Genomic DNA, 55,684 nt, shown 5'->3' with positions numbered 1-55,684 from the left:
CATCGGCAAGGGCCGGAACAAGGACACCTCCGTGGAGTATTTCCAGGGCAAGACCGTGGAAATCACCCTGGAGCACAACGACGACTACCAGCTGGACGGGGACCATGAGGGCCAGGGCAGGCACGTCCTGATGACCATGGACCCGTCCGCCCTCACCCTGCGGATGTAGCACCCAACTGAGTAGCGCGAACTGACGTTCTGGAGGCTCAAAACGGCCGTTGGCGCTACCTAGTTGGGGCGGGAGGCGGCGGGGCGGTGCGCCAGGATCTCGGCGAGCTCTGCGAGCCGGTGGGCGCGGGCGGACTCCGCGGGAGTGAACGGTTCGCCGGGCCGGACGAAGGTGATGGGCCCGTGCCAGGCGGTGGGAATCTTCAGGCGGGTGCCGGCGTCGTGCTTCTCCAGAGCGGCCTCTGCCGGACTGAGGATCCGGGCCCGCAGCAGTTCCGCCACGGCCAGGGGAAGCTCCTCCGGGGCGTCGGCGATCCGGGCGGCCAGGCTCAGCGCCCTGGTCTGGCCGTCGGCCATGGCCAGGGCCGTGGTGGGCCAGACGTGCGCCCGGGTGCCGCCGGATTCGTGCAGGGCCTCCAGCAACTCGCGCTCGCTGACGGAGCCGGGAGCAGAAAGGACAAACTCGTCCAGCACCCCGCCCGGTACCGGATGGACGTGGATGCTCAGGATGTTGGTGTCCAGGCGGGCCAGTGCCTTGGTGACTTTCTGCAGCGACCCCGGCTCGTCGCACAGGACCGTCCGTGCCCGCCACAGAGCCGGTGCCGTACCAAGCTTCCGGCGGTGGCGGAGTGCGGGGGCGTGCAGCCAGCCGCGCAGGATCCGGGCAGCGGACGGCTCCGCCACCCAGATCACCAGGACCGTGGCAGTGACAGCCAGTACGAGGACTTTGGCCACGTAGGGGAGCTGGGTGTCCACCACCATGGCGTGGACCAGGAGTTCGATGGGCAGCATTACGGCCACGTTGGCCAGTGTCAGGCGGGTTTTGGGAGGCTCGGGCATCAGGCCGCAGACTTCACAGCTCAGTTCGGCGGCTGGGGAATGCTGTGCGCGTGGCGTCATGGCATAAGCATCGCCGGGTGCTGTTTCGGCAGCATTGCCTCCTGATTCCATTCAAGGGAACGTGGCGGGCAGTTTCCGGAGCCACCGCCGTAAGATCGTGAAGGAACGTCAGCGCGGCCGCCCATCCAACCAGGTACCGCAGGAAAGGCGCTATTGCCACGTGAAGATGCTCGCTGAGATGTTCAGCATTGCTCCCGCCAACAAGGACCACCACCCTGCCCTGAGATGCGCCGTGGGAGTTTTCGTTCCGCTCTTCATCCTGGTCCTCCTGGGGAGGCTGGACCTGGCCATCTTCGCGTCCTTCGGCGCCTTCACCGGAATCTACGGCCGCGGCGAACCTCACGGCATCCGCTTCGCGCTGCAGCTGCGCGCCGGACTGCTGATGCTGCTGGTGATCCTCCTGGCGGCCCTCGCTGCGAGGATGGAGGCGGCCTGGGGCCTGGACGTCCCCACCACTACCTGGCTCCTGGTCCTCGCCATCACCGTGGTTGCCGGCGCCTGCTCGGTGGCCATCTCGTGGCTGCGGTTGCGCCCGGCCGGTTCGCTGTTCCACATCTTCGCCTTCGCCGCCATTGCCTCCATCCCCAACCAGCCCCCGCTGTGGCAGGGCATGCTGGTTTCCGTCCTCACTACCGGCTTCTGCCTGCTGATCGGCTTCTCCTCCCGCGTGCTGCCCAGCCACCGCACGCCGTGGGCCAGGCCCCGGCCCATCCGCCGCACCCCTGACGAGAAGCGGGCGGCATGGCTGGAAGGCTTCGGCTACCTGGTGGCCGCCGGGCTCGCGGGGGCACTGGCCACCTGGGCAGGGGAACGGCTTGGATTCGGCCACAACTACTGGGCCATGGTGGCAGCCGTGGTTCCGCTCGTGGGGCACACCACCCGCCACCGGGTGCGCCGCGGAGTCCAAAGGATCATCGGCACGGTGCTGGGGCTGGTGATCCTTGCCGGCATTGTGCTGCTGGGGCTGCAACCCTGGCAGACGGTGCTCGTGATGGCACTGTGCCAGTTCGGCGCCGAGATGTTCATCATCCGGCAGTACCTGCTGGCCCAGGTGTTCGTCACCCCGCTGGCACTGATCTCCACGCTGCTGGTGGTGCCTTCGGCGCCCGGCATCCTGCTCCGGGACCGCATCATCGAAACGGTGATCGGGGCCGCCGTCGGGATTGCCGTGGTGCTGGCCCCGGGAGCGTGGCGCCGGGTGCGTCAACGCACGACGACGGCCTAGCCGCCTGCAGCGGCGGGCGGTACCCTGAGGCTTCAACCATTCATCGGAAGCTGGTGCTGCGTGGCGAATTCGAGGTCAGGCGATTCGGTGGTGGACCGGATCGTCCGGCTCATCTCCGCCTTTCCGCCGGAGGTCAGCACGCTCCAGCTGTCCGACCTTGCGGTCCGCGCGGGACTGCCACTCACCACCACGCACCGGCTGGTCCGGCAGCTCGCGGGGCATGGACTCCTGGAGACTGGGCCTGAGGGCATGGTGCGGCCGGGGCTGCGGCTGTGGGAGCTGGTGAACCGCACGTCGCCAACTTTCGCCCTGCGCCAGGCGGCCATGCCGTTCATGGAGGACATCCAGCAGGTGCTCAACCAGAACGTGAACCTCGCCGTGCTGGACGGCTGGGAAGCGCTCTTCGTGGAGCGGCTGTCCCGGCCGGGCTCCGTGGCCAACCGTGCCCAGGTGGCCGGACGGATGCCCGTCCACATCTCCTCTGCGGGGCTGGCGCTCATGGCCCACCAGGACAAGGCCCTCCAAGCGCAATACCTGGAGCAGTTCGTCGATCCCGACGGAAAGGTCACCAGGGCCGCCATCCGCTCGCTGCTCAGCGAAACGACCCATCAGGGCTTCGCCCAGCTGGCCGGCGTCGTGGACCCGGACACGTGGGGCATCGCCGTCCCCGTGCTCAACCGCAAGCAACGCGCCGTGGCGTCCCTCGGCGTCGTGGTTCCGCTGCGCGAGATGCGCCTGCAGGCGCTGGTGCCCGCCCTGCAGACAGCCGCCCGCGGCATTGCCCGGAACCTTGCCGATTCCTGACGCTGAACCATTCAACGGAATTGCTGTAACGGCCGTCACCCCTGGCGGCGCACACTGTTAGCCAGACGCACCGAACCGGCCCAGCGGCCCCGCAACGAAGCGAGAGAATCATGGCAGCACGCAAAATCATCACCACCCAGGTAGCCATCATGGGTGCCGGCCCCGCCGGCCTGATGCTGTCCCACCTGCTGGCCAAGGCCGGCATCGAGTCCACCGTCATTGAAGTCCGCAGCCACAAGGAGATCTCCGAGACGGTCCGGGCCGGAATCCTGGAGCACGGGACGGTCAACCTGCTGGTGGACAGCGGCGTCTCGGACCGGGTGCTGCGGGACGGGGACCGGCACGACGGCATTGAGCTGCGCTTCAACGGTGAAAGCCACCGCGTCGACTTCAAGGACCTGGTGGGGGAGTCCGTCTGGCTGTACCCGCAGACGGACGTTTTCCTGGACCTCGCCGCGCGCAGGACGGCCGACGGCGGCGACGTCCGGTACAGCGTCACGGACACCACCGTCCACGACCTCGAAGGCAAGCCGAAGGTCTGGTTCACCGACTCCGACGGCGTGGAATACGAGATCCGGGCAGACTTCCTGGTGGGCGCCGACGGCTCCCGCAGCCACTGCCGGTTCCAGATCCCCGAGGCGCACCGCAAGTGGTACTTCCACGAATACCCCTTCGCCTGGTTCGGCATCCTGGCCGAGGCTCCGCGCAGCTCCGACGAACTGATCTACGCCAATTCCGCCAACGGCTTCGCACTAATCAGCCAGCGCACCGAAACCGTCCAGCGGATGTACTTCCAGTGCGACCCCAAGGAAAACGTCGCCAACTGGGACGACGACCGCATCTGGGCCGAGTTCCGCAGCCGCGTGAACGGCAACGGCTTCGAACTGAAAGAGGGGCCGGTCATCGAGAAAATGGTCCTGCCGTTCCGCAGCTTCGTCCACACCCCGATGCGCCACGGCAACCTTTTCCTGGTGGGCGACGCCGCCCACACAGTTCCACCCACCGGCGCGAAGGGCCTGAACCTTGCCATCCATGACGTCAAGGTCCTCTTCGAAGGGCTCGACAGCCATTACAACTCCGGCTCGGACCGGCCGCTCGAGGCGTACAGCGACCGCGCCCTGGAGCGGGTTTGGAAGGCGCAGCAGTTCTCCTACTGGATGACCACCATGCTGCACACCCCCGCCGACGCCGACGATTTCTCCCGCGCGCGCCAGCTGGGCGAACTGAACTCCGTGGTGTCCTCCCGGCACGGCATGGCCTACCTCGCCGAGGCCTACACCGGCTGGCCCGGCGCCCGCTAAGCCAGCAGCCGCCGGACTGCTGTGGCGATGGCTGCAGCGTCCGGTTGCTCATCGCGCCTGACCGTGAGCAGGTGCAGCAGCACGCCGTCGCCGTAGTCCGCCAGGTCCCGTGCCCGGGCTGGCGCATCCGCCACGCCCAGCGCGGCGAGGGCCTGCTCCAGGCCGCCCACCAGCCGGAAGTGTCCGGCTGTCACTGACTCGGGCCTGTCGAGGGAGATGGCCAGGCGGGCGCGGCTGAGCCCAGCGTGCCGCCCGGCCAGCGCCAGCAGCAGGGTGGCCAGCTGGTCTGCCAGTTCCTCAATGTCCTGCGGCGGACCGGCGGGGCCCTGCTCCTGCAGGAGTGCGGCGTCCAGCTCCAGCATGCGGTCAAGCACCGCTTCCACGAGGGCCGCGCGGTTCCGGTAGTAGTTAGAGGTGGTGCCCTCGGGCAGGTGTGCGGCGGCATCCACTGCCCGGTGGGTGAGGCCCTTCATGCCCTTCTCTGCCACCACGGCGAGGGCGGCGTCCATCAATTCGGTGCGTCTGTCGGGCATGGCCACAGTCTAATTGCCCCCTAGCCATCCACTACAAAAGTAGTAGAATCACAAGCATGGAAACCATCTCGATCGTTGGCGGCGGAATTGCGGGACTGGCACTGGCCGCCTGCCTGGACCCGGCCCGGTTCCAGGTGACGGTGTATGAGAAGCGGCCCGAACTGCCGGGTGTCGGAAACGCGCTCGGCATGTGGCCGAACGCCCAGCGTGCGCTGGAGCGGCTGGGAATCCTTGAAGAGGCGCGGGCGGTCAGCCCGGTGATCGGCAGCGGATCCGTCCGTGACGCCCAGGGTGAGCCGTGGGTCACCGTCAGCGTGGGGGAGATGTTCGGCATATCCAGGGTTGACCTTCTCCGGTTGCTGGACGGCGCCGTCCCGGGAACCGTCCGCCGGATCACCAGCAACGTCCGGTCACTTCCCGCCGACGGCAGCCTGCTGGTCGGTGCCGACGGCGTGCACAGCGCAGTCCGCCGGGAGGCCTGGGGCGCCGCAACGGATGCGCGCCTCACCCCGTACCTCGCCCTCCGCGGGACTCTCCCAGCTCCGGTCAGTCCCGGCGAGGTGGGAGAGTACTGGGGCCGCGGCGACCTGTTCGGCATGGCCGCCGCCCGGGGAGGGTCCTTCTGGTACGCCAGCTACCGCTCCGGGGTGGGCCCGTACGGGATTGACTCAGCATCAGCCTTGGAACACGCCCGGGAACGCTATGCCACCCACGCCCCCGCCATACGCCGCACGCTGGCCGCAGCCACTCCCGAAGCATGCCTGGTCCAGCGGATCTGGACAGTTCCGCGCCTGGGCTCCTATGTCCGCGGGCGGACCGTGCTCGTCGGCGATGCCGCGCACGCCATGCTCCCCACCCTGGGTCGCGGCGCGTGCGAGTCGCTTGTGGATGCGGTGACGCTGGCTGACCTTCTCAACACGCTGCCCGAAGACCAGGCACTGCGTGCCTACGACCGGCAGCGGCGGCTGCGGACCCGCGTCCTGAGCCTGGCATCCTCGGCGCTGGGGCGCGTCGCCCTCGCCGACGGTGGGCAGCCCCTGCGTGACCGCCTCCTCAGCCTCGCCCGACGACGGAACGGACGTTCCGCCGTCGTCAGCGGTTCCGCGGACTGATCACCGGACGGGAGCTGCCGGCTGTGCGGCATCCTCTGTGGATACCGGCGTTCCGGGAAGACCCGGACCGGGAACCGGGGAAGCGGGCGGAACGGCCGGCAGCCGCTTCTTCCGTGACTTGCCCCTGCTCGAGCGGCCGTAGACGAGATACATGGTGACGCCGGTGATCACCATCAGAAGCACCGTGTAGACGAAGGTGTTGGCAACGCCCGCCACGCCTTCGGCGCCGTCGGTGTTGGCTTTGATGACCAGGCCCAGCGGCTGGACCAGGGGGTGGGCCAGGAAGATGGCGGTGTCGTAGTCGTCCAGCAGGCTGTTGAAGTTCAGGGCGGTGATGGCGGCGGCCGCCGGCAGCACCAGCGGCAGCAGGATCCGCCGGAACACGTACAGCGTCCTGGCACCCATGATGGCCGCCGCTTCCTCCAGCGAGGAGTTCACAGAGGCGAAAGAAGCCTTGAGCATGCGGAGCGTGAACGGGATCTTGACGGTGACAAAGGCGATCAGCAGGATCACCGTGGTACCGGTGAGCACTGCACCGCCCACCAGCGGATTGGGGTGGTCGTAGCTGATGATCAGGCCAAGGGCCAGCAGGGCCGAAGGCAGGATCCAGGGAATGTGCAGCAGGTATTCGAAGGCTGTTGCCACCCAGTTTTTGTATTTCTGCAGCAGCCGGGCCACGAACAGCAGCCCGCCCACGGCGATGAGCGCGGCCAGTGCGCTGTAGACCACGCTGACGATGAACGGCCGCAGCCCGGACTGCTGGGTCAGGACCCGCACGTAGTTGTCCAGGGTCAGGTTGCCCAGGGCGAGCTGGCCGGTCTGGATCGCGGCGCCGTCGGCGAACGAATACAGCACGATCAGCACCACGGGCAGCGTGTACACGGCGAACAGCAGGTATGCCAGCACATGGACGGCAATGTTGGCTGCGGGGTTGGTGATCTCCTGCTTCTGCAGCTCGGAGGACACCTTGGACACCGAGAAGTACGTACCGCCCTTCTCCAGCCGGGACATCACCGCGAGCATCAGGATGGTGGCCAGGCCAAGGATCACGGCCAGCAGGGCAGCGAGGTCCCGTGAGGTGGGGCTGTTGGTGAACGTCAGGATCATCGGGGTGATGGTCTGGAAATCGCGCCCGCCCAGCACCTGAGGGGCGCTCAGTGCCCCCAGCCCGGTAAGGAAGGACAGGATGGTCACGGCGAACAGCGTGGGCTTGAGCATGGGAAGCACAATCCGGCGGAGGATGGTCCAGGTGGAGGCGCCCAGGTTCCGGGCCGCTTCGATGGTCTGGTAATCAATGCCCTTGAGCGCGTTCGCCACGAAGAGCATGTGGTTGGTGGTGGTGGCAAAGGTCATCACTACCAGGACCGCGAAAAATCCGGAGAACCAGCCCGGATCCATGCCGGGAAACACCTTCACCAACAGCGAGGTAACAATTCCCTTGTCCCCATAGATGAACTTGTATCCCGCGGCCAGCACGATGCCGCCATAGATAAACGTGGAGGCGTAGCCCAGGAACAGGATCCGCGAGCCCCGGATCCGGAAGTAATGCGTCACCAGGACAATGAAGATGCCCACCAGGTTGACCGTGACAGACAGCGCCACCGCCAGCAGGAAGCTGTTGCCCAGTGCCTTCATGGCCCGCTGGGACGAGAGGAGCTTTTCGGCCGCCCGCCCCGAAAAGCTGCCGTCCGGAAAGAAGGTGGCCATCAGGACGTTGACATTGGGCCATACCAGGAACGCGGCGATGAACCAGGTGAGCACTACACCCACCACCAGCACGAACGGGGAGCGGACCATCCCGCGGACGGACGCGCTGCTCATGGCAGGACGACCGCCTGTTCCTGCTGCCTCAGGGCGACGCCCGTTTCCCGGTGGTACTGCAGGATATGGGCAGGCTGGAGGTAGACAGTGGTTTCCGTTCCAGGTTCCGGATGGGCTCCGCCATCCTCCTTGACCAGCAGCCGGATCTCCGCGCCGTGGCTGCGCACCACGTACCGGCTATGCAGGCCATGGTAGGTGCGGGATACCACGGTACCGGGAAGTCCGACGACGGGGCTGCCGCCCGCAGGTGCGGCCAGTGACGCCTTCTCCACCCGCAGGTACGAGGTGGCTTCCGTGCTGAGCTGCGCGCCGGAAAGACGGTTCACTTCGGCCACGAACTCCGGTGTCAGGGTGGAGCTGTCACCGATGAAGTTGCAGACGAACTCGGTGCCGGCATGGTCGTAGATTTCCTGCGGGGTGCCCACCTGCTCCACCACGCCATTGTTGAACACGGCGACCCGGTCGCTCATGGCCAGGGCTTCGTCCTGGTCATGGGTGACGTACACCGTGGTAATGCCGAACTCGCTCTGCAGGTCCTTGAGCTGCTGCCGGAGCTGGTGGCGGAGCTTGGCGTCCAGGTTGGACAGCGGCTCGTCCAGCAGCAGGATCTTGGGCCGCAGCACCAGTGCCCGCGCCACGGCCACCCGCTGCTGCTGCCCGCCGGACAGCTCGGCCACGTTCTTGGCCAGCTGCTCATCACTGAGTTCCACCCGGCGGGCAATGTCCCGGACAAGCCGGTCACTGTCGGCCTGCTTCTCCTTCCGGACCCGCAGACCGAAGGCGATGTTCTCCCACACGCTCATGCTCGGAAACAGGGCATAGTTCTGGAACACCATGCCCACCTGCCGCTTATCGCTCGGAAGCCGGGTGACGTCCTTGCCGTCCACGTGGACAGTGCCCGCGGACGGCTGGATGAAACCGGCCAGGGTGCGCAGCGCCGTCGTCTTTCCGCAGCCTGACGGGCCCAGCAGGGTGAAGAATTCACCCGGCCGGACGTGCAGGTCCAGGTGCGGTATGGCGGTGAAGTCGCCAAAGGAAACTTCAATGTTGTCCAAGCGGATCATGGCAAAACCTGTCTGGTGGAGCGGGAAAGCTGGCGGCGGGAGACCGGACTACGTCATGTACTCGAGCTCGATCTTCTCCACCCAGGCGCCCATGTTCTCCTGCACGAACTCCCAGTCGATGTCCTGCTGCTTGAGGTCCGCGAAGAAGTCCACCACCTCGGGGTTGGCCTTCGCTTCGGCGGCCTTGTTCACCGGCATGGAGTTGAACTGCTGGGCAAACGCACCCTGGACATCCGCACTGCCGAACCAGTCGATGAACTTCTGCGCCTGCTCCTTCTTCTCGGTCCCCTTCACCAGGGCGATCTGCTCCACCGCGAGCGGGACGCCCACGGAGGGAATGACGGTGTCAACGTTCACCTTGAAGGACTTTTCCCGTTCGGCGATGATCGAGGACGGCATCTGTCCCATGTCCACCTCGCCGGAAGCGATGCGCGCGAAAAGGTCGGTCTTGGCAACGGCCGGGCTGCCGTTCTGGAAGTACTGCTCAACCTGCTGCCAGCCCTCATCGGAAATGCCCAGGTCGCCGGAGTCGTCCCGGTAGCGGCTGAGGATGCCGGCGAACACGAGCTGGGCGGTGGCGGTGCCCAGTCCGGTCACGCGCTCGTAGCGGTCCTTGAATTCATCCTTGGTCCACAGGTCCGTCCAGTCCTGCGGGGCGGAGTCCTTGGAGATCTTGTCTGAGTTGTAGCCCAGGAGGATGGCCTGTTTCACCAGGGGCCAGTAGGTTTCGCCGTCGCCCAGTTCCTTGTCCACCTCGCCTGCCCAGGAGGGGGTGTACGGTTCCAGCGCGTCTTCGGCCTTAATCTGCGAGAAGTACATGTTGTTCAACCCGAAGGCCACGTCGGCGATCGGGTTGTTCTTCTCGGCAATCAGTTTGTTGGTGGCATCCGCGCCGCCGGCACCCACGATTTCGATGGTGAAGCCGGCTTCTGCTGCCTTGGCGGTCAGCCATTCGCCGCGGCCTTCGCCGTTGGAGTTGGTGTACACCACCAGTGTTTCGCCGGAACTCGCGGCGGGAGCGGAGGACGCATCCCCGGAGGAAGCGGGCGGAGTAGCGGCACCGCCGCATCCGGCAAGAAGGGCGGCGGCGACGGCGGCGGCAACCAAGGACTGCAATTTACGCACGATCAGGACTCATTTCTGCACTGGAACCGGAGCATGTCCGCACAGCCTATAGCCGGGTGTGCGGAATGTGGGGCTGTTTTGCTATCGATTCGATAAACAGCCCGGCTGTTCACTGTGGTCCAGTGGAGGGAATGGTAGGCGGCGTTGGGGTGAACGCCGGGTGAAACGTCAGTCCTGGGTCAGTGTTTCGGTCAGGTGGTGGGTGGGAATGCGGTCGCGGTCATAGGTAATCTCCGTGTAGCCGTGCGGTTCCGGCTTTCCGGAGGGGCTCAGGTTAACGAAAACGATCTCCTCGATGGTGAGGATGCTCTGCCGGGTGATCATGTTGCGGACTTCGGCTCGCATGGTCAACGAGGTCCGGCCGAACCGCGTGGCGGTCAGGCCCATCTCGATGAGGTCGCCCTGGACGGCCGAGCTGACGAAGTTGATTTCCGAGATGTACTTTGTCACCGCCCTGCCGTTGCCCAGCTGGAGGATGGCGTAGATTGCGGCTTCCTCGTCAATCCACTTCAGCAGGCTTCCACCGAACAGGGTCCCGTTGGCGTTGAGGTCCTCAGGACGTACCCACTTGCGGGTGCGGAAAGTGATGTCTGCTGTTTCCATAGGCCGAGATTAGCGGAGGGGCGGAATCCCTACGCACTTATGACGCCTGGACCTTATGCCATGGCCGTGTGCGCGGCGCTCCGTGCATCAATGCTCTTGGCGTAGCAATAGGAGTGTTCCACCCCGATATAGGGACCGTAATTCGGGACCGGCTCAAACCCGGAGTTCTGGTAGAAATTGCGGCCGTCCGGCTGTGCGGAACCGGCTTCGGCCTTGATCCTGGTGATCCCCTGTTTGTGCGCCTCCGCCTCCAGGGCGGCGAGGATGGAGCTGGCCACCCCCGAGCCGCGGGTGTAGGGGAGGACGTACAGTCGCTTTATTTCAGCGGTGGTTGAATCGAGGAGGCGGAGGCCGCCGCAGCCCACAGGCTGGCCTGATCCTTTGTCATACGCCACGAGGAACACGGCGCAGTCAGCGCCCGACGGCGGTGTGCCGGGTTCGTGGTCAGGGGTACCAAAGCGCGCATCGAGTTCAGCCTGCTGAGCGCGGCGCAGGTCGGCGCCCACAGGGTTGGACCAGGAAACCTGCCGGATGTTCAGCCGCGGATTGGTCTGCATGTCTGCCTCGATTCGCCGAAGGGATATGCATTAAAAGGCTAGAAGCCGGCGGTTACGCGGGTGTTTCTTCTGCGTAAGCGGTTGGATAACGTGGGCGGGCGGTTCGACCGTATTGCTAGGTCAGCTACTTATCAGTTGGTCTAAGATTAATTCCATGGGTTCCACGGGTAACGAAAGCTCCGGCTACTGGTATGGTCCGGACGGGCAGTTGGACTACGGTGCTGCCGTGCTGAAGTCACTGCGCGATTACCGGGCCGCCGAGAATGCCGTCCGCCGTTCCACCCGGGACTCGATGGGCATGGGTGAAACGGACATCCTGGCGTTACGCTTCCTCCTTCGCGCCCAGGCTTCCGGGAAGGCGGTTGTTCCCAAGGATTTGAGCCAGTTCCTGGGCATTACCAGCGCGTCCACTACCTCGCTGATCGACAGGCTGGTAGCCAGTGGACACGTCCGCCGCGAGGCCCATCCCACCGACCGCCGCTCCATCGTCGTCATTCCCACAGTCGAATCGGACAGGGAGGTGCGCGAAACGCTTGGTGCGATGCACCGCCGGATGATGACCGTCGCCGAAGGTCTGACGGCGGACCAGGCCCATGTTGTGGTCGACTTCCTGCAGCAGATGACGGATGCCCTTTCCGTCAAGAACGGGCACCAAAAAAGTAACTAGCCGGACTAGCTAGTCTGACTAGTAATATGTAAGCTTACGATCAATCTTGAAGTTTCTTCCTTAGGGAGTCGTGAGCGCGTTGACCACTTTTACCGAAGTCCATTGCGGGACGCCCATGGAACTTGCCACTCCTGCCATCGGGCCGGCGGCCGCTGCTTACAGTTTTCCGCCGGAAGATGCAGTCCTCACCGAACTGCCGCCGGTATGGCGTTGCCGCTGCGGATTCCAGCTCGATGCCTGGCTGGCCGCTGACTCTGCCGATGAAGCGGCCGTCCTGGCCGAAGCCTGCGTCCCGCTACGGCACCCATGACCGCGCCGGCCCTTGCCCCCGAAGGACCCGCCCTCAGCGAACACCGGCAGCCGGAACAGGGGTGCGCAGACAGGGCGCGCCGCGCCGCGGAACCTCACGCAAGCGTCGTCGTCGCGGGCCGCTTCTACCTCAAGGAACGCCTTGGGCGCGGTTCCGCAGCAGAGGTCTTCCGCGCCGTGGACCTGGCAGGCGGACCGGACGTGGCCGTCAAGATGGCGGCGGCGCACTCGGTCAAGCAGCACGAGCGGATCCGCAACGAAGCTGCCATCCTGGCGGCGCTGGATCACCCCTCCATCATCAGGTTCCGTGCCCACGGTTCCCTGCCGGACCGCGGACCGCACGGCGGGCGGCCGTTCCTGGTGCAGGAGCTGGCGCTGGGATCCAGCATTTCCGATGCAGTCCGGATCAACAGCCACAACCCCGGCGATGTGGCAGTCTGGGCCTACGGGCTGTTCAGTGCGCTCGCCCACCTTCACTCCAAGGGCCTGGTCCACCGCGACATCAAGCCTGCCAACCTGATGCTGAGTGGCCTGCGGAGAAGCCCGGTCCGGATTATCGACTTCGGGATCGCAGCGGCAGCCGGCTCAGCGCCCGAGCCGGGCATCTCCTCCGGAACAGTGCACTACATGAGCCCGGAACAGGCAGCAGGAGGGGCCGCCCGGCCGTCGTGGGATGTCTACTCCCTGGGGCTGGTCCTCCTGGAACTGCTGACCGGGACCAAGGCATTTCCCGGGACTGCCATCGAATCCCTGGTGGCCAGGACGCTTCGCAGCCCTGATGTTCCTGATGTCGTGGCGCCCCGCTGGAGGCCGTTCCTGCGGTCCCTGACGGCCATGGACAGCCGGGAACGTCCGACGGCGGAAGAGGCTGCGGCGTTTGCCGCACGGCTTGTCCCGCAGCAGTGAGCCGTGACGGCTAAGGGCCCGCTACGTTCCCACCGGTAGGATCTTCTGCCGTGGGATCTGCGAGGGCCAGCCCGCCGACAGGGCTGCCGTCCCAGTGGAGCAGTTTCCAGCCCGCGTCGGGGTCGCCTTCCAGTGCGACGATTCCGGTGTTCGCCAGTACGTGGCGTGCGGCGAACTCGTGGTCAGCGTCCTCCGCCCGGCGCCCGGCCCAGGTGCGGATCGCGGCACCATGGCTGACTACCGCTGCAGTTTCATGCTGTCCTTGAGCCGCCTGCTCCACCACCTGGGTGATGGCAGCGTCGAAGCGGTCGAAGAACGCGTGGCCGTCCGGCCCCGCCGGCATGCGGACATCAAGATCCCCGGCCGCCCAGGCGAACACCGTCCCCATGTACCGCTTGTGGGATTCGTGGTCCGTCAGTTTTTCCAAGGCGCCGGCCTCGATCTCATGAAGGCCATCCAGCACGGTCACGTCCAGGCTGTGCAGCTTGCCCAGCGGCGCCGCGGTGATCTGTGTGCGGATCAGGGTGGAGGCATACAGGGCACCGATCGGCTCGTTGGCCAGCGACCTGGCCAGGGCCTCGGCCTGCCGTTCGCCAAGTTCGGTGAGCCCGGGCCCCGGATGGGCGGTATCCAGCTGGCCAAGGACGTTGCCGGGGGTTTGTCCGTGACGGATGAGCAGCAGCTTCATGCTCTCCAGTTTCGCACCCCGGCAACAGGACAGTGGACCGGCGCTATGCAGGGCCTGGCAACGCGAAGGCGCCGGGCCCGCCAGAGCCCGGCGCCGCCGTCGTACTTCCTGTGATGTTTGCCGGCCGGCCTACTTGAGGTGGTCCACCAGCTGGTCGGCGATGCCCGTGTACTTCCCGGGCGTCAGAGCGAGCAGGCGGGCCTCAGCGTCGGCTGAAAGGCCAAGGCTCTGCACGAATTCCTGCATGCGGGCGGCGTCCACGCGCTGGCCGCGGGTGAGGTCCTTGAGCCGCTCGTACGGGTTTTCCATGCCTTCGACGCCGGCAATCGCCTCCGCGCGCATGACCATTTGGATGGCCTCGCCCAGGACTTCCCAGTTGGTGTCGAGATCCCCGGCCAGCACGTCCTCAGCTACGTCCAGGCGTTCCAGGCCTTTGGCGACGTTGGAGATGGCGAGCAGTGAGTGGCCAAAGGCCACGCCGATGTTGCGCTGGCTGGAGGAGTCCGTGAGGTCGCGCTGCCAGCGGGAGGTCACCAGGGTGGCGGCCAGGGTGTCCAGCAGGCCGTTGGAGATTTCGAGGTTTGCCTCGGCGTTCTCGAAGCGGATCGGGTTGACCTTGTGCGGCATGGTGGAGGAACCGGTGGCTCCGGCCACGGGGATCTGGGCGAAGTAGCCGATGGAGATGTAGCTCCAGATGTCCGTGCAGACGTTGTGCAGGATGCGGTTGAAACGCGCGACGTCGGCGTACAGTTCTGCCTGCCAGTCGTGGCTTTCAATCTGCGTGGTGAGGGGGTTCCAGGTCAGCCCCAGCCCTTCCACGAAGGACTTGGCGACGTGCTGCCAGTCTGCGCCGGGAACCGACGCAACGTGGGCGGCGTAGGTGCCGGTGGCACCGTTGATCTTGCCGAGGTACTCCGTCCGGGCGATCCGCTCCAGCTGGCGTGTGAGGCGGTGTGCGATGACCGCCAGTTCCTTGCCCAGGGTGGTGGGCGTGGCCGGCTGCCCGTGGGTCCGGGACAGCATGGGAACGGCGCGGTTGTCCTCGGCCATCCTGCTGATCTGGGCCACGAGCGCGCGGGCGGCGGGCAGCCACACGTCCTCCACAGCGCCTTTGACTCCCAGGGCGTAGGAGAGGTTGTTGATGTCCTCGGATGTGCAGCCGAAGTGGACCATGGCCGTCAGGTTTTCAATGCCGATGCCGGGGAGGCGGCGTCCGATGTAGTACTCCACGGCTTTGACGTCGTGAACCGTGACGGCTTCGATTTCGGCCAGTTCAGCGACTGACGCGGCGTCGAATTCGGTGACGATGGCGCGGAGCTGCTCCTCCTGTTCCGGGGTGAGCTTCCCGGCGCCCGGGAGGACGTTGTTGCTGGTCAGGTGGATGAGCCATTCCACTTCCACAGCCACACGGTCACGGTTCAGCGCAGCTTCGGACAGGTAATCAACCAGCGGCGCGACGGCGGACTGGTACCGGCCGTCCAGGGGACCGAGCGCGATTTTTTCCGGTGACGCGGCGAGGGCCAGGCGTCCTGAGGGCGTACGTGTATCAGCTGTGGCGGCAGTTTCAGGCATGTGCTGATTCTTTCACGAACTCCGGCGGCTCCTTAAGCGTGCCTTTCCACGTTACTTGTCCACATAACTTGTCCACATAGCCGACGGCGGTGCTGGGGTTGCTGCCGGGTCTTCCTTAGCGTTGGCGCATCAGTAAAGCAATGCGAGGGCGGCAACCCGTGGGTTGCCCAAGGGGGAGTGCGGATGTGGAATGTATTGGGGGACGGCATGCCCGGAGCGGCAGACCATGTCGCCGCCGACCTCATGCCACTGGCGGGACGGCTCGGGTCCTGCGTGGCAAGGGTTGAGGAAGTCATCGCTGGCCTGAGGGCTATCCAGCTGCTCGACTGGCAGTCACCGGCGGGGCAGGCCTACCGGAACACCGTCGCCCGCCAGGACGCTGCCCTGCGCCAGGCTTCGGAATGCCTGGCGGAAGCCAAGGCCGCCGTTGCACGGCATGCCCAGGAGAGCGTCGCGGCTGCACTCGCTAATAGCCAGCACTGACGCAAGGCGGACAACCTATGGACACTGACCGCATTCGCCTGTTCGGCCCCTCCAGGGAAGGACATCTGAGCATCAGGGGCGGCCCCACTGGCATCAGCGTGCAGCTCGAAGAGCTGACGGCAGGCGCGGAGAAGCTGGATGCCCTGGCCAGTGACCTCGTTGCCGTTGAGCAGGAGACCGGGCGGATCCTGGACCACCTTTGCTGGGTTGACCGGCAGCCGGCATGGTCCACATCCGCCCATCTGGCTGCAGTACGGAACGGTCAATGGCGCGTCCAGGCTGCCAGGGCAGAGCTACAGCGCATCAGCAGCCAGATACGTGCCTGCCTCCGGGACTATGAGGACGCGGAGTGGCGTGCCAACGCCGGGAGGTTCCTCGGAATCACGAGCGTGGAGGAGTTCAGCACCTCGTGGGCCACCATGGCCGCAGCAGGAGTCCCGGACCGGCGGACCGCAGAATCCATCATCACCATGCTGGGGCTGGCGGCTCCCGATGTCCGGGCAAGGATCGATCAGGAACCCTTCGTCCGGGACGCCCTGATGTTCCTGGTCGCGAACTTCATACCCAGGCCGCTCGCCGCGCGGCAGGAAGAATCCGCCCAGGTGCAACTGGATGCATCACCGGCCGGCCTCCTGGAGCGCATCCGGAACATCGATGCCCGCGGTCCCGGCCACATTGAGGTCCTTGAGGTCCCTAACGGCGGTGCTGCAACGTACGTGGTGGTCCTTCCCGGCACCCAGGCGGCAGGAATGTACGCGGGCGGTGACAACCCCTTCGACGAAGCCGGCATCGCGGAGGCGATGCTGTACGGCTCGGAGGAGATCAACCGGGCCGTCCTTGATGCCTTGGAAACCGCCGGGGCAGAACGTGGTGCGGCCGTGGTCGCGGTGGGCTACAGCCAGGGCGGGATCCATGCCATGAACCTGGCTTCCGATCCCCGTGTCCTGGAACAGTACGACGTCAAGTATGTGTTGACAGCCGGCTCGCCGGTGGCCGGGACCAGGCCGGGAGAGGGAGTGAGCTCGCTGCACCTTGAACACGAGGCCGACTGGGTGCCCGGAAGCGATGGTCTGGCGAACCCCGAAACCCGCAACCGGGTCACCGTATCCATGGCCTCCCCCGTTTCCGCCCAGGAGGATAAGGGGCTGGGCCCTGGCCACAGCTTCGAGGGGTACCAGGATGCCGCGCGGCTGGTGGCGGACAGCAGCGACCCGTCCCTGATACAGTCCACCGCAGTGCTGACAGGCGTCCTTGGAGCGGGCGGGACCGCCACGGCCACCCGTTTTTCCCTATCAAGGGCTAAGGGCCCCACTCCCGCCCTGCAAGACCCCCGCGCCCACGAGCGGGGACATGGCGGCCGGTAGGCACGTGGGCGAAACCCGGCAGGCTAACGCTTCCGTCCCCCGGGCAGCACACCTGCCACCAGCGAGACCAGGGAAATGATGATGGCCGCCAGTACGGCGGTCCAGAAGAAGGAATCGATGGTGAACTCCACCGGTGTGTAACTGCTGATCCAGGACGTCAGATACAGCATCGCGGCATTGATGACGATGGTGAAGAGTCCCAGGGTGAGGATGGTGATGGGGAGTGCGAGGAACCGCACCAGGGGCCGGACAAACGCGTTCACCACGCCAAAGATGGCACCGATAAAGAGGTAGGCCAGGACCAGGCCGATGATGTCCGTACCTTCGGTAACGCCGGTCCTGGCCACAGCCTCGGAGGCCGCCTGGCTGGAGATTTCCAGGCCGGGCAGGACCCAGCTCGCTGCCCAGATGGCAGCAGCGTTGATGATGACCCGAAGAATGAAGGAACCCATGGCCCCATGCTCGCACAGCGCGCTGGACGGGGGCTGGGTACGGTGGCCTTCTCCGCACGCCCGAAGAGGCCATGGACACCACCCGGAATCGTTATCGCACGAGAAGTAGGCTAGTGCGCATGACCTCATCAGAGACCCTGGCCGGGGGAATCCCGCCGCGTCCGGTGGTAGGCCGGCTGCCCCGCTACGCGGCCGGAAAGCCGCCCGCCGTCGTCGACGGACTCGCCAGTTACAAGCTGTCCTCGAACGAGAACCCGCTCTCGCCGCTTCCCGCAGTCATCGAGGCGATCGCGCAGCAAACCGATTTCAACCGCTATCCGGACCCCGTCAGCACCAAGCTTCGGGCGGCGCTCGCGGATTTCCTCAAAGTCCCGGCGGAGGACATCGTCACCGGAGCGGGCAGCCTGGGCGCCCTCAACCAGATCCTCGCCACGTTCGCCGGCCAGAACGACGACGGCAAGGCCGATGAAGTCATCTATGCCTGGCGCTCCTTTGAGGCTTATCCCATCAGCGTGGGCCTGGCCGGGGCGGAGAGTGTCCGGATTCCCGTAACCTCCGACGGCCGGCACAACCTGGACGCCATGGCGGCAGCGGTGACGGCGCGCACCAAGGTGATACTCCTGTGCACGCCCAACAACCCCACCGGACCGGCCCTTACCAGCGCCGCGACCGAAGCCTTCATCCGGTCGGTGCCTTCCAACGTCGTGGTGGTCATTGATGAGGCGTACCAGGAGTTCGTGCGGGCAGCCGATGCGGTGGACGGGATCGCCCTTTACCGGAAATACCCCAACGTGGTGGTACTCCGGACCTTCTCCAAAGCGCACGGCCTGGCTGGCCTGCGCGTCGGCTACAGCGTCTCCAATCCAGCGCTGACCCAGCACCTGCGGGTGGCTGCGACGCCGTTCGCGGTGTCGCAGATCGCCGAAAAGGCCGCCATTGTTTCCCTGCAGAATTTCCCTCAGGTTGTAGAAAGGGTACAAACGCTGGTGGACGAGCGGGCTCGCGTTACTGCCGGTCTGCGGGACCTTGGCTGGGCTGTTCCCGATGCGCAGGGAAACTTCGTCTGGCTGGATCTGGGGGCTGACAGCAGCCAATTTGCAGAGCTGGCGGGAGCCCAGGCGCTCTCGGTGCGCGCTTTTCCCGGCGAGGGGGTCAGGGTTAGCGTCGGCGAGCAGGAGGCCAACACGCGCTTCCTTCAGTTATGTGCCGACTATACAAAGGCCCCGCGGGGTTCCTAGCGCTTAACAAGTAGTCCTGCGGCTACCTACTGAAGATAAAGTTAGGATCAGTAAGCCAATGTATATGCCGCACCGGGAATGTATTCCTTCGGAGGCATATATCCCAGCGACATTGCATTGCATCCGGATGCGGCAAGCAAGGAGACGGTATGGGCACACATCTGCCTTCCACCGAGTTCGACGGAACAGCGGTTGACGACCAGCGGGAAGCTGATGCGGAAGCCGTTATGGGCGAGCCCCCGGCGCAGATGGTGCAGCTGCTGGGTCCCGACGGAAAGCTGGGTTCCGATCCGGTGTTCAGCGAGTACGCCGGCAAGCTGACGCCCGAGGTCCTGCGCGGGCTTTACGGCGATATGGCTGCCATCCGCCGGTTCGACGTGGAGGCCACCGCCCTGCAGCGCCAGGGCCAGCTGGCGCTGTGGGTGCCCCTGACCGGGCAGGAAGCTGCCCAGATCGGTTCGGGCAGGGCCAGCCAGCCGCAGGACTACATCTTTCCCACCTACCGTGAACACGGGGTGGCGCTGACGAGGAACGTGGACCTGGCTGAGCTCCTCCGCCAGTTCCGCGGCGTCTCCAACGGCGGCTGGAACCCGAAGGACACCAACTTCCACCTCTACACACTGGTCCTGGCTGCGCAGACCCTCCATGCCGTGGGCTACGCAATGGGAATCCAGCGGGACCAGAAGCTTGCCGCAGCCGCCGGCTCCAAGGCGCAGGCGCCTGACGCCGCGGTCATCGCCTACTTCGGGGATGGCGCCAGTTCCGAAGGTGATGTCCATGAATCAATGGTCTTCGCCTCCTCCTACAATGCCCCCGTGGTGTTCTTTTGCCAGAACAACCACTGGGCCATCTCCGTCCCCACCAACGTGCAGACCCGCGTCCCGCTGTCCAACCGCGCCAAGGGCTACGGCTTCCCCGGCATCCGGGTGGACGGCAACGACGTCATCGCCGTGCACGCGGTCACCGAGTGGGCGCTGGAGCACGCCCGCCAGGGCAAGGGCCCGGTCCTGATCGAGGCCTTCACCTACCGCGTTGGGGCCCACACCACCGCCGATGACCCCACCAAGTACCGCCCGTCCTCGGAAGAGGATGCCTGGCGAGCCAAGGATCCCCTGCTGCGGCTGGAGAAATACCTGCGTGCCCAAGGCCTCGCGGACGACGCCTTCTTCGCCCAGGTCAAGGCCGACGGCGACGAACTCGCCTCCTATGTCCGGCGCACCACCCATGACCTCGAGACCCCGGACATCCGTTCCGCCTTCGCCAACACCTACGCAGAAGCGCATCCCCTGGTGGCCGAAGAGTTGGCGTGGTTCGAGGAATACTCCGCAGGGTTTGCCGGTGAGGAACCTCCGGCGGTACCGGCCGGACAGGCAGCAGCAAAGGCAGGCCACTGATGACCACCATGACCATTGCCAAGGCCATCAACGAAGGCCTCCGCGCCACCCTGGCCAGCAACCCGAAATCACTCCTGATGGGCGAAGACATCGGCCCGCTGGGCGGCGTCTACCGCGTAACAGACGGGCTGATCGGCGAATTCGGTCCTGACCGCGTCGTGGACACCCCCCTGGCGGAATCCGGCATCATCGGCACTGCCATTGGCCTGGCGCTGCGGGGATACAGCCCAGTGTGCGAGATCCAGTTCGACGGATTTGTCTTCCCGGGTTTCAACCAGATCACCACCCAGCTCGCCAAGATGCATGCCCGCAGCAACGGCAACCTCACGGTTCCCGTGGTCATCCGGATCCCCTACGGCGGCGGCATCGGTTCCGTGGAGCATCACTCCGAGTCGCCCGAGGCCCTGTTCGCCCACACTGCAGGCCTGCGCATCATCACACCGTCCAACGCGCATGACGCCTACTGGATGATCCAGCAGGCCGTGGAATGCCTGGACCCGGTGATCATTTTTGAGCCGAAGCGGCGCTACTGGCTTAAGGGCGACGTGGACGTGGAAAGCCCGGGCCCGTCAGCGGATCCCTTCAAGGCCCACGTCCTCCGGGAAGGTACCGACGCCACCGTCGTGGCCTACGGCCCCCTGGTTCCCGTTGCCCTTGCGGCCGCCAATGCCGCGGAGGAGGACGGCCGCAGCGTCGAAGTTATCGACCTTCGCTCCATCTCGCCCCTGGACTTCGACACCGTGACGGCCTCCGTACAGAAGACCGGCCGGCTGATCGTCGCCCACGAGGCCCCGACGTTCGGCGGGATCGGCGGCGAAATTGCTGCACGGATCAGCGAACGTGCCTTCCACTCACTCGAGGCCCCCGTGATCCGCGTGGGCGGCTTCCACATGCCCTATCCCGTTGCCAAGGTGGAGGAAGACTACCTTCCGGACATCGACCGCATCCTCGAGGCGCTGGACCGCGCCCTCTCCTACTGAGGACACCATGACTCTCAACAAGTTCAACCTGCCGGACGTCGGCGAGGGCCTCACCGAGGCGGAAATTGTCTCCTGGAAGGTCAAACCCGGTGACGCCGTCGCCATCAACGATGTCCTGTGCGAAATCGAAACCGCAAAGTCCATCGTGGAACTGCCCTCCCCGTTTGCCGGGACCGTCAGCGAGTTACTGGTCCCCGAAGGGGTGACCATCGACGTCGGCACAGCCATCATCAGCGTCAGCGATGACGTGGCAGGCGACCCCACGCCGGCAGACGTGCGCGCCCCGGAAACCCCCGTCCAGCCCCTCTACGGAACGCTGCCCGCCGATGATGCAGCAAGGGCCGACGGCGGCGCGCAGGAAAGTGCCCTGGCCGGCGGTCCGCTGGTGGGTTCCGGGCCGAAGGCCGACGCCGTCAAGCGCCGGCCGCGGAAAGCCCAGCCCTCCGCTGCCGTGACACTCAACGCTCCGGAAGTGGAGCCCATCCAGCCGCACACGCCGGCCGCCGTGACAGCAGCACCTGAGGTTTCGGGGGGCCCGGCAGCAGGCGACACGGACAACCGCCCCACCCTGGGCGGCACCATCACGGGCCTGGTCAACCGGGTCCTGGCCAAGCCTCCCGTACGCAAGATTGCCCGGGACCTCGGCATCGACCTTGCGGACGTGGTGGCCACCGGTTCACGGGGCGAGGTGACCCGCGAGGACCTGGTCAGCTACCAGGCCCAGCGCGACGCGGAACTGGACAAGGCGGACGGCTTCTGGGGCAAGGCGGGCAAGCCGCAGGACCAGCGGATCGAACGGATTCCGGTCAAGGGCGTCCGCAAGGCGACGGCAAAGGCGATGGTGGAGTCCGCCTTTTCCGCGCCGCACGTCAGCATCTTTGTGGACGTGGATGCCAGCCGCACGATGGAATTCGTCAAGCGGCTCAAGGCATCCCGGGATTTCGAGGGCATCAGGGTCTCCCCGCTGCTCATCCTGGCCAAGGCCGTCATCTGGGCTGCCGCCCGCAACCCCAGCGTCAACGCCACCTGGGTGGACAACGCGGACGGGGCTGACGCGGCGGAAATCCACGTCAAGCACTACATGAACCTGGGCATCGCGGCTGCTACGCCGCGGGGCCTGATGGTGCCGAACATCAAGAATGCACAGGACCTGTCCCTGAAGGAGCTGGCGCTGGCGCTGAATAACCTGGCCACCACCGCAAGAGCGGGAAAAACCCAGCCCGCAGAGATGCAGGGCGGCACGCTGACCATCACGAACATCGGCGCCCTGGGCATCGACACTGGAACGCCCATCATCAACCCGGGTGAGGTGGCCATCGTTGCCTTTGGCACCATCAAGCAGAAACCCTGGGTCCTTGACGGTGAAGTGATTCCGCGCTGGATCACCACGCTGGGCGGCTCATTCGACCACCGCGTGGTGGACGGTGACCTCTCAGCCCGCTTCATGGCGGACGTCGCCGCCATCCTGGAAGAGCCTGCGCTCCTCCTTGACTGACGGCGTAGGCATTAACACCGGCACCATCCGGGCGAAGAACAGGACTGCCCGTTGGCTGACGGAGACCTTTCAGCCTCCCGTGGTGGTGAGCATCCAGCTGCTGGTCAGTCCGCTCACCGAGGGCGGCTTTCCGGCCACTATGGCGTACGGCGCGTTGGCGGCCCTGTTTGTGTGCGTGCTTCCGCTGCTTCTGCTGCTGGTCCTGGTCCGGTTGGGAAGGGTTACCGACCATCATGTCAGTGACCGGAAGCAGCGGGCCCCTGTTCTGCTGATGGCCCTGGCATCGATCCTTGCAGGGCTGGTGGTCCTGGAAGCTGTCGGCGCGCCGCGGAGCGTTGTTGCCATGGTCCTTGCGGTGGTTGGCGGAGTAGTGGTGCTGGCCGGAGTGAGCCCGTTCTGGAAGATCAGTGGGCACGCTGCCGCCATCTCCTGCTCAACCGTCATCGCCGTGCTGATGCTCGGGGCGGCCTGGACTCCGTTGCTGCTCCTGATCCCGGCCGTCGGATGGTCCCGTGTGGTACTGCGGGCCCATTCGGTGGCGCAGGTGGTAACGGGGTCACTCTTTGGCGGAGTGGTGATGGCAGGGATCTGGTGGATCCTGCAGGGCCTGATGGTGGCCTAGGCAGTACAAGTCCCGGCCGGGCAGGCCCTAGAACGAGGAATACGGGTACGCCGAAAACATCTCGATGGTGGCCGGATCTGCGGTGGTTCCCAGGATGACGGCCGCGGCCGTCATCAGGACGGCCATTGCCCCGGCCATGCCGGCCCACGCCGTGAGGAGCTTCCAGTCTTCGCGCAGCACGCTCCCCACGGTTTCGGGAAGCTGCAGCCCGGGCGTGATGAGGTTCGGTGCCGAGTCCACGCTGCCGTCATCCAGCAATGCCACAACGGTGCCATTGTTGCGGTCAACCCGCATGGAGCAGATGTGGTTGCCATGGCGGGCCAGGAGGATGTCGTGGCCTACGAGCTGCCGGCGCTGGAGAGTAATCAAGATGTGCCCCTCGATAGTGGTTGCTGGGTGCCGCACCATTGGGGGCTATCCAATTTTATCGTTGCGCTAACGGCTGAACCGGGCTATCGGGCGTGAGACCAGACACCCCCCGCAGCGACATTCGCCACCACGGGGAGTGTCCGGGGTTACTGCTAGTCGGCGTCGTACGTGTTCGCGATGTAGACGTCGCAGGGCGCATTGTGGGCCACGCTGTTGGCAACGCTGCCCAGGACACGGCCTATGCCCTGCATCCTGCGGTTGCCCACCACGATGATGCGGGCTTCCATCCGAACAGCTTCCTTGATGAGGGCATCCGCCGGCCGGCCCCGGGCTGCGGAATACGTGACCTTGACGCCGCCCCCGAGGGACTCCGCCACGGTGCGGGCCACGTGTTCGGCCGCGTCGGCGTCGGAGACGATCCACTGGTCGCTGCCGCTGCCGAAGATCTCGGTGCGGTCGCTGTCGAAGGCCGACACAACGTGGAGTGCTGCGTTCAAGGCAGCGGCGAGGTCGCGTGCGGACTCGGCTGCTTTCTTCGCGGTTCCGCTGCCGTCAACCCCTACAACGATGATTCCGCTCATGTGATGCTCCTTTGCTTCGTTTATGCGGCACTGGTCAGGCCAACGCTACAGCCCGGCGATGGCTTCCCGAAGCACGGGTGCCAGGCGGCGGACACCCTCGGTGATGGCTTCGGGAGGCACAGCGCTGAATGCGAGGCGCAGTTTGTTGGACGGTTCGTCCGACGGCGTGAAGGCGGCGCCGGGGATGAACACAACGCCCGCGTCGATGGCCTTGTGCAGCAACGGGTAGGTGTCCACGCCTTCCGGCAGCGTCACCCAGACAAAAAAGCCACCCTCCGGGTTGGTCCACGTGCTCCCTGCGGGCATGTGTTCCTTCAACGCAGCCAGCATCGCCGCGCACCGCTCGGCATACAGCCCGCGGTAGGTCTCGATCTGGCCCCTCCAGTCGTACTCCCGGAGGTAGGCGGAGACCAGCATCTGGTTCAGGGCCGGCGGGCACAGCGTCACAGACTCGGCCGCGAGATAGTAGCGCCGCTGCAGGTGTTCCGGCACCAGCGCCCACCCGATGCGCAGGCCGGGCGCGAAGATCTTCGAGAACGAACCCATGTAGATGACGTCCCCGGGATTGTCGGCTCGGAGCGGGGCCAGGTACTCGCCGGAGTAGCGCAGCAGACCGTAGGGGTTGTCCTCAAGGATCAGAATATTCGCAGTGCGGCATATATCCACCACCTGCTGCCGGCGCTCTTTGGCGAGGGTGATCCCTGAAGGGTTGTTGAAGTTCGGGATCGTATAGAGGAACTTGATGTTCTTGCCGGCCAGTTGAAGCGCCGCGATCCTTGCCTCCAGCAGCTCGGGCACCAGGCCGGACTCATCCATGTCCACCGTTTCCACCTGCACCTGGTATGCCTCGAAGGTGTTGAGGGCACCCACGTAGGTAGGGTCTTCCACGAGCACCACGTCGCCGGGATTGCAGAACAGTTTTGTGGCAACATCCTGGGCCGACTGGGAACCGGCGGTGATCACCACGTTCTGCGGCAGGGCGTCGAGGATACCTTCGGCGGCCATCACCTCGCAGATCTGGGTGCGCAGCTCTTCAGTCCCCTGTCCGGCGCCATACTGCAGCGCCGTGAGGCCGTCTTCGGCGATGATTTTGGCGGCGGTGGCCGCCAGCCGGTCCATCGGAAGCGACTGCAGATACGGACTGCCGCCCGCAAGGGAGACGAGGCCTGGCCGCATGGAAATATCGAAAACGTCCCGCACGGCCGACTGCCGGATGTTCGCGGCACGCTCCGAGAACAGGTCCTCATGGCGGTGGGCTGACGTTGCAGCCCGTTCAATCGCATCGATGGCTTCCGCTGGCAGCGTCCCTGCTGCATCAAGTGTTTCGTGGCTCACACCCACAGGATACAACCGGATGTTGCTCATAAGGCAACACTTGTTGTTGCTGCACGCGCGGCGGGCGGCTGGACGATGGCTAGTCCTGCCTTAGTGCTTCCTTCAGCGGCTGCCCGTTGACGTAGATTTCAGCCCGGATCGCGCCCACTGCCGCAACTGCTGTCTGCGTCAGCTGCGCCTCAACCCGCGGGATGTCGCACACCCCGCCAAGGCTCAGCGCGCCGGCCAGGTACACCGTGACCGTCGTTCCATCAAAAGAGCCGGAGAGGAACTTCAGCCCGGAGTCCGCCAAGGCGTTGTACATCTCCCGGACGGGTCCCGCCCCGGGGCCCGGCCTTCCCGCTCCATCTGTTCCCTGCAGAAGCGCACCCATCGCAGCCGGAAGCGGATCGGAATCAGGGGCTGCGCTGTCCATGCCCACCAGGCTGTCATTGCAGCCGAACCGCACGCCGTTGCTGCCGCCGTCGTCCAGGAGCACGTAGTAAGCCGTCACTGTGCGGGGCATGGCAGGAATGGTGGCCGGGGCCGGAGGTAGGGGCGCCTGCGTTGCGGGTGCCGGTCTGGCTTGGGGAACGGGCAAGCCCTCCGCGATTTCCGGCGTTGTGGAAGGGCTGGCCGGCGGTACGCCCGCGGCAGGCGGGAGCGTTTCCGGCTCCTGTCCTGCCGGCGGCTGGTCCTGGGGCTGTGGCGCTGGAGCCGCCGGGGGTGTCGCAGTCGGCGCGCTGCTGCCGGGGGCGGATGGAGGCAAGGCCCCCGCGCCTGTACCTGCAGGAGGTGCGCCAATGCAGGCGCCGAGCAGCAGCGGCAGTGCCAGGCAGGCTGTTGCCGTTACGCGCAAGCCTGTCCGTCGCCTCCCGGCGCTCCATTCTGCTGCCATGACTGCACCGCGATTCCGTTCCGGTACGTTCCGTGGATTAACGTTACGGCCGGCCTTTCCGGCGGAGTGTGTCCGTGAGGTACCGGTTGGGACAAGAGTTGGTCACGGCAGTACCTGGATGCGGCAGCGCCCGGTACGCGCAGCTGCGTACCGGGCGCCGGCGGGTTTGCCTACGCTGCGGGGGCGGCGGCGGCAAGGGCATCGAACACGCCCTTGATCTGCTCCACAACCTCGGCGTCATCCTTGGGGTGGATTTCGGCGAACCGGACCATGGACCCGGGAACGGCGAGCTTGACGTCCTCGAGGACCTGGGCGCCGGCGATGCCGGCGGCCTTGCGCGCCTCATCCTGAGCCCACACGCCACCGAACTGGCCAAAGGCGGTGCCGACGACGGCCGTGGGCTTGCCGGCGAGGGCTCCGGCGCCGAAGGGGCGGGACAGCCAGTCGATGGCGTTCTTCAGGGCTGCGGGGACAGTGCCGTTGTGCTCGGGGGTGACCAGGAGGACGGTGTCGGCTTCGCTGGCAGCGGCGCGCAGGGCGGCGGCGGCGGCAGGAACCTGGCCTTCGACGTCGATGTCCTCGTTGTAGAAGGGGATGTTGCCCAGGCTGTCGTGGATGACAACCTCCACCTGCTCGGGGGCGTTCAGCTGGATGGCCTCGGCCAGCTTCTGGTTGGTGGACCCGGCGCGCAGGCTGCCGACGAGGGTGAGGACGGTGCTCTTAGTCATAAATACTCCTGGGGTAGAGGCAGCGGGAGGGGCCGCATGCCGGTGTGAAGCTGAGGCTTGTCATTGCCTTCACCAGACTAAACGGACCACGGTCCGCTTATTATTCCCGGGGGCTAGAATGTGGCTGTGAGCTCCATCCCACTGCGGCCGGGAATGACACCGGCAACGCCTGCCGAGCGCAGTGATGCCGTCCGGAACCGGGAGCGCCTGCTGGTGGCTGCCCGTGAACTGATATTGGAGTGCGGCGCCGAAGGCCTGACCATGGACCGCCTCGCGGAACGGGCCGGGGTGGGCAAGGGCACAGTGTTCCGCCGCTTCGGGAGCAGGGCCGGGCTCATGCTGACGCTGCTCGACGATTCCGAATCTGCGTTCCAGGCCCGGTTCCTGTTTGGCCCTCCTCCGCTGGGTCCCGGGGCGCCCGGACTTGATCGGCTGATCGCGTTCGGTTCCGAACGGATCGCCTACGTGGTGGAGTTCGGGGACCTGGTGCTTGCCGCCGAGAACGCCTCCCGGGGCCGGTTTGAAGTGCCGGCCGCGGCGCTGTGGCACCGGCACATCGAGGTGCTCCTGCGGGAGGCGGGTTTCGACTCGGACCCCTGGCTCATGGCTGGGTCCCTCAGCGCAACGCTGGATCCGGAGCGACTTCTCCACTTGGTACGGGACCGCGGCGTGGCCCCCGAGAGGCTGGCCGCCTCTTGGGCTGACCTTGTCACAAGGGTGGTCAAAGACGCGTAGATTACGCTGTATGGAGCGGCGGCGTCCAGTCATATGGACTTCACAGAATGATTCATAACAATCTGATACGCGCGGGTAGCTTTCCTGCGGTTACCCACGTTTTGCCTCAAGGCTTGTGATAGTTTCCTCAAGAAATGTGACCCGCGACATAGTCCCTCAGGACGGCCCTGCCAAGGCTGCGGGACAGCCAGCTACCCGCTGGCACAAGACCCGGTGAGGCGGCACAACCCCCGCCAATCCCGGGAAGACGGAAGGATCCTGCGCGTGATTGTTGAACTGTCCCGCACTCCGGCACGCCGGCGGAAGCAAGTGTGCCACTTCAGTCAGCGCGCGGCGGCGAACCAGAAGTAGCGCACACCATGCTCAAGTACCTCGCCAGGCGCGGCATCACCTATGTGGTCATGATCTTCCTGACCACGTCGGCCGGATATTTCCTTGCCGTCAGTACACTCAAGCCGGCATTACTGGAGCAGGAGCGCATCCCGCGTCCGACGCCGGAGCAGGTGGCCAGTTCCATGCGCCTGAAGGGCCTGGACCCGGAGCTCAGCCCCTGGGAGCGGTACGTTGAGTGGTTGACTGCCATCGTGACCCGGTGGGATTGGGGCAGGAGCCCTAATGGGGCGTTCATCAACGCCGAATTCGGTGACCGGGTGTGGATCTCCACGCGGTTGTTCCTCGCGTCCATCATCCTGACCCTGATCATCGGCGTGGCCCTGGGCGTTTATTCGGCCGCCCGGCAGTACAAGTTCCAGGACCGGGTGATCACGTCCTACAGCTACCTCGCCTACATTGTTCCCGCCCCCATCGCATACTTCCTTGTACAGCTGGGCGCCATCAACATCAACGAAACCGTAGGCCAGCGCATCTTCTTCGTTACCGGCATTTCCACTCCCGGCATGGAACCGGGGTGGGCGCAGTTCATGGACATGCTGGCGCACTACGCCGTTCCAACCATTGCGATCACGCTCGTTGGCTGGGGTTCCTACCAGATAGCGCAGCGCCAGTATCTCCTGGACAACGTCAACGCCGACTTTGTCCGGACCGCGCGCGCCAAGGGGCTTACGCGCAACCAGGCCATCACCAGGCATGCGCTCCGGGTCTCGTTCATTCCTGTGGCCCAAAGCATCGCCTTTACCATTCCGGCCATCTTTGCCGGCGGTTTCTTTGCGGAGAAAATCTTCGCCTGGCCCGGTGTCGGCTCGTGGAGCATTGATGCCATCTCGCTCCAGGACGTTAACGCGGCCACCGCCACGCTTGCCTACGGTTCCGTCATTTTCGCCTTGGGTGCAATCCTGGCTGACTTTGCCACAACCCTCGTTGACCCCAGAGTGCGGGTGCAGTAGCCATGACAAACCTCAATGCCGTCGACCCTGCTGCCGCTGCCCAGGACGCGCACCTGGAAAACGTTGATGTGGTGATCGGCAAGAACACGATCATCTTCCGCCGCTTCATGCGCAACAAGACCGCCGTGGCGGGCCTCGCCATCTTCCTTGCCCTGACGCTCTTCTCCTTTGTGGGCGGCTACTTCACGCAGTGGGATAAGGAAACCATCGATCCCTTCAACATCGGGATGCCGCCGTCCGCGGAGCATTACCTGGGCACCTCCCAGGCTGGCATCGACCTCTACGCGATGACTGTGGAAGGCACCCGGATCTCCATCCTGATCGGCCTGATCGTGGGCCTGGTGTCTGTCCTCGTCGCCGCCGTCTACGGGTGCACCATGGCGTACTTCGGCGGCAAGGTGGACAAGGTGATGCTCTTTATCCTTGAAGCGCTCATCATGATGCCCGCGCTGCTAGTGGTGGCGGTTGCCACCAGCGGGGGAGGGGAAGGCCTGAGACGGGATTTGCCCTCCTGGCTGCTGCTGATCATCGTCCTGCTGGTCTTCAGCTGGATGGGAACGGCCAGGCTGATCCGTTCGCTGTCCATGTCGCTCATGCAGCGGGACTTCGTCAAGGCAGCCCAGTACATGGGCGTCCCGCCGCGCCGGATCGTGTGGCGGCACCTGGTCCCCAACATCGGCTCCCTGCTGGTTCTGGACATCACCCGCGGCGTCACCGGAGCCATTCTCGCGGAAGTCGCCTTTTCCTTCATCGGCATCGGCATCAAGGTTCCGGATGTCAGCCTTGGCGTGCTGATCGGCGGTGCAACCTCCCAGGTCCAGACGTTCCCCTGGATGTTCTGGGTACCCCTGACGGTGATGTTCCTCCTCACCGGTTCCCTGGCAATGATGAACGACGGACTGCGGGATGCCTTCGACCCCAGTTCCAGTTCCTCGGGCAAAGCCAGGAAAACCAAAGCCCGGAGAATCAGTGCAGAGATGGCAACCATGAAGAAGAAGGCGTCATGAGCAGCGAAACCACTGCCGGGCCGGCAGAATCCACCGGGTCACCGGTTGAGCGGCTGCACATCGCCGGGCTCCACGCGGCGACCGATGCCGTGCTGTCCGTTCGCGACCTCAACGTCCGGTTCAACTCCGAAAATGGCGTGGTGCACGCCGTCCGCGGTGTGGACTTTGACCTGATGCCCGGCAAGACGCTGGGCATCGTGGGGGAGTCGGGCTCCGGAAAATCCGTGACGTCCCTGGCCATCATGGGGCTGCTGCCCGCCACGGCTGAGGTTTCCGGCTCCGTACGGCTCAAGGGCCGCGAACTGCTGGGCCTCAGTGACAAAGCGATGTGCGAATACCGCGGCAACGAGCTGGCCATGGTCTTCCAGGACCCCCTCTCGTCCCTGACGCCCGTCTACACCGTGGGCACCCAGATCACCGAAGCGCTCACCATCCACAACCCCACCATGAGCAGGCAGGCCAAAGAAGCCCGCGCCGTCGAACTCCTGGCCATGGTGGGAATCCCCAGCCCCAAGGACAGGCTGAGAGCCTTCCCGCACGAATTTTCCGGCGGCATGCGCCAGCGCGTGATGATTGCCATTGCCATCGCCAACAATCCGCGGGTCCTCATTGCGGACGAGCCGACGACGGCCCTGGACGTCACCATCCAGGCGCAGGTCCTGGAGGTTCTCCACACGGCGCAGGAGGAAACGGGTGCCGCCGTCGTCATGATCACACACGACCTGGGCGTCGTGGCTGGCATGGCCGACGAGATCATGGTGATGTACGCCGGCAAGCCGGTGGAGACCGGCGAGGTTGACGAGATCTACTACAACCCGCGGATGCCGTACACAATGGGGCTGCTGGGCGCAGTTCCCAGGGTGGATGTGGCGGAAAAGACGTCCCTGGTGCCCATCGAGGGTATGCCGCCCAACCTTCTCCACCAGCCCACCGGCTGCTCGTTCTCGCCGCGTTGCCCGCTGGCCTCGGACGCCTGCCTGGCCGGGGAACCTGCTTTGGCCCCGGTGGCCGGAGGGGCCAAACACCGGGCCGCCTGCATCAAGTCTGAAGCACTTGGCGGCGAGGTGGACGTGCAGGACGTGTTTGCCGCCCCGCCGGTTCCGGTGTCGCGCTTCGACTCCATCCCCCGGACGGAACGCTCAACCGTGCTGCAGCTCAAGGATGTCCGCAAGCACTTCCCGCTGACCAGGGGTGCTTTGTTCAAACGCCGCATCGGCACCGTCAAGGCCGTGGACGGCCTGAGCTTCGATATCCGCGAAGGTGAATGCTTTTCCATCGTGGGTGAGTCCGGCTCGGGAAAGACCACCACCCTCCTGGAAATCATGGAGTTCCACAAGGACCAGGACGGCGAGGTGGTGATCGGCGGGATCAGCAATAAGCAGGCCGTCGATGCCAAAACCAAGAGCGCCATGCGGCGGGAACTGCAGATGGTGTTCCAGGACCCCACGGGGGCGCTGGACCCACGGTTCACCGTCTACGAGGTCCTCGCCGAACCGCTCCAGAACGTGGGCATGGACCGGCCGGCTATCAGGAAACGCATCATGGAACTGATGAAGCTCGTAAGACTGCAGCCGGACCACGTCAACCGCTTCCCCAACCAGTTCTCCGGCGGGCAGCGGCAACGGATCGGGATAGCCCGGGCGCTTGCCGTCAACCCCAAGCTGGTGGTGCTGGACGAGCCCGTCTCAGCCCTCGACGTTTCCGTCCAGGCAGGCGTCATCAACCTCCTGGACAAGCTCCGCGCAGAGCTGGGCCTGAGCTACCTCCTGGTGGCCCACGATCTTTCCGTGGTCCGGCACATCTCCAACCGGGTAGCCGTGATGTACCTGGGCAAGATCGTGGAGATCGGCGAGGTGGACCGGGTGTTCGACAACCCGCGCCACCCCTACACCCGGGCCCTCCTCTCCGCCATCCCGGTGCCGGATCCCCAGCTGGAGCGCACCCGCGAACGCATCATCCTCCAGGGCGACCTGCCCTCACCGCTGGATGCCCCGAAAGGCTGCAACTTCGCCACACGGTGTCCCGTCTTTGCTGCACTTCCGCCGGCGAAACAGGAAAAGTGCCTCACCCTGGAGCCGCCGCTGGAACCCGTTGCACCCCCGGCCGCCGCAGCGGCACCGCAAGCGGCTCACGGGCCAGTGCCCGACCAGCGCTTTGCCTGCTTTTTCCCGGACGGGGAACTGGACGAAGACATGCTGGTGGTCCACGAACCGGCGGACCACCATGCGCCCTAGGATTATCCGACCCATCACAAGCACCACCACTAGCAACAACGAAGGGAAAACCATGAGGAATCTGACCAGGATCGGCGGAGCTGCGGCCATTGCTGCAACTCTGGCGCTGACGGCCTGTGGCGGTGGTGGCGGTGCCACCGGGCCAGAGACGGCCAAGGGCCAGGAGGCAGGCAGCGACCTGTCCAAGCTCATTAGCATCAACGAGAAGCCGGCAGCCGATCTTGAACAGGGCGGAAAGGTTACCCTTCCGCTGGGAAGCATCGGCCCGGACTTCAACGGTTTTTCCAACAACGGCAACAGCTCGGATAACTCCGCGATGATGGCGCCCATCAACCCGGTTGCCGTAAGCGGCGGCGGCATCGGCGGCTGCTGGAAGGTGGACTTCCTCGGCAAGGCGACGCCGAACCCGGACTTCTGCGAGTCCGTGGACAGCGAGGTGGTGGACGGCAAGCAGACCATCACCATCAAGGTCAACGAGAAGGCCACCTACAACGACGGGACGCCCATCGATATCAAGGCCTTCCAGAACACGTGGAACATCCTGAAGAGCCCCGATGCAGGCTACGACATCGTCACCTCCGGTGCCTACGAATTCGTGGAGTCCGTGGAAGCCGGCAGCAGCGACAAGGAGGTCATCGTCAAGATGACCCAGCCGGTGTATCCGGTGGAGGACCTGTTCTTCGGCCTGATCCACCCTGCCGTGAACTCGCCCCAGATCTTCAACGAAGGCTTTGTGGGCAACATGCATCCTGAATGGATGGCCGGCCCGTTCAAGGTGGACCAGTACGATGCCGCCGCCAAGACCGTGACGCTGGTCCCCAACGAGAAGTGGTGGGGCAACAAGCCAGTCCTGGAGAGCGTTACGTTCCGCCAGCTGGAAACCAGTGCCCAGATCGCCGCCTTCAAAAACGGTGAAATCGACGCCATGTCCGCCAACACCATCGCGCTCTACAAGCAGCTTGAGGGCACCAGCAACTCCGAGGTCCGCCGCGGCCAGCGCCTCTTCGCCGGCGGCATGAACATTAATGCGCAGCGGGTCACCGACGTTGCCGTCCGCAAGGCCATCTTCGCCGCCGTGGACCGTGAAGCTCTCCGCAAGGTCCGCTTCAATGGACTGAACTGGGAAGAGCCCAGCTCCGGCTCCATGATGCTCCTGCCCTTCTCCGAGTACTACCAGGACAACTACCCGGTCAAGGAAACGGGCCCGGAAGCCGCCAAGAAGGTCCTTACCGACGCTGGCTACACAGAGAACGCCAACGGCATCATGGAGAAGGACGGCAAGCCCGCAGCCTTCAAGATCAGCAACTTCGGTGACGATCCCACCACTCTCGCCTTCACCCAGACCCTGCAGAAGCAGCTGCAGGCCGGCGGCATGGACGTGGGCATTGACCAGCGCGCCTCCGCCGACTTCGGAAAGGTCCTCGGCGCCCGCGAATTCGACATGAGCGTCTCCGGCTACACGGTTGGCGCGGACGCCACGTCGGCGGTCAAGCAGTACTACGACTCCAAGACCAACGAGAACGGCCTCGGCGACGAAGAACTGGACAAGAAGATCGCCGACCTCGCCTCCATCGAGGACAACGCGGAGCGCAACAAGGCGGCCATGGAGGTTGAGAAGGAGCACATGGCCAAGTACTTCTCCATGGGCGTGGTCATGAACGGCCCGCAGATCTCCTTCGTCCGCACCGGCCTGGCCAACTACGGCCCGTCCCTGTTCCAGAGCCTGTCCCAGGTTCCGGACTGGACCACGCTAGGCTGGGAAAAGAAGTAGGCTTCCCGCCGCACTGACGCAAAGGCCGACATCCCTGAAGCCAGGGGTGCCGGCCTTCGCCGTACCGCGCAAAGCCCAGGACGCTCTCGCACCTTTCGCCGGTTTTTACTGAACGCTCCCGCACTTTTTCCGATTTTTCCCGGACGCTCCCTTGCTGCTGCGGAGTAGCGTAGTCCCATGACCGGGACTGAAGCTGCACCGCGAACCATCCGTACCGCCGTCGTCGGATATGGCCTGGCAGGGAGCGTCTTCCATGCGCCGCTGATCGCGTCGGACGGCAGTTACTCCCTGGACATCATCGCGACGTCCGACGGCGGCAGGCAGGCGGCTGCCACGGCCCGCTTTCCGCAGGTGAAGATAGTGCCTGACGGTCCGGCCGTGCTGAAGCGCGCCGATGACCTGGACCTCGTCGTGCTGGCAACACCTCCGGCCACCCATTACCCGTTGGCCAAAGCCGCCCTGGAGGCGGGGCTGGACGTGGTGGTGGACAAGCCGTTCGCGGTCACCAGCGCCGAGGGCCGGGAACTGGTTAAGCTCGCCGGGGACCTTGGCAGGGTGCTGACGGTTTTCCAGAACCGACGGTGGGACGGCGATTACCTGACCCTGCGCAAGCTGCTGGCGGTGGAGGCTGTGGGTACCGTGACGCGGTTCGAGTCGCGTTTTGAGCGCTGGTCCCCGATTATCGCGAAAGCCTGGAAGGCACGCGCCACGGCCACAGAGGGGGGCGGTGCGCTGTACGACCTGGGCAGCCACCTGATCGACCAGGCCCTCCAGCTTTTCGGTCCGGCATCAGTGGTCCATGCGGAGTTGCGGGCGCGGAGGTCGGACGAGCGGGCGGAGGACGATGTGTTCCTGGTGCTGCGGCACGAAACCGGGGTGCTGAGCCACCTCACCATGAACATGCTGTGCGCCCAGCAGGCCCCGCGGTTCCGCGTCCTCGGATCCGTCGGAGGCTATACCAAGCACGGTGTGGACCCCCAGGAACCCTACATCGTGGCCGGCGGCAGCCCGCTGGACGAGGAGTACGGCATGGAAGCGCCGGAATGGGCAGGGCGTCTGGGCCGTGACGGCCACCTGGACGCCCTGCCCACCGAGCGCGGTGCCTATCCCGAGTTCTACCGGCTCCTCGCGGACAAAATCCTCGACGGCGGAGCGGCCTCAAGCCTGCCCCTCCCCGTAAACCCGGAAGACGCCGTCGAAACCCTCAAACTCATAGAACAAGCACGCGAACTGGCGTAGGACTGCTACGCAGAGACCAGTTCGTGCCAGTCCGCTACGAGCGGCAGGTTGTGGGCCTCGGATACGGAGTGGTGCGCCACGTGGCCGGCGGCGATGTTGAGGCCTGCGGCCAGGGCGGGATCGCGGTCGAAGGCGGCCTTGACGCCCAGGTTGGCCAGGGCAACGGCGTAGCGCAGGGTGACGTTGGTCAGCGCGTAGGTGGAGGTGTTGGGCACGGCGCCGGGCATGTTGGCCACGCAGTAGAAGATGGTGTTGTGGACCTTGTACGTGGGTTCCTGGTGCGTGGTGGGGTGGGTGTCCTCGAAGCAGCCGCCCTGGTCCACGGCGATGTCCACCAGGACCGAGCCGGGCTTCATGCGGGCCACGAGGTCGTTGGTGACCAGCTTGGGGGCCTTGGCACCGGGGATCAGGACGGAACCGATCACAAGGTCGGCGTCCACCACGGACTTTTCGATCTCGTACTTGTTCGAGGCCACGGTCTTGAGCCGGCCCTGGTACTGGGCGTCCAGTTCGCGCAGCCGGTGGATGTTGATGTCCATGATGGTGACGTCGGCGCCGAGGCCCAGGGCCATGGCTGCCGCGTTGGTGCCGGCAACGCCTGCACCGAGGACAACTACCTTGGCGGGGCGGACGCCGGGAACACCGCCCAGCAGGATGCCCTTGCCGCCGGCTGGGGCCATCAGCGAGGAGGCGCCCACCTGGACGGAAAGCCGGCCGGCCACCTCTGACATGGGGGCGAGGAGCGGCAGGCTCCGGCCTTCCTGGACGGTTTCGTAAGCGATGGCGGTGACGCCTGAGTTGATGAGCTCCCGGGTCAGTTCGGGCTCGGCCGCGAGGTGGAGGTAGGTGAAGAGGATCAGGCCCTTGCGGAACCGGTGGTACTCGGCTTTGATGGGCTCCTTGACCTTCATCACCATGTCCGCGCGGGCCCAGACGTCGTCCGCCTCGTTCACGATCTCGGCGCCGGCGATCGAGTATTCCTCGTCGGTGATGCCCGAACCGAGGCCCGCGCCGCGCTCCACCAGGACGGTGTGGCCGTGGGTGCGGAACTCGTGGACACCTGCGGCGGTGATGGCCACCCGGAATTCGTTGTTCTTGATTTCTTTGGGGACGCCGATGATCATCGTGGGCTCCAGGTTCTCGGCCGGATCAGCCGGAAAGTGCGGAAGGATTCTGTAGTTCCACGATAAATCCGGTTGTGAGCCAGCCGACATGGCTGCAGTGCTGGACCCCGAGGGGAACCGCGTGATTCCGCGGTTTTTGCCGGGACCGGGTCGACACTTGTCGAGTCGCGGAGCGTCAGGTGTCGCCTCCTGTCCGTTCGGCTCCGCAGCTTCCGAGGCAGTACTGTTGGCCCATGCAGCAGCAGGGTGTGGAGCAACTCGTGGAGCAGGTGGCGCAGAAGCTGGGCCGCGGGCTTTCGCTGGAGGACCTGGACGGTGTGCTGCTCGCCTACAGCTCCAACCAGTCCCACGCTGACCGCGTGCGTGTGAACTTTCTGCTGAGCAAGAAGGTGCCGGCGGACGTGAGCGCGTGGCAGCTCTCGCACGGCATCGCAACAGCCGTCCGGCCTGTGGTGGTCCCCGCCAACGAGGACCTGGGCATGCTGGGCCGGGTGTGCGTTCCACTGATGGTCCGCGGCTTCCGCGTGGGCTACCTGTGGGTGCAGCAGGACAGCGTGGAGGAAAGCCCGACGGCGATCCTCACCCAGCTGCCGGGGGTCAACCATGAACTGGAGATGCTGTCCGGGCTGCTGCTTGATTCCAACACCGCTGAGTCCGAGTACCGGCGCGCTCGCGAGCGTGAGTTCCTGGCAGCATGCGCCGGCGAACCGAACGCGGTGGCCGCCGTGGCCGGGTGGAAGGAAGTCCAGGGCAGGGGGCCGTGGCAGGTGGTCACGGTGCTGGACGCGGACGGCTGGGCGGCCGGGCCGGATCCGATTGCTTCCACGCTGATCCACCGCTCAACTGCCCTGCAGGCCACCGTGGGGGTGGACGCCGTACTGTTCAGTGCCGGCACCGAAACGCATTCGGTGGTGCTGTTCCGCGAATCGACGGGGCGGGCAAACCACGCCCAGGTCCTGGTGCACTACCAGCTGGAGTTGGCCAAACGGTCCGGCCGACCGGTCCACCGCATCATTCTGGGCATCAGTGAAGGCTTCGGGCGCACCCGCCAGCTGGCTGAGGCGTACCGGCAGTCAAAGATGGCGGCGCAGGCTGCGGCGGTGGACCCGCAGCTGGGAGAACTGGTGGATTGCCGGGCCGCAGGGGTTTACCAGCTGCTGGCCTCGGCGGGGGGAGGGGTGGGCGCCTGGGCAGACTCAGGCTCCGTCTACTTCCGGATGCTCGAGGATCACGACCGCAACGGCGAACTCATTCCGGTCCTGGAGCTTCTGTATGACAACGACGGGTCAGTCCAGGATGTGGCCGCCAAGCTCCACCTGCACCGCAGCAGCATCTACAACCGGCTGGGCCGGATCCGCCAGCTCCTGGGTGTGGACCCGCTCAAGGGGCTGCCCCGCCTGGAGCTCCATGCCGCGCTGAAGATGCGCCGCTGGTCGGCCCGCCCCAGGATCTAGCCTTCCCGAACCTCCTGGTCCGGCGCTTCCGGGCCGCCGGCCTTCTTCCGGGCATCTTTCTTTTGCTGCTCCATTTTCTGCCGCTCCAGCCAGGCCAGGATGGCGGCCAGGGGAATGCGCCGGTGGCTGCCCCGGTACTCCACCGGGATCTCGCCGCGGTCCGTCATGTTCCGCAGGTACGTGTGTGAAATTCCGGCCAGCTCTGCGGCTTTGGACGTGGTCAGCATTTCCTCAACGCTGCTGACGGTCACCGCTTCGCCGCGGCTGAACCGGTGCAGGAGATCGACGACGGCGTCCCTCGCCAGGGGCGGCAGCCGGTGGACAGTGCCATCCACAAAAACGGTGATGTCATCGCTGCCCGCGAGTGCCTGGTTTAGCTTGTGGGCGTCTTCCGGGGGAAGGGCGCCTGTCATCCGGGGAGCTATCAGTGCCATCATTTCAGCCTACCCGGGCCCTGCCGCCGCGGGAGGTATGCTCGGCTGATGGTATTGAGTGGCGGCCGCGACGTGGAATACAACGGCCTGCAGGGCCGGCTGTACGCTTCCGCCGAGCCTGCGGGCGCTGCGCCGCGGACCGGTGCGAGGCCCGCCTACGTGCTGCTCCATGGCATTGGGGTCTCCCACCGCTACCTTGCCCGGCTGCACCTGGAACTGGCCAAGGGCGCGGATGTCTACTCCTTCGACCTGCCGGGATTCGGTGCGTCGACGCGTCCCCGGCGGCAGCTGCAGGTGGCTGACTTCGCCGCTTTCGTGAGCGGCGTCCTCACTGAAGCAGGGGTCCGGAGTGTTGTGCCGGTGGGCCATTCCATGGGCGCCCAGTTCGCGGTGGAGATGGCACTTCAGGCACCGGACCTGGTGGCCGGGGCAGTCCTGATGGGCCCCGTGGTGGACACAGCCCGGAAGTCGGTGGCTGCCCAGGCGCTGGCGCTCACCCGCGACGCACTGTTCAGTGAATCGCTGATTTCCAACATCATCGTGTTCGGTGACTACTTCCGCGCAGGCCCGCGGTGGTACCTGACGGAGCTGCCAGTGATGATGGAGTACCCGCTGGAGGAGAAACTGGCCGCGGTCCACCAGCCGGTGCTGGTGCTGCGCGGCGGCAAGGACCCCATTGCCCGCCGCCCGTGGTGTGACACGCTGGCGGCGGCCGCTCCACAGGGCACGGTGGCGGAGATTCCGGGGCAGGGCCACGTCGTCCAGTACACCGCGCCGGAGACCGCCGCCGAAACAATCAGCGGCTGGGTCCGGGCGGTGGACGGGTTCGGCGTCACGGCCTGATGGCCGCGCCGGCGGTTTAGAGCCCGAGTTCTTCCAGGACCGGCAGTTTCTCCCGGACCCAGGCACGGGCCTCGGTTGCGCTCGGTGCGGACAGCGCCAGCTTGGCCAGCTGCTGAGCCTCAGAAAGCGTCACCGTCTTCAGGACAGCGGCGACGGCTGCGAGGGAACGTGCGGTCATGGACAGGGTGGCGACGCCCAAACCGGTGAGGACGACGGCGAGGGCGGGGTCCGCCGCCGCTTCACCACAAACGCCCACGGGTTTGTTGTTGCCTTCTGCGCGGGAGCCTTCGACGGTTAGCCCCACCAGGCGCAGGACGGCCGGCTGCCACGGCGTGTTCAGGTTGGCGAGCGGGCCAAGCTGGCGGTCCGCCGCCATGGCGTACTGCGTGAGGTCGTTGGTTCCAAGGCTGGCGAAGCCCACTTCCCGGAGGATCGCTTCCGCGGTCAGGGCTGCGGAGGGAACCTCCACCATCACCCCTGGAGTCTTGATGCCGGCATCCGCGCACATCGAGGCAAAGCGCGCGGCTTCCTCGGCGGTGGAAATCATGGGGGCCATCACCCACACGTCCGCCTCGGACTGCTTCTCAGCCAATGCGATCGCTTCCAGCTGGCGGTCCAGGACGCCCGGGGTGGTGAAGTCCGTGCGGTAGCCGCGGACACCCAGGGCCGGGTTGGGCTCGGTCGAGTCGGTCAGGAACGGCAGCGGCTTGTCCGCGCCGGCGTCGAGCGTGCGCAGGACCACCTTCTTGCCCGGGAAGGCATCAAAGACCTTCTTGTAGGCGAGGGCCTGCTCTTCAACGCTGGGTTCGGTGTCCCGTTCCAGGAAGCAGAACTCGGTGCGGAACAGCCCCACACCCTGGGCGCCGAGCTTGGCAGCTGCCTCGGCGTCCTTGCCGCCGCCCACGTTGGCGAGCAGCGGGACCAGGTGGCCGTCCGCCGTCGCGCCCGTGCCGCTGAACTCGGCCAGCAGGGAAGCCGTGGCCGCCCAGGCCTCTGCTGCTGCGCGCAAGGGTTCGTCCGGCTCGGAGGTGACAGCGCCGGCGGCGCCGTCCAAGTACACTTCCGTGCCGTCCGGGAGTTCGTCCACGCCGACGGCGGCAACAACGGCGGGCAGGCCGAGGGACCGGGCGATGATCGCGGTGTGCGACTGGGGGCCGCCGCCTGCGGTGACAAGGGCCAGGACCTTGTTCGGGTCCAGGGTGGCGGTGTCGGCCGGCGCCAGGTCCTCCGCCACCAGGATGAAGGGGGTGTTCGAGGCCGGGATGCCCGGCGCGGACACGCCGCGCAGTTCGGCGACGATCCGGGCGCGGACGTCCAGGACGTCGGTGGCGCGCTCGGCCATGTAGCCGCCGAGGTTGTGGAGCATTTCGGAAACGGAGGAACCGGACTCCCAGATGGCACGCTCTGCGGACGTCCCGCGGGCAACCAGCTTGGCCGCACCCTTGATCAGCATGGTGTCCTTGGCCATCAGTGCCGTGGCTTCAAGGACGGCCTTGCCGTCACCCGTGGCGTGGGCCGCGCGGGCCTTCAGTTCGTCGTGCACGGCTTGGGAGGCCGCTTTCAGTGCTGCGGTGGCTTCCTCTGGCGTGGTGCCTGCCGGGAGCTGTTCGCCGGCGGGAGGTTCGCTGATCGGTTTGGGCATCTGGCGGATGGTGCCGATGACGCGGCCTGGGCTGACGCCTACTCCTGGGAAGTTCTGCACTGAAGGTCCTCATTCTCTGCCGGTAGCCAGGCGCGTCAGGATAACCGGCGCCGTGCCGGGTCCACCAGGGACTGCTACGTCCGGAGGCGGGAAACGTGCCTGAAAAAATTGTATGTGATTCAGTTCATATAGCAATGCTATAGGTGCTAGGGTAGCGGTTATGAGTTTGGATGGCCAGCTTCCCCCCAAGATGCGGCTGCTGCGTGCTGCCGCGGAGCTGCTTGCCAACTCCGGGGGAGCACCCGTTTCCACCCGCCAGATCACGCAGCTGGCGGGGGTTACAGCTCCCACGCTGTACCACCACTTCGGTGACAAGGAAGGTCTTTTCGACGCCGTCGTCGCCGCGGGATTCGAAGAATATGTCGCGGGCGAAAGGGATTTCGCCCCCTCCGGACAGCCGCTCGAGGATATCCGGAGAATGTGGGACAACCACGTCCAGTTCGGGCTCAATCAGCCGGAGCTGTACCTGGTGATGTTCGGCAACATCCGCCCGGAAAGCCGCCCCGCCATCGTTGCCGATGCCGAGGCGCTGATGGAGGAGATGCTGAACAAGGCAGCGGCGGCGGGCCAGCTGAACGTCCAGCCACGGGAAGCGGCCAGGTCCATCCTGGCGGCCAACGTGGGCGTGACGCTGATGCTGATTGCGGAGCCCGCCTCCGAACGGAACCTCGAACTGTCCACCATGACCCGGGACGCCATGATTTTCGCGGTGTCCGCCGAGCCCGCCAGCGGCACGGCCCCGGGCGACACCGGGAAATCCTCGGTGGTGGTGGCTGCGATCGCCCTGAACGCCGCACTTCAGGCCTCGCACTCAGACCAGCTCTCCAGCTCGGAACTCAAACTCTTCCTCGAATGGCTACACCGGATCTCCACCAGCCCGGCGTGAGCCAGCACCACTTTGGCGGTACCCCCGTTCCACCAGCAGTACGTCGTCGTAATCAACGGACCATCCTGCGGAGCAGCAGGAATGACGGTTAGGAAATCACATGGCAACAGAGACAGTTGCAAAACCCCGCACCAGCGTGCGGGTTGGCGTCCAGAAATTCGGGACGTTCCTGTCCGGAATGATCATGCCCAACATCGGCGCCTTCATCGCCTGGGGCATCATCACGGCCCTCTTCATCGAAAAGGGCTGGCTGCCGGTTCCCCAGCTGGGCGGCTTCGGTGAGACAGACGGTGTGAAGAACATCGGCCTTGTGGGGCCGATGATCACGTACCTGCTGCCGCTCCTGATCGGTTACACCGGCGGCAAGATGGTCTATGACGTCCGCGGCGGCGTGGTGGGTGCCATCGGCACCATGGGCGTGATTGTCGGCGCCGGCATCCCGATGTTCATCGGCGCCATGATCATGGGCCCCCTGGGCGGCTGGACCATGAAGAAGATCGACTCGATCTGGGACGGCAAGATCCGTCCCGGCTTCGAGATGCTGGTGAACAACTTCTCAGCCGGCATCTGGGGCGCGCTGCTGGCCATGCTGGGCTTCTACGCGATTGCGCCGGTGGTGTCCGCGTTCAGCGCCGGGGCCGGGAACGTGGTGCAGTTCCTGGTGAACAACGGCCTGCTCCCGCTGACCAGCATCTTCATCGAACCGGCCAAAGTGCTGTTCCTCAACAACGCCATCAACCATGGCGTGCTGACCCCGCTCGGGGTGCAGCAGTCCCTGGAGCAGGGCAAGTCCATCCTGTTCCTGCTGGAAGCCAACCCCGGCCCGGGCCTCGGCATCCTGCTCGCTTACATGTTCTTCGGCCGCGGCGCCGCCAAGGCTTCCGCTCCGGGTGCCGCGATCATCCATTTCTTCGGCGGCATCCACGAAATCTACTTCCCGTACGTGCTGATGCGTCCGCTGCTCATCCTGGCGGCCATCGCCGGCGGCATGACGGGCATCGCCACGCTAGCCATCACGGGCTCCGGCCTGGTTGCCCCCGCGGCCCCGGGTTCCATTTTCGCGGTGCTCGCCCAGACCTCCCGGGACAGCTACGTGGGCGTGATCCTGGCGGTCCTGCTTGCCACGGCGGCGTCTTTCCTGGTGGCCTCGGTCATCATGAAGACCACCAAGCACAGCGATGAGGTTGACCTGAATGACGCCACCTCGCGCATGGAGCAGATGAAGGGCAAGAAGAGCTCCGTTGCTTCCACCCTCACGGGTGCCGGCGCAGGTGCTGCCGCCGGCGGCGGCGTGGGCGTGCTCGTCGGACCGGTGCGGAACATCGTGTTCGCGTGCGATGCCGGCATGGGCTCCAGTGCCATGGGTGCCTCGGTGCTGCGGAACAAGATCAAGGCGGCCGGCTTCCCCGACGTCAAGGTCACTAACGCATCCATCGCCAACCTCAACGACACCTACGACGTGGTGGTTACGCACCAGGACCTGACCGAACGCGCCAAGCCCGTCACCTCAAGTGCCGTCCACTACTCGGTTGACAACTTCATGAACAGCCCCCGCTACGAGGAAATCGTGGAGCTGGTACGGGAGAGCAACACGGGCGGCGCCGCGGCAACCGAAGGTCAGGACGCCGGCGCCGGAACACCCGGCGGAGCCTCCGCATCCGGCCCCGCAACGGCAGCAGCGGCAGGAACGGCAGCCGCCGGAACCGCTGCCGGCACCGCTGAAAACCAGGCGGCCGGCAGCTCCGAAATCCTCGCCCGCGAGAGCGTGGTCCTCACCGGCTCAGCCACCACCCGGGACGCCGCCATTGACGAGGCGGGCCGGCTCCTGCTGGCCCGCGGCGCAGTGGATGAAGGCTACATCGCGGCCATGCACGAACGCGAGGAATCGGTGTCCACCTACATGGGCAGCTACCTCGCCATCCCGCACGGGACCAACGCAGCGAAGGACCACATCCGCAAGTCCGCGGTGTCCGTGATCCGCTACCCCGAGGGCATCGACTGGAACGGCAAGCAGGTCAAATTCGTGGTGGGTGTCGCAGGCATCAACAACGAACACCTGCACATCCTGTCCTCCATCGCGAAGGTCTTCACCAACAAGGAACAGGTAGCCCGGCTGGAAGCTGCCACGTCCGAGGACGAAGTCCTGGAACTCTTCGGAAAGGTCAACGCATAGTGAAGGCAGTACATTTTGGTGCCGGAAACATCGGCCGCGGCTTCGTGGGCCTGCTCCTGCATGACGCCGGCTACGAGGTGGTGTTCGCCGACGTCGCCGACGCCCTGATCGGGCAGTTGGCGGCGGCGGACAGCTACGCGGTCCACGAAGTGGGGGAGAATCCCGCGGTGCGGACGGTGAACAACTTCCGGGCGCTGAACTCCAACACCCAGGAAGCGGAGCTCGTCCAAGAGATCGCGACGGCGGATATCGTCACCACCGCGGTGGGCCCGCACGTCCTGAAGTTCGTGGCGCCCGTGATCGCCCGGGGCATCGTTGCAAGGAGCGCAGAACTCGCTCCGCTGCAGGTCATGGCCTGCGAGAACGCGATCAACGCCACGGACATCCTGGCCAAGGAAGTGGCATCCCAGCCGGGGGCCGCCGCCGGGGCGCTGGACGGCAAGGCGGTGTTCGCCAACACCGCGGTGGACCGGATCGTCCCCAACCAGGAAGCCGGCCAGGGCCTGGATGTCACGGTGGAGACGTTCTACGAGTGGGTCATCGACCGCACTCCGTTCCACGGGGCGGCCCCGGTGATTCCCGGTGCCACCTTCGTGGACGAGCTCTCGCCGTACATTGAGCGGAAGCTGTTCACGGTGAACACCGGGCACGCCTCTGCCGCCTACTTCGGGTTCGAGGCCGGACTGGAAAAGATCTCCGATGCCATGGCGGACCAGGATGTTGCCGAGGACGTCCGGGCGGTGCTGGAGGAGACCAAGCAGCTGCTGGTGTCCAAGCACGGTTTCAGCAACGATGAGCAGGAAGCCTACGTCCAGAAGATCCTGGTCCGGTTCTCCAATCCGTATCTGCCGGACACGGTGAACCGGGTGGGCCGGGCACCCCTGAGGAAACTCAGCAGGCACGAGCGGTTCATCGGCCCCGCCGCCGAGCTCGCCGAACGCGGCGTAGTACCCGAGGCACTCCTCGGTGCGATTGCTGCGGCGCTGCGCTTCAACGACCCCGCGGACGTCGAGGTGACGGAGCTGGCTGCCATCCTCGCCTCGGCCGGCCCGGCGGACGCAACCGCCAGGATCACGGGCCTGGAGCCCGGCCACCCGCTGTTCAACGCCGTCTCCACCTTGGTGGAGGAGCGGCAGGCAGAGGTGGCGCGCACCCCCATCTGACCCAAGGTCCCACTCCACGACGCATCGACGAACTGCACAAGGACGACGCCGGCACTTTCCCAGGTGCCGGCGTCGTCCTGTGTGATGTCCGCCACTTTGGCCCCAATCCGCCCTTCTCATTTTGAAGTTAGCCTTTCCTTACTAATAGGCTCAGCCCTATTAGGCAACAGAGTTGTGACGTATTACCTGAGTGGAGAAAAACGTGAAGAAGAAGCTGTCGAGCTACCTGGGGGCACTGGCTGCGGGAGCAGCTCTTTTGACCGTGACCGCGTGCGGCGGAAGCGCGACCGCCACGCCCGCTGAGGAAGCCGCCACCATCACCGTGGAGCACGCGCAGGGCAGCACCGCCAATGTGCCGGTCAACCCGGAGAAGGTCTTCACCTTCGACGTTGGTGTGCTGGACACCCTCGACGCGCTGGGCGTGGAGCCTGCAGGCGTCCCCGAAGCGCAGTACCCGGAGGCCCTGTCCAAGTACTCCGACGCGAAGTACACCAAGATCGGCTCGGTCAAGGAACCGGACTTCGAAGCCGTCAGCGCCGGCGACCCGGACCTCATCATCATTTCCGGCCGCACCGCCGGGGCATATGAGGAACTGAGCAAGATCGCCCCCACCATCGACCTGTCCATCGATGCGGCCAACCCGATGGAAAGCTTCAAGACGCAGGCCCAAAAGCTGGGAACCATCTTCGACAAGTCCGCGGAAGTGGAAGAGCAGCTCGCGGCCGTGGACGCCACCGTGTCCGAGACCAAGGCCAAGGCAGCGAATGCCGGCAAGGGCCTCATCGTCCTGACCTCGGGCGGCGAAGTGACCGCCTACGGCGCAGGCTCCCGGTTCGGCATCATCCACGACGTCCTGGGCGTGCCGACGGCCGCCGACGTCAAGGTGGACGGCAGCCACGGTGAAGCCATCTCCTTCGAGTACATCAAGCAGGCCAACCCGGACATCCTCTACGTCATCAACCGCGACAGCGCCGTCGGTGCCGAGGCGTCTGCCGCCAACCCCATCCTCGACAACGAACTGGTGCAGTCCACCAACGCCGCCAAGAACAACAAGGTCATCAGCCTTGACCCCATGGGCTGGTACGTCGTCGGTTACGGGCTGAACAACGTCAAGGCAATGGTTGACGCCGTCGCCGAATCCGTGGCCTAAAGCCCCGCTCCTGAGCTAACACGCCATGACCGCCACCGCCGTGCGCCCCGCCGCGCCGGCAACCCGCAGCCAGGCCCGCCATCATGCGGGCCTGGCTGCGGCCGCAGTTGCCGTTTTTTCCCTCGCCGCCGCCAGCATGTTCGTGGGCGTCAGCGACGTGTCACTTCCGGCACTGCTGGCCGCGGACCCGGCCACGGTGGAGATCTTCTGGGTTTCCCGGGTGCCGCGGACCCTCGCCGTGCTCCTGGCCGGGATGGCCGTTGCCGTTGCCGGGCTGATCATGCAGCTCATGGCCCGCAACCGCTTCGTGGAGCCGTCCACGGTGGGAACGGTTGAGTCCGCCACCCTGGGGATCCTGGTGGTCACAGTTTTTGCGCCTTCCGCTCCCGTGCTGGCCAAAATGCTGGTTGCCAGCACCTTCGCCATGTTGGGCACGGCGCTGTTCCTGGCCATCCTGCGCCGGCTGCCGGCCCGCAACACCCTGCTCATCCCGCTGGTGGGCATCATGCTGGGCGGCGTCATCGCCGCTGTCACCACATTCTTCGCCTACCGCTACGACCTGCTGCAGACCCTGAGCAACTGGATGATCGGTGATTTCTCCGGCGTCCTCCGCGGACGGTACGAGCTGCTGTGGATCGTCGCAGTCCTGATGCTGGTGGGGCTGCTGGCCGCCGACCGGTTCACCGTGGCCGGCATGGGCCAGGACTTCACCACCAACCTGGGCCTGAACTATGCCCGCACCATGCGCTTGGGACTCGTCATTGTCTCGCTGATCTCCGCCGTCGTGGTCACCACGGTGGGCGCCGTGCCGTTCCTCGGCCTGGTGGTGCCCAACATCGTGTCCCTCATCTTCGGCGACAACCTCCGCCGCGCGGTTCCCTGGACGGCCCTGTTCGGCGCCGCCTTCGTACTGGTCTGCGACATCATTGGCCGCACCATCCGCTACCCCTACGAGGTCCCCGTGGGAATGGTCATGTCCGTGCTGGGCGCCATCCTCTTCCTCGTCCTGATCCTGAGGAAGCGCAATGCCTGAAGCGCTCGCCACGAAGCCCTCCACAGCTCAAAGCCTTGTCCCCAAGCCCACGCTCCGAAGCCGCATCAGGAACGCCTCCCCGCGCCTGGTCCTGGGGATCCTGCTGGCGCTGACCGCCGTCGTCGTCTGCTTCTTCCTCTTTTTCGAACTCAAAGGCAACGTGGGCTACATCCTCCCGCGCCGGGCCATCAAGGTGGCCGCCATGCTGCTGGTGGCCGTGGCTGTGGGCGTGTCCACGCTGCTGTTCCAGACGGTCACCGCCAACCGGATCCTTACGCCGTCCATCATGGGCTTCGATTCCCTGTACATCCTGATCCAGACGGTGCTGGCCTTCACCCTCGGGGCCGCGTCCGTGGTGGCAGCCCCGCCCACCCTCCAGTTCGGCGTCGAAGTGGTCCTCATGGTGGTGTTCAGTGCGCTGCTGTACCGCTGGATGTTCACCGGGGCCACCCGTTCCCTGCACCTGCTCCTGCTGGTGGGCGTCATCCTGGGCAGCCTGTTCCGCGGCTTTTCCTCGCTGCTGCAGCGGCTTATGGAGCCCAGCGAATTCATCATCCTGCAGGACCTGTTTTTCGCGTCCTTCAACAACGTGGAACCAGCGCTGCTGGGCGTCTCCGCGGGGATCATCGCCGCCGTCTGCGCAGCGGTGTGGCGCGGACGGCACACGCTGGACGTCCTGGCGCTCGGCCGGGAGGTGGCCATCAATGTGGGCGTGGACCACCGCCGGACGGTCATGCTGGTCCTGCTGGGCTGCTCGCTGCTCGTGGCCGTGTCCACCGCGCTGGTGGGGCCGGTGACCTTCTTCGGCCTGCTGGTGGTGAGCCTGGGCTACCAGTTGTGCCGCGGGTTCAGCCACGCCTGGCTGCTGCCCATCGTGGTGCTCATCGGCGCCATTGCCCTGGTGGGCGGGCAACTGGTCCTGGAGAAGGTGTTCGGCTTCGGCACCGCCCTGAGCGTCGTCATCGAGTTCACCGGCGGCATCTTCTTCCTCTACCTCCTGCTGAAAGGCTCCCTGAAATGACCATCGCGGTCCGCAACGTCTCCAAGAGCTACGGCGGCCAGGCGGTCCTCGAGGACGTCAGCTGCACCATTCCGCAGGGCGGCATCACCTCGATCATCGGGCCCAACGGCGCCGGGAAATCCACGCTCCTCTCGCTCATCAGCCGGCTGCAGCCGCTGGAGGAGGGCGCCGTGTCCGTGGCTGGGCTGGACATCGCCTCCACGGACAGCCGCGAGCTGGCCCGGACCATGGCCATCCTGCGGCAGGAAAACCACCTCACCATGCGCCTCACGGTGCGCGACCTGGTGGCCTTTGGCCGGTTTCCGCACTCAGGCGGCCGGCCCACTGTGGAGGACCTGGCCAAGGTAGAAGAGGCCATCGCCCACCTGGACCTGACGCCCATGGCGGACAAGTTCGTGGACGAGCTCTCCGGCGGGCAGCGCCAGCGGGCCTTCATCGCCATGGTGCTGGCCCAGGACACGCAGTACCTGCTCCTGGACGAACCGCTGAACAACCTGGACATGAAGCACTCGGTGGAGATGATGCGGCTCCTGCGCAGGCTGGCCGACGACCTGGGCAAGACCATCGTCCTGGTGGTCCACGACATCAACTTTGCGTCCTGCTACTCGGACACCATCCTGGCCATGAAGGACGGCCGGCTGGTCCACCAGGGCAGCCCGCGGCAGATCATGCAGCAGGCCATGCTCCGCGACGTGTACGACATCGACATCCGGATCGAGGAGATCGACGGCAACCGTATCGGTGTCTACTTCGCCTGACCCCCAGGCGCTCTCTCACCTCCTGCAGCCCTTTAGGGGACGCTCTCTCACCTTTCGCACCCTTTTTGGGAACGCCCCATCACCTTTCGCACCCTTTTGGGGAACCCTCCCGCACTCCTGTGCGAGGCTTGGCAGGTGACCGACAGCCTTGACGCCCTGCCCCCTTTGCTGACCGCCGACGTCGACGGCGGGACTTTCCTCCTCCGCCAGGCCACCAGGAGTGACCTGCCGGCCATCGTGGGGTTGCTAGCCGACGACGTCTTGGGTGCCGGCCGCGAGGTGGGCGGCGACCTGGCCCCTTACGAGCGGGCCTTCACAGCGATCGACGCCGATCCCGCCCACCTGCTGGTAGTGGGGGAAATGCTGTTGCCGGGTGATGCCGCGGGGACGGTGATCGCCACCTTCCAGCTGAGCTTCCTTCCCGGCATCTCCAGACGGGGTGCCTGGCGCTCCCAGATTGAGGCCGTGCGGGTGGCCGCCATGCACCGGAATCACGGCATCGGCGAACTGATGGTGCAGTGGTGCATCGGGGAATCACGGCGGAAGGACTGCTCCCTGATGCAACTCACCACGCACAAGACCCGGACGGCCGCCCACAGGTTCTACGAACGGCTGGGCTTCGAAGCCAGCCATGAAGGCATGAAGCTCACCCTCTAGAACTCGAATTCCTGCAGAAAGCCCAAACCCTCCCTCACAGCAAGTGAAGGAGGGTTTGGGCTTAAGCGGCGAAAGCTGAGAGAGCGTCGGGTAAAAACCCGCGAAAGGTGAGAGAGCGTCGGGTAGAAACCCGCGAAAGGTGAGAGAGCGTCGCTAGGGCTTGGCGGAGCCCTTGGCCACGAACAGCGTCTCGGCCTGCTCCAGGGACATGCCGTTGGTCTCCGGCACCTTGAACATCACGAAGAAGAAGGACGCCGCGGCGAACAGGGCGTACATGGCGTAGGTCAGCGGAAGCGAACCGGCGGCCATCACCGGGAAGCTGAGCGTGATGACGAAGTTCGCCACCCACTGGGCAGCCGCGGCGAGGCCCAGGGCCCGGGCGCGGATCCGGGACGGGAAGATCTCGCCCAGGAGGACCCAGACCAGTGGGCCCCAGGAGGCGCCGAAGCTGACCACGAACACGTTTGCAGCCACCAGGGCAACGGGTCCCCACGGGCCCGGCAAAGAGATATCGGCACCGCTGCCGGTGGCCGATGCGAAGGCCAGGGCCATGGCGCCCAGCGACACAGCCATGCCCACCGAGCCGGCCAGCAGGATGGGCCGGCGGCCGATCCGGTCCACCAGGGCGATGGCCACAAGGGTGACCAGGATGTTGGTGACGGACGTGGCCACAGAGATGGTGAGCGAGTCCTGTTCCTGGAAGCCGACGGCCTTCCACAGGGTGGTGGAGTAGTAGAAGATCACGTTGATGCCCACGAACTGCTGCAGGACGGAGAGGATGATGCCCACCCAGACCACTGCCTGCAGGCCGAAGGTCCGGCCCCGCAGCGAGCCCTTCTGGCCGGCGAGCTTATCCTCTTCGATGGCCTCCCGGATTTCGCGGATGTGCCGGTCGGTATCCTCTGCCGGAGCAATCGAGTCAAAGACCTTGCGTGCCTCGTCCTCCTTGCCGAGGAACACCAGGAAGCGCGGTGATTCAGGGAGCGTGAAGGCCACCCAGCCATAGACCAGGGCCGGCAGGGCGGCGGCCAGGAACATCCAGCGCCAGGCCTCAATGCCCAGCCAAAACGCCTGGCCGGCACCGCCCGCACTGGTGGCGAACAGGGCGTCGGACAGGAGCGCGGCGAAGATGCCGGTGGTGATGGCCAGCTGCTGCAGCGACGCGAGGCGGCCGCGGACCTTGCGCGGCGAAATCTCGGAGATGTAGGCCGGAGCGATCACGGAGGCCAGGCCGATGCCCAGCCCGCCCACCAGGCGCCAGAAAATCAGGTCCCACACACTGAAGGCGAACCCGGTGCCGAGGGCGCTGACCAGGAAAAGCAGCGCGCCGAGCTTCATGGCGGGGATGCGCCCGTAGCGGTCGGCCACCTTGCCGGCGAGGTAGGCACCGGCGGCGCAGCCCAGCAGGGCGATTGCGACGGCGAAGCCTGTGACAGCCTCGGACAGCGCGAATTCATCCTTCATGGCGTCCACAGCACCGTTCACCACGGACGAATCGAAGCCGAAGAGGAATCCGCCCACCGCCCCCGCGAGGGCCAGCCAGATCACCCGCTGCGGTATCCGGGCGGTCGTCTGCTCCTGTGCAGTGGGCATGGTTCTCCCTGGGTCTGGGGGTCTGATGGATGCGGTGCGGACGTCGTCGGCTGCGGTACCGGCCAGAAGGGCCGGCGCACACGCGCTAAACAGTGTGGCACGTCACCGGCTAGGGTTCCACTTGGGACCCTCCAGCCCCACAAGGCAAAACGACGACGGCGGATGGGCCGCCGTCGTCGTCTGTCCTTGGTTGCCGCCCCGGTAAGGGGTGGCGGGTGTCAGTGCGCTGCCACCGGTTCCTTGGCCGCGTTCTGGTCGGTCAGCTTCTTGTTGGGCAGCGCGAAGCTGATGAGGAACGCGATGCCGGTCAGCGCGGCGGCCGTGAACATGACCACGTCGATGGAATAGGCGAAGCCCTCGGTGATGGGCCGGGTCAGGACGCTGTTGGCGGTGTGGAGCCAGCTGGTGTCGTTGAGGAATTCGTTGGAGGCGCCGTTCTGGAAGAACTCGTAGAGCTTGGAGTTGGCCGGGTCTGCGGCGACGGCGGGGTCCTGGAGGACTGCCAGGTAGGCGGGATCGGTCATGGCGGATTTCATGCTGTCGGCGATCCGGCTGGCGGCCAGGCTGAACAGCAGCGAGATGAACACGGCCGTTCCCACGGCGCCGCCCATGGAGCGGAAGAACGCCGCGGAGGACGTTCCCACGCCCATGTCACGCGGCGGGACCGAGGTCTGCATCGCAAGGGTCAGCGGCTGCATGCAGAAACCCAGGCCCATGCCGAAGAAGACTGCGATGACGCCCGGAACCCACAGTCCTGTATCCACGTGCAGCGAGAGCCCCATGACCAGTGCCGCCACCGTGAGGATGCCGGTCCCCATGATGGGGAAGATCCGGTAGGTGCCCGATGCCGAGATGGTCCGGCCGGCCGTGATGGATCCGGTCAGGATGCCCACGGTGAACGTGATCATCATGAGCCCGGCCTCGGTGGGGGTCAGGCCCTTCACGAGCTGCAGGTACAGCGGGAGCATGGCGATGGCGCCGAACATGCCGATGCCGATGATGAAGTTCAGCAGCGAGGACAGGCCGAAGGTGACGTTGCGGAATAGCCGCAGCGGGATCAGGGCATAGTCGCCGGCGCGCTTCTCGGCCAGCAGGAACCAAACGATGCCCGCCACGCCCAGCCCGTAGCAGAGGAAAGAGTTCAGGGACGCCCAGCCCCAGCTGCGGCCCTGTTCGGCCACCAGCAGGAGTGGAACGATCGCCAGGGTGATGGCGGCCGCGCCCCAGTAATCGATCTTCTGCTTGACGTGCTTCGCCGGCAGGTGGAGGAACAGGAAGACCACGGCCAGTGCGGCCAGGCCGATGGGCAGGTTGATGAAGAACACCCAGCGCCAGCCGTCGAAGCCCAAAATGTTGGCGGACCCGGCGAACGCACCGCCCACCACAGGGCCCAGCACCGAGGAGATGCCGAACACGCTCATGAAGTAGCCCTGGTATTTCGCCCGGTCCTTGAGCGAGACGATGTCGCCGATGATGGTCAGCGCCAGTGCCAGCAGTCCGCCGGCGCCCAGGCCCTGGACGCCGCGGGCGAACGCCAGTTCGGTCATGGAGTTGACCGAGCCGGCGTACAGCGAGCCCACCAGGAAGATGGCGATCGCGGTGAGGTACAGGGGCCGGCGGCCAAAGATGTCACTCAACTTGCCGTACAGCGGCGTGCTGACGGTTGAGGTGATGAGGTACGCGGTGGTGGCCCAGGCCTGGAGTGACAGCCCGTCCAGGTCGTTGGCAATGGTGTAAATGGACGTGGACACGATGGTCTGGTCCAGCGACGCCAGGAACATGCCCAGCATCAGTCCCACCATCACGGTGACAATCTGGCGCTGCGTCAGCGCTTCTCCGGCGGGACGCGCCGTGGGGGTTTTGGACATGCAGGACTCCAGGGGAAGGAAGTAGGAAAAGCGTAGGATAGTTGCTTTCAGTAACTATCCTACGCCCGCTTCTTATTCCCCGTCCCGAAGAACTTTTTGGCGGCGCCCCGTCAGCGCTCCACGAGGATGCCGTCCGGGTCGCACCAGATCATGGCTCCGGTCCGGATGGTCACGCCGTCGATCACCACGTCAACGTCCACTTCGCCGGCGCTCGCCTTGGCACTCTTCTTCGGGTTGCTGCCAAGGGCTTTCACGCCGAGGTCCAGTCCCGCGATCGCTTCACGGTCCCGGATGGCTCCGTTGATAACGACGCCGGCCCAGCCGTTGGCCACGGCGCTTTCGGCAATCATGTCCCCCATCAGGGCTGTCCCCAGCGAGCCGCCGCCGTCCACTACCAGCACGCTGCCGTTGCCCGGTGTGGCCAGGGTGGACTTCACCAGGCCGTTGTCCTGGAAGCAGCGGATGGTCCGGACGGGGCCGCTGAAGTGTGAATGCCCGCCGAGGGACTGGAACTGCAGCGAGACCGATGCCAGTTCGTCGCCGCGCTCGTCGTAGAGGTCGGCGGTGTTGACGGCGGTGCTTTCCGCTGGAGTGGACGCTGCGCTCATGGTTCTCCTCAGTGCTTGGGCTGACGTTGCAGAGTGCTATTCCGCCATCAGACACGGCGGAGTGGTACCGCCCACGATAGTCTGATCCCGTCGCCTATCAGCCGTCCCCCGGGGAGCACGTCATGAGCCTGTCAGATACTCCCGCACCGCTGGATCAGGGAGCCGGGGCGCAGGGTACGACGGCGGCGCTCGCCGAGCCGACGCAAAAGGTCACCGCGCGCTGGGTCGCCGGGCTGGTGCTGGTCAACGTGGGCATCAACGCCGCCTTCTTCGGGCCCATCAACATCTTTATCGCCGAGCAGGCCATTGGCATCGACGAAACAAACAAGGAAGCCATCGCCTCCCTCGTACTTGGGTGCGGTGCCGCCGTATCCCTGGTGGCCAATCCGCTCTTCGGGGCGCTGTCCGACCGGACGGTCTCGGGTTTCGGCCGGCGTGCCCCTTGGGTGCTGGCCGGTGCCGTCCTGGCCGCGGCAGCATTGCTGGCGTTGTCCGGGGCCGCGGCTGTTGCCCTGATGGTCCTGTTCTGGTGCCTGGTCCAGCTCGGCGCCAACGCGGCCTATGCGGCCATCACCGCCGCCATCCCGGACCGGGTGCCGGTGCTGCAGCGCGGCGGAGTGGGGGGACTTGCGGCCCTGGGCCAAACAGCGGGCATCCTCCTGGGCGCTGTCTTCGGGGCGGTTGTGTCGGGAAACTATATGGTGGGGTATGCCCTGTGTGCTGCCGCCCTGGTGTTCTCGGTGCTGCCGTACCTGTTCCACCGGAATGATCCGCCGCTGCCCAGGGAGCTCCGGCCGGCTTTCTCATGGGGCAGTTTCATGCGCGGCTTCTGGATCAGCCCGGCCCGTCATCCGGACTTCGCGTGGGCATGGCTCACCCGCTTCCTGGTTAACGTCTGCAACCAGCTGACCATTGTGTACCTGATCTTTTTCCTCAGGGACGTCCTCAAGCTTGAGAACCCGGCGCTGGGTGTCCTGATCCTGACCGGCATTTATGCGGCGTTGGTGATGGTTACCGCGGTGATCGCGGGGCCGTGGAGCGATCGGCTGGGCCGGCGGAAGCCGTTTGTGATCGGATCCTCAGTCCTCATTGCCCTCGCGGGCCTCACTATGGCGTTTTTCCCGGTTTGGACCGGCGCCCTGGTTGGCGCCGCCATCCTCGGCGTGGGGTTCGGCGCCTACCAGGCCGTTGACTTTGCGCTGCTGACGCAGGTGCTGCCGCAGGCCGCCGACCGCGGCAAGGATATGGGGGTCATTAACGTGGCCGCCTCGCTGCCGCAGGTGTTCGCGACCGGCCTCGCGTTCCTCGCGGTGACGTACTTCGGGGGGTACTTCACGCTGTTCATTACTGCGGCTGTCATGGGCATCCTGGGTGCGGTGTTTGTCGTCAAGATCAAGGGCGTTCGCTGACCTGGGGTAACTCCGGAAGCTAAGCCCGCTGACTAATTACGGCACACTACCGTGCCGTATAGTTGAACCGGACTGCAGGCGGTTCGGGATGGGGACGCTCCTGGCTGCTGCACCATAGGAACACAACCCCGGAATGCTGATGCCCGAGACTATTTCAGACCATCCGCCCATGGCCGCACGGCCGTCCGCTCCTCGCCAGCGGCTCC

54 protein-coding genes (2 of these 54 running past the window's edge) are annotated in these 55,684 nt (G+C 65.7%); 33 read left to right on the top strand and 21 right to left on the bottom strand.

All coding sequences use genetic code 11. The features are described from left to right. Positions 1 to 169, top strand: partial view of a diacylglycerol/lipid kinase family protein gene (locus ACZ9BC_RS00545; RefSeq protein ID WP_476244269.1) — the 3' portion only. Its footprint begins 752 nt before the window's first position; 169 of the gene's 921 nt are visible here — the last part of the coding sequence; its start codon lies off the left edge, out of view; the stop codon is at positions 167 to 169. Positions 170 to 228: 59 nt separating this feature from the next. On the opposite strand, the gene ACZ9BC_RS00540 is transcribed toward ACZ9BC_RS00545, so the two are convergent. Further along, complete coding sequence (locus ACZ9BC_RS00540; protein WP_476244268.1) at positions 229 to 1,068, bottom strand: amino acid-binding protein; 840 nt, start codon at positions 1,066 to 1,068, stop codon at positions 229 to 231. Between the two features lie 160 nt (positions 1,069 to 1,228). On the opposite strand from ACZ9BC_RS00540, the gene ACZ9BC_RS00535 reads away from it, so the two are divergent. The 3 genes from ACZ9BC_RS00535 to ACZ9BC_RS00525 all read left to right on the top strand — a co-directional run bounded on the left by ACZ9BC_RS00535 (position 1,229) and on the right by ACZ9BC_RS00525 (position 4,398). After that, positions 1,229 to 2,293, top strand: a complete 1,065-nt coding sequence (locus tag ACZ9BC_RS00535) for an FUSC family protein (protein WP_476244267.1) — start codon at positions 1,229 to 1,231, stop codon at positions 2,291 to 2,293. Between the two features lie 60 nt (positions 2,294 to 2,353). After that, positions 2,354 to 3,097 (top strand): IclR family transcriptional regulator, encoded by a 744-nt coding sequence (locus ACZ9BC_RS00530; RefSeq protein ID WP_476244266.1) that lies wholly within the window; start codon positions 2,354 to 2,356, stop codon positions 3,095 to 3,097. A 110-nt stretch (positions 3,098 to 3,207) separates the two neighbouring features. Beyond that, positions 3,208 to 4,398: a 4-hydroxybenzoate 3-monooxygenase gene (locus tag ACZ9BC_RS00525; RefSeq protein ID WP_476244265.1), complete on the top strand. Its 1,191-nt coding sequence runs from the start codon at positions 3,208 to 3,210 to the stop codon at positions 4,396 to 4,398. On the opposite strand, the gene ACZ9BC_RS00520 is transcribed toward ACZ9BC_RS00525, so the two are convergent. Next, positions 4,395 to 4,931 (bottom strand): TetR/AcrR family transcriptional regulator, encoded by a 537-nt coding sequence (locus ACZ9BC_RS00520; protein WP_476244264.1) that lies wholly within the window; start codon positions 4,929 to 4,931, stop codon positions 4,395 to 4,397. The genes ACZ9BC_RS00525 and ACZ9BC_RS00520 overlap by 4 nt on opposite strands. Positions 4,932 to 4,987: 56 nt before the next feature. Here ACZ9BC_RS00520 and ACZ9BC_RS00515 point away from each other — a divergent pair, with 56 nt between their 5' ends. Continuing rightward, positions 4,988 to 6,043: an FAD-dependent monooxygenase gene (locus ACZ9BC_RS00515; protein ID WP_476244263.1), complete on the top strand. Its 1,056-nt coding sequence runs from the start codon at positions 4,988 to 4,990 to the stop codon at positions 6,041 to 6,043. Here ACZ9BC_RS00515 and ACZ9BC_RS00510 read toward each other — a convergent pair whose 3' ends face one another. From ACZ9BC_RS00510 to ACZ9BC_RS00490, 5 genes are all read right to left on the bottom strand, one after another. Then, a complete protein-coding gene (locus ACZ9BC_RS00510; protein ID WP_476244262.1) occupies positions 6,044 to 7,864 on the bottom strand; it encodes an ABC transporter permease in 1,821 nt (606 codons plus the stop codon). Next, positions 7,861 to 8,928, bottom strand: coding sequence for an ABC transporter ATP-binding protein (locus ACZ9BC_RS00505; RefSeq protein ID WP_476244261.1), 1,068 nt, complete (start codon positions 8,926 to 8,928; stop codon positions 7,861 to 7,863). Before ACZ9BC_RS00505 ends, ACZ9BC_RS00510 begins: the two co-directional genes overlap by 4 nt. 48 nt (positions 8,929 to 8,976) lie before the next feature. Then, positions 8,977 to 10,053 (bottom strand): extracellular solute-binding protein, encoded by a 1,077-nt coding sequence (locus tag ACZ9BC_RS00500; RefSeq protein WP_476244260.1) that lies wholly within the window; start codon positions 10,051 to 10,053, stop codon positions 8,977 to 8,979. A gap of 168 nt (positions 10,054 to 10,221) precedes the next feature. Beyond that, positions 10,222 to 10,656 (bottom strand): acyl-CoA thioesterase, encoded by a 435-nt coding sequence (locus ACZ9BC_RS00495; RefSeq protein WP_476244259.1) that lies wholly within the window; start codon positions 10,654 to 10,656, stop codon positions 10,222 to 10,224. A 53-nt stretch (positions 10,657 to 10,709) separates the two neighbouring features. Next, positions 10,710 to 11,213, bottom strand: a complete 504-nt coding sequence (locus ACZ9BC_RS00490) for a GNAT family N-acetyltransferase (RefSeq protein WP_079598036.1) — start codon at positions 11,211 to 11,213, stop codon at positions 10,710 to 10,712. Between the two features lie 154 nt (positions 11,214 to 11,367). Here ACZ9BC_RS00490 and ACZ9BC_RS00485 point away from each other — a divergent pair, with 154 nt between their 5' ends. From ACZ9BC_RS00485 to ACZ9BC_RS00475, 3 genes are all read left to right on the top strand, one after another. Continuing rightward, complete coding sequence (locus ACZ9BC_RS00485) at positions 11,368 to 11,880, top strand: MarR family winged helix-turn-helix transcriptional regulator (RefSeq protein ID WP_476244258.1); 513 nt, start codon at positions 11,368 to 11,370, stop codon at positions 11,878 to 11,880. Positions 11,881 to 11,950: 70 nt separating this feature from the next. Then, positions 11,951 to 12,190 (top strand): hypothetical protein, encoded by a 240-nt coding sequence (locus tag ACZ9BC_RS00480; RefSeq protein WP_476244257.1) that lies wholly within the window; start codon positions 11,951 to 11,953, stop codon positions 12,188 to 12,190. Next, positions 12,187 to 13,095 carry a serine/threonine-protein kinase gene (locus ACZ9BC_RS00475; protein ID WP_476244256.1) on the top strand — a complete coding sequence of 303 codons (909 nt, stop codon included), beginning with the start codon at positions 12,187 to 12,189 and terminating at the stop codon, positions 13,093 to 13,095. Before ACZ9BC_RS00480 ends, ACZ9BC_RS00475 begins: the two co-directional genes overlap by 4 nt. A 10-nt stretch (positions 13,096 to 13,105) precedes the next feature. Here ACZ9BC_RS00475 and ACZ9BC_RS00470 read toward each other — a convergent pair whose 3' ends face one another. Then, a complete protein-coding gene (locus ACZ9BC_RS00470) occupies positions 13,106 to 13,783 on the bottom strand; it encodes a histidine phosphatase family protein (RefSeq protein WP_476244255.1) in 678 nt (225 codons plus the stop codon). 129 nt (positions 13,784 to 13,912) lie between these two features. After that, a complete protein-coding gene (purB, locus tag ACZ9BC_RS00465; RefSeq protein WP_115526110.1) occupies positions 13,913 to 15,355 on the bottom strand; it encodes an adenylosuccinate lyase in 1,443 nt (480 codons plus the stop codon). A gap of 183 nt (positions 15,356 to 15,538) precedes the next feature. Between purB and ACZ9BC_RS00460 the strand changes: the two genes are divergently transcribed. Both ACZ9BC_RS00460 and ACZ9BC_RS00455 read left to right on the top strand, forming a co-directional pair. Beyond that, entirely contained in the window at positions 15,539 to 15,838 is a 300-nt protein-coding gene (locus ACZ9BC_RS00460) for a hypothetical protein (RefSeq protein WP_476244254.1), read from the top strand. 17 nt (positions 15,839 to 15,855) lie between these two features. Further along, a complete protein-coding gene (locus tag ACZ9BC_RS00455) occupies positions 15,856 to 17,202 on the top strand; it encodes a hypothetical protein (RefSeq protein ID WP_476244253.1) in 1,347 nt (448 codons plus the stop codon). Between the two features lie 23 nt (positions 17,203 to 17,225). Here ACZ9BC_RS00455 and ACZ9BC_RS00450 read toward each other — a convergent pair whose 3' ends face one another. Next, a complete protein-coding gene (locus ACZ9BC_RS00450) occupies positions 17,226 to 17,654 on the bottom strand; it encodes a phage holin family protein (RefSeq protein WP_476244252.1) in 429 nt (142 codons plus the stop codon). A gap of 119 nt (positions 17,655 to 17,773) precedes the next feature. Here ACZ9BC_RS00450 and ACZ9BC_RS00445 point away from each other — a divergent pair, with 119 nt between their 5' ends. From ACZ9BC_RS00445 to ACZ9BC_RS00425, 5 genes are all read left to right on the top strand, one after another. Then, positions 17,774 to 18,892 (top strand): histidinol-phosphate transaminase, encoded by a 1,119-nt coding sequence (locus ACZ9BC_RS00445; RefSeq protein ID WP_476244251.1) that lies wholly within the window; start codon positions 17,774 to 17,776, stop codon positions 18,890 to 18,892. 149 nt (positions 18,893 to 19,041) lie between these two features. Next, complete coding sequence (pdhA, locus tag ACZ9BC_RS00440; RefSeq protein WP_476244250.1) at positions 19,042 to 20,286, top strand: pyruvate dehydrogenase (acetyl-transferring) E1 component subunit alpha; 1,245 nt, start codon at positions 19,042 to 19,044, stop codon at positions 20,284 to 20,286. Further along, positions 20,286 to 21,266, top strand: a complete 981-nt coding sequence (locus ACZ9BC_RS00435; RefSeq protein ID WP_476244249.1) for an alpha-ketoacid dehydrogenase subunit beta — start codon at positions 20,286 to 20,288, stop codon at positions 21,264 to 21,266. Before pdhA ends, ACZ9BC_RS00435 begins: the two co-directional genes overlap by 1 nt. Before the next feature lie 7 nt (positions 21,267 to 21,273). Further along, the gene (locus ACZ9BC_RS00430) at positions 21,274 to 22,761 is read left to right on the top strand and encodes a dihydrolipoamide acetyltransferase family protein (protein ID WP_476244248.1); all 1,488 of its coding nucleotides are present in this window, start codon (positions 21,274 to 21,276) and stop codon (positions 22,759 to 22,761) included. Next, complete coding sequence (locus ACZ9BC_RS00425; protein ID WP_476244247.1) at positions 22,754 to 23,383, top strand: phosphatase PAP2 family protein; 630 nt, start codon at positions 22,754 to 22,756, stop codon at positions 23,381 to 23,383. The genes ACZ9BC_RS00430 and ACZ9BC_RS00425 overlap by 8 nt, the downstream gene beginning before the upstream one ends. A 27-nt stretch (positions 23,384 to 23,410) precedes the next feature. On the opposite strand, the gene ACZ9BC_RS00420 is transcribed toward ACZ9BC_RS00425, so the two are convergent. From ACZ9BC_RS00420 to ACZ9BC_RS00400, 5 genes are all read right to left on the bottom strand, one after another. Beyond that, positions 23,411 to 23,752 (bottom strand): hypothetical protein, encoded by a 342-nt coding sequence (locus tag ACZ9BC_RS00420; protein ID WP_476244246.1) that lies wholly within the window; start codon positions 23,750 to 23,752, stop codon positions 23,411 to 23,413. 152 nt (positions 23,753 to 23,904) lie between these two features. Then, positions 23,905 to 24,333 carry a universal stress protein gene (locus ACZ9BC_RS00415; RefSeq protein WP_476244245.1) on the bottom strand — a complete coding sequence of 143 codons (429 nt, stop codon included), beginning with the start codon at positions 24,331 to 24,333 and terminating at the stop codon, positions 23,905 to 23,907. Between the two features lie 45 nt (positions 24,334 to 24,378). Beyond that, positions 24,379 to 25,668: an aminotransferase-like domain-containing protein gene (locus ACZ9BC_RS00410; protein WP_476244244.1), complete on the bottom strand. Its 1,290-nt coding sequence runs from the start codon at positions 25,666 to 25,668 to the stop codon at positions 24,379 to 24,381. Between the two features lie 79 nt (positions 25,669 to 25,747). After that, complete coding sequence (locus ACZ9BC_RS00405; protein ID WP_476244243.1) at positions 25,748 to 26,173, bottom strand: GerMN domain-containing protein; 426 nt, start codon at positions 26,171 to 26,173, stop codon at positions 25,748 to 25,750. A gap of 542 nt (positions 26,174 to 26,715) precedes the next feature. Further along, complete coding sequence (locus ACZ9BC_RS00400) at positions 26,716 to 27,273, bottom strand: NAD(P)H-dependent oxidoreductase (RefSeq protein WP_079598020.1); 558 nt, start codon at positions 27,271 to 27,273, stop codon at positions 26,716 to 26,718. A 126-nt stretch (positions 27,274 to 27,399) separates the two neighbouring features. On the opposite strand from ACZ9BC_RS00400, the gene ACZ9BC_RS00395 reads away from it, so the two are divergent. The 6 genes from ACZ9BC_RS00395 (at position 27,400) to ACZ9BC_RS00370 (ending at position 35,602) form a co-directional block, all read left to right on the top strand. Further along, a complete protein-coding gene (locus ACZ9BC_RS00395) occupies positions 27,400 to 28,008 on the top strand; it encodes a TetR/AcrR family transcriptional regulator (RefSeq protein ID WP_476244242.1) in 609 nt (202 codons plus the stop codon). A gap of 359 nt (positions 28,009 to 28,367) precedes the next feature. Beyond that, positions 28,368 to 29,351 (top strand): ABC transporter permease, encoded by a 984-nt coding sequence (locus ACZ9BC_RS00390; RefSeq protein WP_476244820.1) that lies wholly within the window; start codon positions 28,368 to 28,370, stop codon positions 29,349 to 29,351. A 2-nt stretch (positions 29,352 to 29,353) separates the two neighbouring features. After that, positions 29,354 to 30,358 (top strand): ABC transporter permease, encoded by a 1,005-nt coding sequence (locus ACZ9BC_RS00385; RefSeq protein ID WP_476244241.1) that lies wholly within the window; start codon positions 29,354 to 29,356, stop codon positions 30,356 to 30,358. Beyond that, a complete protein-coding gene (locus ACZ9BC_RS00380; RefSeq protein WP_476244240.1) occupies positions 30,355 to 32,592 on the top strand; it encodes an ABC transporter ATP-binding protein in 2,238 nt (745 codons plus the stop codon). The genes ACZ9BC_RS00385 and ACZ9BC_RS00380 overlap by 4 nt, the downstream gene beginning before the upstream one ends. 52 nt (positions 32,593 to 32,644) lie before the next feature. Further along, a complete protein-coding gene (locus ACZ9BC_RS00375) occupies positions 32,645 to 34,363 on the top strand; it encodes an ABC transporter family substrate-binding protein (RefSeq protein ID WP_476244239.1) in 1,719 nt (572 codons plus the stop codon). A 177-nt stretch (positions 34,364 to 34,540) separates the two neighbouring features. Next, complete coding sequence (locus ACZ9BC_RS00370; RefSeq protein ID WP_476244238.1) at positions 34,541 to 35,602, top strand: Gfo/Idh/MocA family protein; 1,062 nt, start codon at positions 34,541 to 34,543, stop codon at positions 35,600 to 35,602. Positions 35,603 to 35,607: 5 nt separating this feature from the next. On the opposite strand, the gene ald is transcribed toward ACZ9BC_RS00370, so the two are convergent. Continuing rightward, positions 35,608 to 36,726: an alanine dehydrogenase gene (ald, locus tag ACZ9BC_RS00365; RefSeq protein ID WP_079598013.1), complete on the bottom strand. Its 1,119-nt coding sequence runs from the start codon at positions 36,724 to 36,726 to the stop codon at positions 35,608 to 35,610. 233 nt (positions 36,727 to 36,959) lie between these two features. On the opposite strand from ald, the gene ACZ9BC_RS00360 reads away from it, so the two are divergent. Further along, the gene (locus ACZ9BC_RS00360; RefSeq protein ID WP_275725311.1) at positions 36,960 to 38,180 is read left to right on the top strand and encodes a PucR family transcriptional regulator; all 1,221 of its coding nucleotides are present in this window, start codon (positions 36,960 to 36,962) and stop codon (positions 38,178 to 38,180) included. Here ACZ9BC_RS00360 and ACZ9BC_RS00355 read toward each other — a convergent pair. Next, positions 38,177 to 38,614 carry a helix-turn-helix domain-containing protein gene (locus ACZ9BC_RS00355; RefSeq protein WP_476244237.1) on the bottom strand — a complete coding sequence of 146 codons (438 nt, stop codon included), beginning with the start codon at positions 38,612 to 38,614 and terminating at the stop codon, positions 38,177 to 38,179. The genes ACZ9BC_RS00360 and ACZ9BC_RS00355 overlap by 4 nt on opposite strands. A 48-nt stretch (positions 38,615 to 38,662) precedes the next feature. On the opposite strand from ACZ9BC_RS00355, the gene ACZ9BC_RS00350 reads away from it, so the two are divergent. Continuing rightward, positions 38,663 to 39,457 carry an alpha/beta fold hydrolase gene (locus ACZ9BC_RS00350; protein WP_476244236.1) on the top strand — a complete coding sequence of 265 codons (795 nt, stop codon included), beginning with the start codon at positions 38,663 to 38,665 and terminating at the stop codon, positions 39,455 to 39,457. Positions 39,458 to 39,473: 16 nt separating this feature from the next. Here ACZ9BC_RS00350 and ptsP read toward each other — a convergent pair whose 3' ends face one another. Next, positions 39,474 to 41,159 carry a phosphoenolpyruvate--protein phosphotransferase gene (ptsP, locus tag ACZ9BC_RS00345; protein WP_476244235.1) on the bottom strand — a complete coding sequence of 562 codons (1,686 nt, stop codon included), beginning with the start codon at positions 41,157 to 41,159 and terminating at the stop codon, positions 39,474 to 39,476. Between the two features lie 160 nt (positions 41,160 to 41,319). Between ptsP and ACZ9BC_RS00340 the strand changes: the two genes are divergently transcribed. The 8 genes from ACZ9BC_RS00340 (at position 41,320) to ACZ9BC_RS00305 (ending at position 50,000) form a co-directional block, all read left to right on the top strand. Beyond that, a complete protein-coding gene (locus tag ACZ9BC_RS00340; protein ID WP_476244234.1) occupies positions 41,320 to 42,045 on the top strand; it encodes a TetR/AcrR family transcriptional regulator in 726 nt (241 codons plus the stop codon). Between the two features lie 100 nt (positions 42,046 to 42,145). Beyond that, positions 42,146 to 44,218, top strand: coding sequence for a PTS mannitol transporter subunit IICBA (locus ACZ9BC_RS00335; RefSeq protein WP_476244233.1), 2,073 nt, complete (start codon positions 42,146 to 42,148; stop codon positions 44,216 to 44,218). Then, the gene (locus tag ACZ9BC_RS00330) at positions 44,218 to 45,381 is read left to right on the top strand and encodes a mannitol-1-phosphate 5-dehydrogenase (protein WP_476244232.1); all 1,164 of its coding nucleotides are present in this window, start codon (positions 44,218 to 44,220) and stop codon (positions 45,379 to 45,381) included. Before ACZ9BC_RS00335 ends, ACZ9BC_RS00330 begins: the two co-directional genes overlap by 1 nt. A 202-nt stretch (positions 45,382 to 45,583) precedes the next feature. Beyond that, the gene (locus ACZ9BC_RS00325) at positions 45,584 to 46,531 is read left to right on the top strand and encodes a siderophore ABC transporter substrate-binding protein (protein WP_476244231.1); all 948 of its coding nucleotides are present in this window, start codon (positions 45,584 to 45,586) and stop codon (positions 46,529 to 46,531) included. A gap of 25 nt (positions 46,532 to 46,556) precedes the next feature. Beyond that, positions 46,557 to 47,564: an ABC transporter permease gene (locus ACZ9BC_RS00320; protein ID WP_476244230.1), complete on the top strand. Its 1,008-nt coding sequence runs from the start codon at positions 46,557 to 46,559 to the stop codon at positions 47,562 to 47,564. After that, positions 47,557 to 48,585: an iron chelate uptake ABC transporter family permease subunit gene (locus tag ACZ9BC_RS00315; protein ID WP_476244229.1), complete on the top strand. Its 1,029-nt coding sequence runs from the start codon at positions 47,557 to 47,559 to the stop codon at positions 48,583 to 48,585. The genes ACZ9BC_RS00320 and ACZ9BC_RS00315 overlap by 8 nt, the downstream gene beginning before the upstream one ends. Further along, on the top strand, positions 48,582 to 49,343 hold the full coding sequence (locus ACZ9BC_RS00310; RefSeq protein WP_079598002.1) for an iron ABC transporter ATP-binding protein: 762 nt from the start codon (positions 48,582 to 48,584) through the stop codon (positions 49,341 to 49,343). Before ACZ9BC_RS00315 ends, ACZ9BC_RS00310 begins: the two co-directional genes overlap by 4 nt. 135 nt (positions 49,344 to 49,478) lie before the next feature. Further along, the gene (locus tag ACZ9BC_RS00305) at positions 49,479 to 50,000 is read left to right on the top strand and encodes an N-acetyltransferase family protein (RefSeq protein ID WP_476244228.1); all 522 of its coding nucleotides are present in this window, start codon (positions 49,479 to 49,481) and stop codon (positions 49,998 to 50,000) included. Positions 50,001 to 50,153: 153 nt separating this feature from the next. On the opposite strand, the gene ACZ9BC_RS00300 is transcribed toward ACZ9BC_RS00305, so the two are convergent. The 3 genes from ACZ9BC_RS00300 to rraA form a co-directional block, all read right to left on the bottom strand. Further along, positions 50,154 to 51,593 carry a sugar porter family MFS transporter gene (locus ACZ9BC_RS00300; RefSeq protein WP_476244227.1) on the bottom strand — a complete coding sequence of 480 codons (1,440 nt, stop codon included), beginning with the start codon at positions 51,591 to 51,593 and terminating at the stop codon, positions 50,154 to 50,156. 218 nt (positions 51,594 to 51,811) lie between these two features. Next, a complete protein-coding gene (locus ACZ9BC_RS00295; protein WP_476244226.1) occupies positions 51,812 to 53,461 on the bottom strand; it encodes an MDR family MFS transporter in 1,650 nt (549 codons plus the stop codon). A gap of 110 nt (positions 53,462 to 53,571) precedes the next feature. Continuing rightward, the gene (rraA, locus tag ACZ9BC_RS00290; protein WP_476244225.1) at positions 53,572 to 54,069 is read right to left on the bottom strand and encodes a ribonuclease E activity regulator RraA; all 498 of its coding nucleotides are present in this window, start codon (positions 54,067 to 54,069) and stop codon (positions 53,572 to 53,574) included. Positions 54,070 to 54,191: 122 nt separating this feature from the next. Here rraA and ACZ9BC_RS00285 point away from each other — a divergent pair, with 122 nt between their 5' ends. Then, positions 54,192 to 55,478, top strand: a complete 1,287-nt coding sequence (locus ACZ9BC_RS00285) for an MFS transporter (RefSeq protein WP_476244224.1) — start codon at positions 54,192 to 54,194, stop codon at positions 55,476 to 55,478. 139 nt (positions 55,479 to 55,617) lie between these two features. Then, positions 55,618 to 55,684, top strand: the 5' portion of a protein-coding gene (locus tag ACZ9BC_RS00280; protein ID WP_476244223.1) for a TetR/AcrR family transcriptional regulator. It continues 542 nt past the right edge of the window; the window shows 67 of its 609 coding nt (coding positions 1–67); it begins with the start codon at positions 55,618 to 55,620; its stop codon lies beyond the right edge, outside the window.

It is taken from the genome of Pseudarthrobacter sp. TE3704 (assembly GCF_056279405.1).
This window is presented reverse-complemented; position numbering and strand designations above follow the sequence as displayed.

Excerpts from the sequence above, each read along its gene's own strand:
- ACZ9BC_RS00540 (WP_476244268.1), bottom strand. The coding sequence starts at position 1,068 with ATGACGCCACGCGCACAGCATTCCCCAGCCGCCGAACTGAGCTGTGAA.
- ACZ9BC_RS00525 (WP_476244265.1), top strand. The coding sequence starts at position 3,208 with ATGGCAGCACGCAAAATCATCACCACCCAGGTAGCCATCATGGGTGCC.
- ACZ9BC_RS00520 (WP_476244264.1), bottom strand. The coding sequence starts at position 4,931 with ATGCCCGACAGACGCACCGAATTGATGGACGCCGCCCTCGCCGTGGTG.
- ACZ9BC_RS00515 (WP_476244263.1), top strand. The coding sequence starts at position 4,988 with ATGGAAACCATCTCGATCGTTGGCGGCGGAATTGCGGGACTGGCACTG.
- ACZ9BC_RS00510 (WP_476244262.1), bottom strand. The coding sequence starts at position 7,864 with ATGAGCAGCGCGTCCGTCCGCGGGATGGTCCGCTCCCCGTTCGTGCTG.
- ACZ9BC_RS00505 (WP_476244261.1), bottom strand. The coding sequence starts at position 8,928 with ATGATCCGCTTGGACAACATTGAAGTTTCCTTTGGCGACTTCACCGCC.
- ACZ9BC_RS00495 (WP_476244259.1), bottom strand. The coding sequence starts at position 10,656 with ATGGAAACAGCAGACATCACTTTCCGCACCCGCAAGTGGGTACGTCCT.
- ACZ9BC_RS00490 (WP_079598036.1), bottom strand. The coding sequence starts at position 11,213 with ATGCAGACCAATCCGCGGCTGAACATCCGGCAGGTTTCCTGGTCCAAC.
- ACZ9BC_RS00485 (WP_476244258.1), top strand. The coding sequence starts at position 11,368 with ATGGGTTCCACGGGTAACGAAAGCTCCGGCTACTGGTATGGTCCGGAC.
- ACZ9BC_RS00475 (WP_476244256.1), top strand. The coding sequence starts at position 12,187 with ATGACCGCGCCGGCCCTTGCCCCCGAAGGACCCGCCCTCAGCGAACAC.
- ACZ9BC_RS00470 (WP_476244255.1), bottom strand. The coding sequence starts at position 13,783 with ATGAAGCTGCTGCTCATCCGTCACGGACAAACCCCCGGCAACGTCCTT.
- purB (WP_115526110.1), bottom strand. The coding sequence starts at position 15,355 with ATGCCTGAAACTGCCGCCACAGCTGATACACGTACGCCCTCAGGACGC.
- ACZ9BC_RS00460 (WP_476244254.1), top strand. The coding sequence starts at position 15,539 with ATGTGGAATGTATTGGGGGACGGCATGCCCGGAGCGGCAGACCATGTC.
- ACZ9BC_RS00455 (WP_476244253.1), top strand. The coding sequence starts at position 15,856 with ATGGACACTGACCGCATTCGCCTGTTCGGCCCCTCCAGGGAAGGACAT.
- ACZ9BC_RS00450 (WP_476244252.1), bottom strand. The coding sequence starts at position 17,654 with ATGGGTTCCTTCATTCTTCGGGTCATCATCAACGCTGCTGCCATCTGG.
- ACZ9BC_RS00445 (WP_476244251.1), top strand. The coding sequence starts at position 17,774 with ATGACCTCATCAGAGACCCTGGCCGGGGGAATCCCGCCGCGTCCGGTG.
- pdhA (WP_476244250.1), top strand. The coding sequence starts at position 19,042 with ATGGGCACACATCTGCCTTCCACCGAGTTCGACGGAACAGCGGTTGAC.
- ACZ9BC_RS00435 (WP_476244249.1), top strand. The coding sequence starts at position 20,286 with ATGACCACCATGACCATTGCCAAGGCCATCAACGAAGGCCTCCGCGCC.
- ACZ9BC_RS00430 (WP_476244248.1), top strand. The coding sequence starts at position 21,274 with ATGACTCTCAACAAGTTCAACCTGCCGGACGTCGGCGAGGGCCTCACC.
- ACZ9BC_RS00415 (WP_476244245.1), bottom strand. The coding sequence starts at position 24,333 with ATGAGCGGAATCATCGTTGTAGGGGTTGACGGCAGCGGAACCGCGAAG.
- ACZ9BC_RS00405 (WP_476244243.1), bottom strand. The coding sequence starts at position 26,173 with ATGCCCCGCACAGTGACGGCTTACTACGTGCTCCTGGACGACGGCGGC.
- ACZ9BC_RS00400 (WP_079598020.1), bottom strand. The coding sequence starts at position 27,273 with ATGACTAAGAGCACCGTCCTCACCCTCGTCGGCAGCCTGCGCGCCGGG.
- ACZ9BC_RS00390 (WP_476244820.1), top strand. The coding sequence starts at position 28,368 with ATGCTCAAGTACCTCGCCAGGCGCGGCATCACCTATGTGGTCATGATC.
- ACZ9BC_RS00385 (WP_476244241.1), top strand. The coding sequence starts at position 29,354 with ATGACAAACCTCAATGCCGTCGACCCTGCTGCCGCTGCCCAGGACGCG.
- ACZ9BC_RS00380 (WP_476244240.1), top strand. The coding sequence starts at position 30,355 with ATGAGCAGCGAAACCACTGCCGGGCCGGCAGAATCCACCGGGTCACCG.
- ACZ9BC_RS00375 (WP_476244239.1), top strand. The coding sequence starts at position 32,645 with ATGAGGAATCTGACCAGGATCGGCGGAGCTGCGGCCATTGCTGCAACT.
- ACZ9BC_RS00370 (WP_476244238.1), top strand. The coding sequence starts at position 34,541 with ATGACCGGGACTGAAGCTGCACCGCGAACCATCCGTACCGCCGTCGTC.
- ald (WP_079598013.1), bottom strand. The coding sequence starts at position 36,726 with ATGATCATCGGCGTCCCCAAAGAAATCAAGAACAACGAATTCCGGGTG.
- ACZ9BC_RS00360 (WP_275725311.1), top strand. The coding sequence starts at position 36,960 with ATGCAGCAGCAGGGTGTGGAGCAACTCGTGGAGCAGGTGGCGCAGAAG.
- ACZ9BC_RS00355 (WP_476244237.1), bottom strand. The coding sequence starts at position 38,614 with ATGGCACTGATAGCTCCCCGGATGACAGGCGCCCTTCCCCCGGAAGAC.
- ACZ9BC_RS00350 (WP_476244236.1), top strand. The coding sequence starts at position 38,663 with ATGGTATTGAGTGGCGGCCGCGACGTGGAATACAACGGCCTGCAGGGC.
- ACZ9BC_RS00340 (WP_476244234.1), top strand. The coding sequence starts at position 41,320 with ATGAGTTTGGATGGCCAGCTTCCCCCCAAGATGCGGCTGCTGCGTGCT.
- ACZ9BC_RS00335 (WP_476244233.1), top strand. The coding sequence starts at position 42,146 with ATGGCAACAGAGACAGTTGCAAAACCCCGCACCAGCGTGCGGGTTGGC.
- ACZ9BC_RS00320 (WP_476244230.1), top strand. The coding sequence starts at position 46,557 with ATGACCGCCACCGCCGTGCGCCCCGCCGCGCCGGCAACCCGCAGCCAG.
- ACZ9BC_RS00315 (WP_476244229.1), top strand. The coding sequence starts at position 47,557 with ATGCCTGAAGCGCTCGCCACGAAGCCCTCCACAGCTCAAAGCCTTGTC.
- ACZ9BC_RS00310 (WP_079598002.1), top strand. The coding sequence starts at position 48,582 with ATGACCATCGCGGTCCGCAACGTCTCCAAGAGCTACGGCGGCCAGGCG.
- ACZ9BC_RS00300 (WP_476244227.1), bottom strand. The coding sequence starts at position 51,593 with ATGCCCACTGCACAGGAGCAGACGACCGCCCGGATACCGCAGCGGGTG.
- ACZ9BC_RS00295 (WP_476244226.1), bottom strand. The coding sequence starts at position 53,461 with ATGTCCAAAACCCCCACGGCGCGTCCCGCCGGAGAAGCGCTGACGCAG.
- rraA (WP_476244225.1), bottom strand. The coding sequence starts at position 54,069 with ATGAGCGCAGCGTCCACTCCAGCGGAAAGCACCGCCGTCAACACCGCC.
- ACZ9BC_RS00285 (WP_476244224.1), top strand. The coding sequence starts at position 54,192 with ATGAGCCTGTCAGATACTCCCGCACCGCTGGATCAGGGAGCCGGGGCG.